This is a genomic window from Micromonospora sp. WMMD964, from assembly GCF_029581455.1.
GTDB lineage: Bacteria > Actinomycetota > Actinomycetes > Mycobacteriales > Micromonosporaceae > Micromonospora.
This window is the reverse complement of the sequence record NZ_CP120860.1, coordinates 854,398-900,000: the sequence shown is the minus strand read 5'-3', so window position 1 is coordinate 900,000 and position 45,603 is coordinate 854,398. Positions and strand designations below refer to the sequence as shown.

Annotated in this window: 38 protein-coding genes, 2 tRNA genes, 2 rRNA genes, 1 other RNA gene and 1 pseudogene (1 of these 44 only partly in view); 27 read left to right on the top strand and 17 right to left on the bottom strand. The window is 71.1% G+C overall.

From position 1 onward, the window contains the following. Both O7616_RS04250 and rrf read left to right on the top strand, forming a co-directional pair. Positions 1-1,563, top strand: a 23S ribosomal RNA gene (locus O7616_RS04250) (it extends 1,548 nt beyond the left edge of the window). An 86-nt stretch (positions 1,564-1,649) separates the two neighbouring features. Next, positions 1,650-1,766: ribosomal RNA gene (gene rrf, locus O7616_RS04245) — 5S ribosomal RNA — on the top strand. Between the two features lie 1,046 nt (positions 1,767-2,812). On the opposite strand, the gene O7616_RS04240 is transcribed toward rrf, so the two are convergent. Then, entirely contained in the window at positions 2,813-4,630 is a 1,818-nt protein-coding gene (locus tag O7616_RS04240; protein WP_282307523.1) for a VanW family protein, read from the bottom strand. 182 nt (positions 4,631-4,812) lie between these two features. Between O7616_RS04240 and nudC the strand changes: the two genes are divergently transcribed. Both nudC and O7616_RS04230 read left to right on the top strand, forming a co-directional pair. Further along, on the top strand, positions 4,813-5,733 hold the full coding sequence (gene nudC, locus O7616_RS04235) for an NAD(+) diphosphatase (protein ID WP_282305696.1): 921 nt from the start codon (positions 4,813-4,815) through the stop codon (positions 5,731-5,733). Between the two features lie 102 nt (positions 5,734-5,835). Then, a complete protein-coding gene (locus O7616_RS04230) occupies positions 5,836-6,573 on the top strand; it encodes an FkbM family methyltransferase (RefSeq protein ID WP_282305695.1) in 738 nt (245 codons plus the stop codon). Positions 6,574-6,581: 8 nt separating this feature from the next. Here the strand turns inward: O7616_RS04230 and O7616_RS04225 are convergent, their stop codons facing one another. Further along, on the bottom strand, positions 6,582-7,829 hold the full coding sequence (locus O7616_RS04225; RefSeq protein ID WP_282305694.1) for a polysaccharide biosynthesis protein: 1,248 nt from the start codon (positions 7,827-7,829) through the stop codon (positions 6,582-6,584). 211 nt (positions 7,830-8,040) lie between these two features. On the opposite strand from O7616_RS04225, the gene O7616_RS04220 reads away from it, so the two are divergent. The 6 genes from O7616_RS04220 (at position 8,041) to O7616_RS04195 (ending at position 19,036) form a co-directional block, all read left to right on the top strand. Continuing rightward, complete coding sequence (locus tag O7616_RS04220; protein ID WP_282305693.1) at positions 8,041-9,825, top strand: hypothetical protein; 1,785 nt, start codon at positions 8,041-8,043, stop codon at positions 9,823-9,825. Beyond that, positions 9,822-9,983 carry a hypothetical protein gene (locus O7616_RS04215; RefSeq protein ID WP_282305692.1) on the top strand — a complete coding sequence of 54 codons (162 nt, stop codon included), beginning with the start codon at positions 9,822-9,824 and terminating at the stop codon, positions 9,981-9,983. Before O7616_RS04220 ends, O7616_RS04215 begins: the two co-directional genes overlap by 4 nt. A gap of 30 nt (positions 9,984-10,013) precedes the next feature. Further along, positions 10,014-10,823, top strand: coding sequence for a glycosyltransferase (locus tag O7616_RS04210; protein ID WP_282305691.1), 810 nt, complete (start codon positions 10,014-10,016; stop codon positions 10,821-10,823). Continuing rightward, positions 10,820-12,262: a glycosyltransferase family 4 protein gene (locus tag O7616_RS04205; RefSeq protein WP_282305690.1), complete on the top strand. Its 1,443-nt coding sequence runs from the start codon at positions 10,820-10,822 to the stop codon at positions 12,260-12,262. The genes O7616_RS04210 and O7616_RS04205 overlap by 4 nt, the downstream gene beginning before the upstream one ends. A 59-nt stretch (positions 12,263-12,321) precedes the next feature. Then, entirely contained in the window at positions 12,322-17,178 is a 4,857-nt protein-coding gene (locus O7616_RS04200) for an alpha-(1->3)-arabinofuranosyltransferase family protein (RefSeq protein ID WP_282305689.1), read from the top strand. An 802-nt stretch (positions 17,179-17,980) separates the two neighbouring features. Next, positions 17,981-19,036, top strand: coding sequence for a DUF3068 domain-containing protein (locus O7616_RS04195; RefSeq protein ID WP_282305688.1), 1,056 nt, complete (start codon positions 17,981-17,983; stop codon positions 19,034-19,036). 93 nt (positions 19,037-19,129) lie between these two features. Here O7616_RS04195 and O7616_RS04190 read toward each other — a convergent pair whose 3' ends face one another. Next, on the bottom strand, positions 19,130-19,864 hold the full coding sequence (locus tag O7616_RS04190) for a class I SAM-dependent methyltransferase (protein ID WP_282305686.1): 735 nt from the start codon (positions 19,862-19,864) through the stop codon (positions 19,130-19,132). Positions 19,865-20,284: 420 nt separating this feature from the next. On the opposite strand from O7616_RS04190, the gene O7616_RS04185 reads away from it, so the two are divergent. Both O7616_RS04185 and O7616_RS04180 read left to right on the top strand, forming a co-directional pair. After that, positions 20,285-20,908, top strand: a complete 624-nt coding sequence (locus tag O7616_RS04185; RefSeq protein WP_282305685.1) for a DUF6230 family protein — start codon at positions 20,285-20,287, stop codon at positions 20,906-20,908. 76 nt (positions 20,909-20,984) lie between these two features. Then, the gene (locus O7616_RS04180) at positions 20,985-22,442 is read left to right on the top strand and encodes a DUF6114 domain-containing protein (protein ID WP_282305684.1); all 1,458 of its coding nucleotides are present in this window, start codon (positions 20,985-20,987) and stop codon (positions 22,440-22,442) included. Between the two features lie 56 nt (positions 22,443-22,498). On the opposite strand, the gene O7616_RS04175 is transcribed toward O7616_RS04180, so the two are convergent. Continuing rightward, positions 22,499-24,169 carry a DUF885 domain-containing protein gene (locus O7616_RS04175; protein ID WP_282305683.1) on the bottom strand — a complete coding sequence of 557 codons (1,671 nt, stop codon included), beginning with the start codon at positions 24,167-24,169 and terminating at the stop codon, positions 22,499-22,501. 129 nt (positions 24,170-24,298) lie between these two features. On the opposite strand from O7616_RS04175, the pseudogene O7616_RS04170 reads away from it, so the two are divergent. Beyond that, positions 24,299-25,459, top strand: a pseudogene (locus O7616_RS04170) (DMT family transporter); the annotation flags it as partial. Here O7616_RS04170 and O7616_RS04165 read toward each other — a convergent pair. Together O7616_RS04165 and O7616_RS04160 are read right to left on the bottom strand one after the other, a co-directional pair. Continuing rightward, a complete protein-coding gene (locus tag O7616_RS04165) occupies positions 25,342-26,415 on the bottom strand; it encodes a PHP domain-containing protein (RefSeq protein ID WP_282305682.1) in 1,074 nt (357 codons plus the stop codon). The pseudogene O7616_RS04170 and the gene O7616_RS04165 overlap by 118 nt on opposite strands. Position 26,416: 1 nt before the next feature. After that, positions 26,417-27,178, bottom strand: coding sequence for a peptidoglycan DD-metalloendopeptidase family protein (locus O7616_RS04160; protein ID WP_282305681.1), 762 nt, complete (start codon positions 27,176-27,178; stop codon positions 26,417-26,419). 107 nt (positions 27,179-27,285) lie between these two features. On the opposite strand from O7616_RS04160, the gene O7616_RS04155 reads away from it, so the two are divergent. The 4 genes from O7616_RS04155 (at position 27,286) to O7616_RS04140 (ending at position 29,174) form a co-directional block, all read left to right on the top strand. After that, positions 27,286-27,636, top strand: a complete 351-nt coding sequence (locus O7616_RS04155) for a hypothetical protein (protein ID WP_282307522.1) — start codon at positions 27,286-27,288, stop codon at positions 27,634-27,636. Positions 27,637-27,768: 132 nt separating this feature from the next. Continuing rightward, positions 27,769-27,936, top strand: a complete 168-nt coding sequence (locus O7616_RS04150) for a hypothetical protein (RefSeq protein WP_167454701.1) — start codon at positions 27,769-27,771, stop codon at positions 27,934-27,936. Positions 27,937-28,054: 118 nt separating this feature from the next. Next, the gene (locus O7616_RS04145; RefSeq protein WP_282263900.1) at positions 28,055-28,582 is read left to right on the top strand and encodes a tRNA adenosine deaminase-associated protein; all 528 of its coding nucleotides are present in this window, start codon (positions 28,055-28,057) and stop codon (positions 28,580-28,582) included. Positions 28,583-28,727: 145 nt separating this feature from the next. Next, complete coding sequence (locus O7616_RS04140; protein ID WP_282264729.1) at positions 28,728-29,174, top strand: nucleoside deaminase; 447 nt, start codon at positions 28,728-28,730, stop codon at positions 29,172-29,174. Between the two features lie 11 nt (positions 29,175-29,185). Here O7616_RS04140 and O7616_RS04135 read toward each other — a convergent pair whose 3' ends face one another. Both O7616_RS04135 and O7616_RS04130 read right to left on the bottom strand, forming a co-directional pair. After that, entirely contained in the window at positions 29,186-30,346 is a 1,161-nt protein-coding gene (locus O7616_RS04135; RefSeq protein WP_282305680.1) for a HAMP domain-containing sensor histidine kinase, read from the bottom strand. Beyond that, complete coding sequence (locus tag O7616_RS04130; RefSeq protein ID WP_282263902.1) at positions 30,343-30,999, bottom strand: response regulator transcription factor; 657 nt, start codon at positions 30,997-30,999, stop codon at positions 30,343-30,345. Before O7616_RS04130 ends, O7616_RS04135 begins: the two co-directional genes overlap by 4 nt. A gap of 128 nt (positions 31,000-31,127) precedes the next feature. On the opposite strand from O7616_RS04130, the gene O7616_RS04125 reads away from it, so the two are divergent. The 4 genes from O7616_RS04125 to O7616_RS04110 are packed head-to-tail and all read left to right on the top strand — an operon-like array spanning position 31,128 to position 34,622. Further along, a complete protein-coding gene (locus O7616_RS04125; protein WP_282263903.1) occupies positions 31,128-31,652 on the top strand; it encodes a hypothetical protein in 525 nt (174 codons plus the stop codon). Next, positions 31,649-32,731 carry a peptidoglycan-binding domain-containing protein gene (locus O7616_RS04120; protein ID WP_282305678.1) on the top strand — a complete coding sequence of 361 codons (1,083 nt, stop codon included), beginning with the start codon at positions 31,649-31,651 and terminating at the stop codon, positions 32,729-32,731. The genes O7616_RS04125 and O7616_RS04120 overlap by 4 nt, the downstream gene beginning before the upstream one ends. Before the next feature lie 8 nt (positions 32,732-32,739). After that, entirely contained in the window at positions 32,740-33,423 is a 684-nt protein-coding gene (locus O7616_RS04115) for an ABC transporter ATP-binding protein (RefSeq protein ID WP_282264730.1), read from the top strand. Further along, entirely contained in the window at positions 33,423-34,622 is a 1,200-nt protein-coding gene (locus O7616_RS04110; protein ID WP_282305676.1) for an ABC transporter permease, read from the top strand. The genes O7616_RS04115 and O7616_RS04110 overlap by 1 nt, the downstream gene beginning before the upstream one ends. A gap of 123 nt (positions 34,623-34,745) precedes the next feature. On the opposite strand, the gene deoD is transcribed toward O7616_RS04110, so the two are convergent. After that, positions 34,746-35,453: a purine-nucleoside phosphorylase gene (gene deoD, locus O7616_RS04105; protein WP_030328147.1), complete on the bottom strand. Its 708-nt coding sequence runs from the start codon at positions 35,451-35,453 to the stop codon at positions 34,746-34,748. Positions 35,454-35,528: 75 nt separating this feature from the next. Between deoD and O7616_RS04100 the strand changes: the two genes are divergently transcribed. After that, positions 35,529-35,615 (top strand) — tRNA-Ser (locus O7616_RS04100). Between the two features lie 193 nt (positions 35,616-35,808). Here the strand turns inward: O7616_RS04100 and O7616_RS04095 are convergent. The 6 genes from O7616_RS04095 to O7616_RS04070 all read right to left on the bottom strand — a co-directional run bounded on the left by O7616_RS04095 (position 35,809) and on the right by O7616_RS04070 (position 39,443). Beyond that, a complete protein-coding gene (locus tag O7616_RS04095) occupies positions 35,809-36,303 on the bottom strand; it encodes a hypothetical protein (protein WP_282305675.1) in 495 nt (164 codons plus the stop codon). Between the two features lie 92 nt (positions 36,304-36,395). Beyond that, positions 36,396-36,950, bottom strand: a complete 555-nt coding sequence (locus O7616_RS04090; RefSeq protein WP_282305674.1) for a hypothetical protein — start codon at positions 36,948-36,950, stop codon at positions 36,396-36,398. Positions 36,951-37,013: 63 nt separating this feature from the next. Next, complete coding sequence (locus tag O7616_RS04085; protein ID WP_282305673.1) at positions 37,014-37,670, bottom strand: dihydrofolate reductase family protein; 657 nt, start codon at positions 37,668-37,670, stop codon at positions 37,014-37,016. 56 nt (positions 37,671-37,726) lie between these two features. Beyond that, positions 37,727-38,437: an AraC family transcriptional regulator gene (locus O7616_RS04080; RefSeq protein ID WP_282305672.1), complete on the bottom strand. Its 711-nt coding sequence runs from the start codon at positions 38,435-38,437 to the stop codon at positions 37,727-37,729. 38 nt (positions 38,438-38,475) lie between these two features. Then, positions 38,476-38,667 carry a DUF397 domain-containing protein gene (locus O7616_RS04075; protein ID WP_282307520.1) on the bottom strand — a complete coding sequence of 64 codons (192 nt, stop codon included), beginning with the start codon at positions 38,665-38,667 and terminating at the stop codon, positions 38,476-38,478. 8 nt (positions 38,668-38,675) lie between these two features. After that, complete coding sequence (locus O7616_RS04070) at positions 38,676-39,443, bottom strand: helix-turn-helix transcriptional regulator (protein ID WP_282305671.1); 768 nt, start codon at positions 39,441-39,443, stop codon at positions 38,676-38,678. Between the two features lie 208 nt (positions 39,444-39,651). Between O7616_RS04070 and O7616_RS04065 the strand changes: the two genes are divergently transcribed. The 3 genes from O7616_RS04065 to O7616_RS04055 all read left to right on the top strand — a co-directional run bounded on the left by O7616_RS04065 (position 39,652) and on the right by O7616_RS04055 (position 41,193). Further along, entirely contained in the window at positions 39,652-39,891 is a 240-nt protein-coding gene (locus O7616_RS04065; RefSeq protein WP_282305670.1) for a flavin reductase, read from the top strand. A gap of 211 nt (positions 39,892-40,102) precedes the next feature. Beyond that, positions 40,103-40,534, top strand: coding sequence for a YbaB/EbfC family nucleoid-associated protein (locus O7616_RS04060; RefSeq protein WP_282305669.1), 432 nt, complete (start codon positions 40,103-40,105; stop codon positions 40,532-40,534). Beyond that, positions 40,531-41,193, top strand: a complete 663-nt coding sequence (locus O7616_RS04055; RefSeq protein ID WP_282305668.1) for a pentapeptide repeat-containing protein — start codon at positions 40,531-40,533, stop codon at positions 41,191-41,193. The genes O7616_RS04060 and O7616_RS04055 overlap by 4 nt, the downstream gene beginning before the upstream one ends. 69 nt (positions 41,194-41,262) lie before the next feature. Here O7616_RS04055 and O7616_RS04050 read toward each other — a convergent pair. Further along, positions 41,263-41,347, bottom strand: a tRNA-Ser gene (locus O7616_RS04050). 82 nt (positions 41,348-41,429) lie between these two features. On the opposite strand from O7616_RS04050, the gene ffs reads away from it, so the two are divergent. Together ffs and O7616_RS04040 are read left to right on the top strand one after the other, a co-directional pair. Beyond that, positions 41,430-41,519, top strand: an RNA gene (gene ffs / locus O7616_RS04045) — signal recognition particle sRNA small type. Between the two features lie 289 nt (positions 41,520-41,808). Continuing rightward, positions 41,809-44,799, top strand: a complete 2,991-nt coding sequence (locus tag O7616_RS04040; protein ID WP_282305667.1) for a DNA polymerase III subunit gamma and tau — start codon at positions 41,809-41,811, stop codon at positions 44,797-44,799. A gap of 49 nt (positions 44,800-44,848) precedes the next feature. On the opposite strand, the gene O7616_RS04035 is transcribed toward O7616_RS04040, so the two are convergent. Continuing rightward, on the bottom strand, positions 44,849-45,538 hold the full coding sequence (locus O7616_RS04035; RefSeq protein ID WP_282305666.1) for a DUF998 domain-containing protein: 690 nt from the start codon (positions 45,536-45,538) through the stop codon (positions 44,849-44,851). Between the last annotated feature and the right edge of the window lie 65 nt (positions 45,539-45,603).

Genomic DNA, 45,603 nt, shown 5'->3' with positions numbered 1-45,603 from the left:
GTTGTGCTAACCACCCGAGCTACCTGATGTCTTCGGACGGATGGTGGGGAGCGTGGGAACCTGGCGGGTAGTAGTCAAGCGATGGGGTGACGCAGGAAGGTAGCTGAGCCCGGCCGGTGGTTGTGCCGGGGTAAGCGTGTAGGCCGTGGTGTAGGCAAATCCGCACCACTTGAAGGCTGAGACGTGATGCCGAGCCGATTCAGGTGAAGTCAGTGATCCTATGCTGCCGAGAAAAGCCTCTAGCGAGTTCTTAGCGGCCCGTACCCCAAACCGACACAGGTGGTCAGGTAGAGAATACCGAGGCGATCGGGCGAACTGTGGTTAAGGAACTCGGCAAATTGCCCCCGTAACTTAGGGAGAAGGGGGGCCGGAGACGTGAAGCCCCGCGCGGGTGGAGCGTTGTATGGCCGCAGAGAGCAGGGGGAAGCGACTGTTTACTAAAAACACAGGTCCATGCGAAGAAGTAATTCGATGTATATGGACTGACGCCTGCCCGGTGCTGGAACGTTAAGGGGACCTGTTAGCTCTTCGGGGCGAAGCGGAGAACTTAAGCGCCAGTAAACGGCGGTGGTAACTATAACCATCCTAAGGTAGCGAAATTCCTTGTCGGGTAAGTTCCGACCTGCACGAATGGCGTAACGACTTCCCCACTGTCTCAACCACAGGCCCGGCGAAATTGCAGTACGAGTAAAGATGCTCGTTACGCGCGGCAGGACGGAAAGACCCCGGGACCTTTACTATAGCTTGACATTGGTACTCGAATTAGCTTGTGTAGGATAGGTGGGAGCCGGTGAAGTCCATACGCCAGTATGGGTGGAGGCAATCTTGAAATACCACTCTGGTTGATTTGGGTATCTAACTTCGGACCGTTATCCGGTTCAGGGACAGTGTCTGGTGGGTAGTTTAACTGGGGCGGTTGCCTCCTAAAGGGTAACGGAGGCGCCCAAAGGTTCCCTCAGCCTGGTTGGCAATCAGGTGTTGAGTGCAAGTACACAAGGGAGCTTGACTGTGAGACTGACAGGTCGAGCAGGGACGAAAGTCGGGACTAGTGATCCGGCACTTGCGAGTGGAAGCGGTGTCGCTCAACGGATAAAAGGTACCCCGGGGATAACAGGCTGATCTTCCCCAAGAGTCCATATCGACGGGATGGTTTGGCACCTCGATGTCGGCTCGTCGCATCCTGGGGCTGTAGCAGGTCCCAAGGGTTGGGCTGTTCGCCCATTAAAGCGGTACGCGAGCTGGGTTTAGAACGTCGTGAGACAGTTCGGTCCCTATCCGCCGTGCGCGTAGGATACTTGAGAAGGGCTGTCCCTAGTACGAGAGGACCGGGACGGACGAACCTCTGGTGTGCCAGTTGTCCTGCCAAGGGCACGGCTGGTTAGCTACGTTCGGAAGGGATAACCGCTGAAAGCATCTAAGCGGGAAGCCTGCTTCAAGATGAGGTATCCCACCCACCTTTGGTGGGGTAAGGCCCCCAGCTAGACGACTGGGTTGATAGGCCGGAAATGTAAGCCCGGTAACGGGTTCAGTTGACCGGTACTAATAGGCCGAGGACTTGACTACTAAGCTGCTACGCGTCCACTGTGCAACTCTGAACGAGCGAACACCCGTGAACTGTGTGCCGGGGTTGTTTGATATGTTCATAGAGTTACGGCGGTCATGGCGGAGGGGAAACGCCCGGTTACATTCCGAACCCGGAAGCTAAGCCCTCCAGCGCCGATGGTACTGCACTCGTGAGGGTGTGGGAGAGTAGGACGCCGCCGGACAATCTTCCAGAACGGGCCACCCCTTTGCGGGGTGGCCCGTTCTGCATACCCGGCATATTTTTCCCGCATACGTGACCGCGCCAGGCCGATGATCGGACTATCCCAACCAGGGCCGTTCCGCTACGCCGTCCTCTCGGGTTATCCCACCGGGACGTTCGTCAGAGCGTTTCCGTCGGGCTGTTCCACCGCACCGTCCTCTCGGGTTTACTCCACGGGGCCGTCCCATCGGCCGTTTCACAGCCGGATCCTGCTGGCGCCGCGCCCAGCCGGCCCCGCAACCGCTACACCAGGCCATCCCCCCGCCGAAGGGCTGCACCAGCGCGGGAGACCGCGGTTGCTGGGTAACCGGCTACACCAGGCCCCCTCCGCAGGGACGCACCAGCGCTGGATACCGCAGTTGCCTCGCAGCCGCTACACCAGACCCTCTCTGCGGGAACGCACCAGCGCGAGACACCGCGCGGTTGCCGCACCACGAACCCACACCACAAGGTGGATGATCCACCCCACGTCACCGAAGTGGGGGTATCCCCAGCACAGGACACCACCACATCGGCAACCCGCAGCCGCCGCAGCCGCCGCAAGGCCCGCGACCCACCCGATCACCACACCCGACAGGACGCACCGGCACCCGAGGCCCACACCCTGACGAGATCTTGGACAGTTTCCGCTACGCGAGAACGGAAACTGTCCAAGATCTCCAGCCAGCGGGGCTGAGCCGGCTGTCGACGTAGCTTCATCCGAGCCCCGCACCGCAGCCGACAACCACGTCAGGGGGGACATCCGCTTCGGGCGCCTCGTCACGCAGCAGATCCACCGCACCGCGGCATGCCCTCGGGCCGCCCGCGGCATGCCCTCGGGCCGCCCGCGGCATGCCCTCGGGCCGCCCGCGGCATGCCCTCGGGCCGCCCGCGGCATGCCCTCGGGCCGCCCGGTGGTGCCGCCCGTGGTGCCCGCTGGCCCATGATCGACTCGGTTTCGGTGATGTCGGTGTATCCCGCACGGGTGGATGCCCCGGTTTCAGCGAAGCCGAGTCGATCAGGCGTTCGTCAGGGCTTCGGACCGCAGACGTAGCGGGGCTCTGCGTCGTAGCGCCAGGTGAACTTCTCCCGCTTGACCACCGCTCCACCCTTCTTGATGACGCGGAACGCGTCCTGGGTGAAGCCGTTGATCCCGTTGGTCGCGATGCACGACGGACCGGGCTCCAGATGGATCAGCTTCGGAGTGGTGATGTTGCGGCGGGGACCGTACTCCGTCTTCACGCTGTCGTAGATCTTCGTGCTCCAGATCGACACGGTGATCGAGTTGGAGGTGTACGAGGTGTCGATGAGGACGCCGTACTCGGTGTTGTTGCGGAACTTGAAGTCCAGGTCCGGCCAGAAGATCGTGGACTCGATGACCGCCGGGTACCTGTCGAACCAGTACGAGTGCGGCTTGTGCTCGACGTCTTCCAGGCCGGCGTAGTAGGTCGCGTTGAACAGCGTGGTGGTGAACTGTGAGGTGCCACCGCCGACGCCCGGCACCAGTTTGCCGTTGAGGATGACCGGGGCGTCACGGTAGCCCTGTGCGTAGCCGCGTTCGCCGGTGTGGCCGTTCAGGGAGAACGTCTTTCCGGGCAGGACGACGGTGCCGTCGACGTCCTTGGCGATGGTGGTGATGTTCTGGCTGCGCGCGGAGGCCAGGCCGCCGGTGAAGCGGGTGGTGAAGGTGGACACCTTCTCCTTGATGCCCAGGCCGGACAGTTTCTCCGCCGTCAGTTCGGGTTGCGTCGGCTTCAGCTCGCCGGACACCTCGCGGCCGTCCGGCTTGGGTAGGACGGCCAGCAGGTCCTGACCCAGGGTCGCCGCGTCCAGTTGCTGGCCGGGTCGCCCGTCGACGACGGTGGGGCGGCCACCGGTGATGGTCATGGTGGCGTCCTTCGCCGGCACCTCGATGGTGTTGAGGTCGTCGCCGAGCGCTGCCCGCAGCCGCTTGACGTCCACCGACGGCGTCAGCTTGCCGGTCTTGTCGGCGGTGAACCGCAGGCTCTTCGCGATGGCGGCGGGCGGGACCTTGACCGAACCCTTGGTCGTGCGGAGGGTGACGGGCGCGGCGACCGCGGGCTTCGCCAGCTCGTTGACGAGCCGGTCCAGTTCCTCCGGGGTCGTCGTCGGGTGGGTCTCCACCAGCGGCACCGTGATCGGTGTGCCGGCCAGCCAACCGGAACGGACCACCTCGGCGGAGCGCTCCGCGTTCAGGGCCAGCCCGGGCTTGGGCTGCACCACCTTCGGCTTGGTGCCCTGATAGGTGATCGCCGGCATGGTCATGCCCTGGGCCTGGTCGCCGAGGACCTTACGGAGGGCGTCGTCCAACCGGGCCACGTCGACGGTGACCACCGGGTCGACGGTGCGGGAGCCGACCAGTCGGCTGACCGGGTGCGCGTCGGCGGCAGCCGCCGCGGCGACGGTCGCCGGCACGTCGACCTCCAGCCCGATGTCGGCCGGGTTGATCTCGGCGGTACGCCCGTCGACGCTGACGGTCAACGGCTTGGCGTGGTCCGCCGCCCGCCGGGCCAGCTCGGCCCGCAACTCGCGGTCGGCGTCCGCGCGGCTCCGGCCGCCCAGTTCGGCGCCGAGCACGCTGGTGCCGCGCGGAACATCTCCGGCGTACGCCCAGGCGCCCGCACCTGCCACCGCGGCCACCACACCACCGGTGACGCCGGCGGCGAGCAACATCCGCATCCGGCGCGGGCGGCGCGGCCCGGCCTCCGGCTCCCCGGGGCCGGGCACCGGCGCGTCGGTCGACCCGTCGTCGGGCCAGCTGACCGCGGTGACCTGCACGGTGGGCCGGTCGTCGGCGGGTGGAGTCTTGTCGCCGTACAGCGTCACTGGAACCTCGATCGCCAGGGTGCCGCGGGAGTTTCCCACTCCCGGAGCCACCTACGGTAACGAATGCCCGGCGGTCCTTCGCGGCTACGCCCGCCAGGCCCAGGTACGGCGTGTCTCCCGGCGTGTCGCACGAGCCCGGGGTCGCTGCCAGCGGGGGACCGCGCACGTGGCACGGTGGCCTCGTGGACACGGCGGAGCGGGCGTTGGCGTACGCCGGTGGTCGGCTGGACCGGGCGGGTCCGCTGCGCACCGATCCGAGCCGGATGAACGCGCTGCTCGCCGAGCCGACGACAGTGGTGCTGCCGATGTGGCGGGACCGCTGTCTCGTCGACGGGGACGGCCCGGTGCGGCTCACCGCGGATCGCGCTTCGCTGGTCCGGTCCGCCGCCGGTGAGACGGTGTTCCTGGGGCTGGACGGGGACGTGGCCGTGTTCGCCGTGGATCTGTCCGCACTTCCCGAGCGGTCCGCCGTCGAGATGGCCGGTGCGGTACGTGCCGTCGACGTACGGGCTTTGGTCGGGCGGCTCGATCCGGGTGAGGCGGCCGCCCAGGCGTACGCCAGGGGGTTGTTGCACTGGCACCGGCAGCAGCGGTTCTGCGGGACGTGCGGTGCGCCGGCCGTCGCCGGGGGCGGCGGGCACCTGCGGACCTGCACCGGCGGGGATTGCGGGCGGCTGCTGTTTCCCCGGATCGAACCGGCGATCATCGTGTTGGTCGAGGCGCCGGGTTCGCCGGGGCGGTGTTTGTTGGCCCGGCACGCGGGCGCTGCCGAGGACGCGTTCTCGACGCTGGCCGGCTTCGTCGAGGTCGGCGAGAGCCTGGAGGACGCGGTCCGCCGGGAGATGGCCGAGGAGGCGGGCGTGACCGTCACCGACGTGACCTACCAGGGGTCGCAGGCGTGGCCGTTCCCGGCCGGTCTGATGGTGGGGTTCCGGGCGACCGCGACGTCCGACGAGGTACGCGTGGACGGCGAGGAGTTGCTGGAGGCGCGTTGGTTCACCCGGGCGGAGCTGCGGGAGCGGGTGGCCGGCGGCCGTTCGCTCGGTCGGCTGGACGCGATCGACCACCGCCTGCTGGAGGACTGGTTGGCAGGGGATTCCTGACCGATCGGGTTGGTTCTACTCGGTAGTAAGTACACCTATTCAGGTGTGTCGCTGACCCGTACCTTTGCGCTCATGCCGTCTTCGACCGGTCTGGTGACCGCAGTGAGTTCGCATGTGGCGTCGCTCCTTCCGGACCGGGTCGTCGCGGGGGCGATCCGGGCCGTCTACCCGAGGGTCGAGCCGGAGCTGGCGTGCCTCGGGGAGTTCATGCCCGCCGGTGGCACGGCAGTGGACGTGGGCGCCTGGTACGGGCCGTGGACCCAGCGGATGCGCAAGCTGGCCGACCAGGTGGTCGCCATCGAGCCGAACGAGGAACTCGCCCGCAGCATTTCGAGCGCCTTCCCCGAGGTGCGGGTGGTTCGCGCGGTGGCGTCGGACCACGAGGGCAGCGCCGAGCTGTTCCTGCCGAAGAACGGCCCGGCCGTCGGCACCTCGTCTCTGGAACAGGGCGAGGGCAGCTCGACGTCGGTCACCGTCCCGCGGGTCACGATCGACGGCCTCGGCCTCGACGACGTGCGGTTCCTGAAGATCGATGTGGAGGGTCACGAACTGTCGGCGTTGCGTGGCGGGGCCGCGACGATCGACCGGGACGGGCCGGTGCTGTTGATCGAGGTGGAGGAGAGGATCCAGCCGATCGCTCCGATCATCGATCTGCTCGACGAGTGGGGATACTGCGGCTACGTCCTGCCGGAGCGGGAATGGTTGCCGCTCGCCGACTTCGACATCCGGGGAAACCAGCGGGGCGCGATCGCCCGGGTCACCCAGAGCCTCGCGCGACGTGTCGTCCTCCCCCGTCCGCGCTACGTCAACTCGGTGTTGTTCAAGCGCGAAGGCAGGTGACCGGGCGGTCAGCCGACGATCTGGTGTTCGACGGCGCTCGTCGACGAGGGCGGGTCCGGCACGTCCCGTCGTGTCGGGGTGCAGACCATCACCAGCGCGGTCGTCGCGGCGACGGCGAGAGCGCACCACATGATCCCCTGGAACGTACGCGGCGCGACGAGCATGGTCAGGACGGCCAGCACACCGGCCGCCACCCAGAGCGGCGCGGAGGGCCAGCGCGCCCCGGCCGCGATCTTCGCGTTGACCACGGCGAAGACCAGCGCGTAGAGCGCCCCGGTGGCGGCGAAGAACGGGGCGTACCCACCCAGTCGGGCGTAGTCCTCACCGCCGGCCAGGCGGAACGCGAAGCCGCCGGCCAGGGCCGAGGCGACGACCAGGACGGCGCCACAGGCGCCGATGACCGCGAGCATGGTGGTGCGGAGGCGGCGGTCACCGACGGCGAGGCGGGGCAGGGCCAGCACCGTGATCACCTGAGGTGCCCACAGCGCGCCCTTGGTGAGGACGGTGCCGACGGAGTACGCCCCGGAGTCCGCAGGCGACAGCAGTTGGCGAGCGAAGATCAGGTCGGCGTACGACACCACGAGCATCGCCAGCGCCGCGGTGCCGGCGCTGAGCACCTGCCGGACCCGCAGGGCGGTCCCGGCGCTCACCGTGTCGACCGGGTCCGCCGAGGCGGGGCGGGCGATCCAGGCCAGGACCGGCAGGACGAGGTACGCGGTCACCAGGCCGGCGAGGAGCGTGTCCACGACGTCGAAACCGAGGGCGAGGGTGGCGATCATGCCGGCGTACCGGCCGACGGCGAACGCGCTCATGGCCCAGGCGAGGCGCAGGAAGCGCTGCCCGCCCTGTAGCTCACCGAGCCAACGGCCGGCCAGCACGACCGCGAAGGTCGTCGCGGCCACCAGTGCCACGACCGTCACCGACAGCCGAAGGGCGGTCACCATCAGCGGCATGGCCACGACGACGGCCCCGGCGGCGACCGCGGCGGTGACGACGGTGACCCGCGTGGTCGGCGCCCCGGGTCGGCGGGCGCGGTGAACAGCGACCGCCATCTGTAGCCCCACCCCCGCCACACCGGCGATCGCGACCAGGGCCAGCACGGTGGCCAGCACACTCAGCTCCTCGGCCGCCAGGTGCCGGGCACCGATCATCGGAAGCAGGTAGGCCAGCCCGTTCGTCACCATCGCGGCGACCGCCACCGCCGCACCGGCCGCACCCAGCCGGCCCGGACCGGGCCCGGCCGTCGTCTCTGTCATCGCGCCTCATGTCGGTTCGCCGGGGGGATCGGCTGTGCCCTGAGCCGAGCGACCTCGACGCGGTCAGCTCGTCGGCGTCGTCAGGCAAGGTACCGCCCGTGCTCGTCCCGTGCCTAGGGGCATGTCAGGTCCGGATCAGGCCCTAGAGTGCTGTCCGGAGCCCCGGGTGCGACGTCGGGCCCGCTTCCCGTCCAGGTCTGTGGGGGTCCGTGTGCGCCGACCGATGCCGGAGTCCGGCACACCGCCGCGCCGCGCCGCCGTCGTACTCCGTCGTTGGTGGCCGGAGGTCGTGCTCGGTCTCGGCGTGGTCCTCGCGATCCTCGGCCCGGTGCTCCGCCGGGGTTACCTCCTCCGGTACGACCTGGTGTTCGTGCCGGACCCGCCGTTCGGCGCGACGGTCTGGGGCAGCGGCTCGGAGCTGCCGCGTGCGGTGCCCAGCGAACTGCTCGCGGTGGGCCTGTCCCGGTTGCTCACCGCCGACCTGGCGGAGAAGGCGCTGCTGGCCGGCTGTCTCGCGCTGGCCGCGGTGGGTGCCGCCCGGTCGGCTCCCGTCGCTCACCCGCTGGCGCGGGTCGCGGCCGGGCTCGGGTACGTGTGGAACCCCTGGGTGTACGGGAGGCTGCACCTCGGGCAGTGGGCGGTGATCGCCGGGTACGCCGCGTTGCCCTGGGCGTACGCCTGGGTGTTGGGGGTCCTGCGACGTCGGCCGGACGGCACCGACCCGGTCGACGGCCCGAGGAGGCGCTCGGCGGTCGCCGGTGGCCTGGCGGTGGTGTTGGGCGGTCCGGCGATGGTGTTGGCCGCGGTGCTGACCTGCGCTCCGGCGTTGGCCCTGGCCCGGCGGTGGCGGGCGCTCGTCGCGGGCGCCGCGACGCTGGCCGGCCTCACCGCTCCGTGGCTGCTGGCGCTGACCGAGCGCGGCGGTGGTTTCGATCTCGACGAGCGGGGGGTCGCCGCGTTCGCCGCCCGGGCGGACACGCCACTCGGCGTGCTCGGCAGTGTCGTCACGCTCGGCGGTGTCTGGAGCCGGTACGCCGTGCCGGTCGGTCGTGACCAGTGGCCGGTGGCACTGCTCGCGTTGGTGCTCGCCGTGGCGGCGGTCTGGGGGTTCGCGCTGACCCGTCGTCGGTGGCCGTCGGCGGCCTGGTGGGGGCTGCTCGTCGGTGCCGTGCTGGGCACGGTGATCGCTGTGGTTCCGGCCTGGCCGGGCGGCGCGCAGTGGACGGCCACGCTGGTCGAGCAGGTTCCGCTGGTCGGGGCCGTCCGCGACGGCACCCGCCTGCTCGCGCCGCTCGCGCTGCTGCAGGCGGTGGGCCTCGGGATGCTGGTGGAGTCGCTGGTCGCGACGGGCGCTCGCGCGTTGACTCCGCTCGTGGTGTTCGCCCCGGTGCTGCTCCTTCCCGGTCTGGCCTGGGGTCTCAGCGGCCAACTCGACACGGCGCGGTATCCGGCCGAGTGGGCGGCCGTGCGTGCGGTGGTGAACCGGGACCCGGCGGGCGGGAGCCTGGTCTCGCTGCCCTGGTCGTCGTTCCGTGCCTACCGTTGGGCGGGCAACGTGCCAGTGCTCGACCCGGCGGCGCGGGCGTTCCGCCGACCGGTGATCGGGGATCAGGACGTGCTGGTCGGCCGGGACCGGATCAGGGGGGAGAGCCGCGAAGCCGATCGGGTGGCGGCGGTCCTGGCGGCACCCGGTGATCCCGGCCCGGCCCTTCGTCGGCTCGGCGTGCGATACGTGCTCATCCAGACCGACCAACCCGGCGCTGCCGAGGTCGAGAGCCGTTTCGCGGACGCCGACCTGATCCGACGCGGCCCGACATTGACGCTGTTCTGTCTGCCTGATGGTGGTTCTTCCCGCTCATCAGAGACTGTCGGCATTGTTCCGGCACTGGGGTATTCGGTACTCGGGGGCACCCTGTTGATCGCCCTTTCGTACCCCACAGCACGGCGGCGGTGCATGTTACTGTCCGGTACCTCTCGTCGAAGGGATCGTCAATGAAGGCAACCTTCAATCCCCTCCTGACCGCGGTCGTCGCCGCCGCGGTGGGGGCCGTGCTGGGAATTCTGGCCGTCTCCATCGGGACGTCCACCATCACCAGCAGCAACACCAAGCCTGCCAACGTGGAGCAGCCCATCATCGTGTACGGCGAGCGCTGACGGCCCTCCATGGAGGTCCTACCTCCTGACGTGTCGTCAGATGCGGTCGTACTCGACGTCGTGGTGCCGGCCTTCAACGAGGCGGACCGACTGCCGGACACCCTGCTCCTGCTCCGGGCGGCGCTGGCCGGTCTGGGTGTGCCCTGTCGGGTGACAGTCGTCGACAACGCCAGCACCGACGCCACCGCCGAGGTGGTGTCGTCCGCGCTCCCCGGCACGGTCCCCGTCCGTCTGTTGTGGTGCGGCGAGCGAGGAAAGGGGTTCGCGGTGCGGACCGGTGTGCTCGCCAGCGACGCGCGCTACGTCGGCTTCTGTGACGCCGACCTGGCCACCGCGCCGGACAACCTCGGGCAGGTGCTCGGCCTGCTGACCGACGGTGTCGACGTGGTGGTCGGTTCGCGGGCGCACCCCGAGTCGGTCGTCGAGGAGCGGCACAGCCTGCTCCGCCGGTGGGGTGCGGTGGCGTTCCGGGGCGCGGTCCGGCAGGTGGTCCGCAGCGTGGGCGAGACACAGTGCGGGTTCAAGTTCTTCCGCGGCGACGTCGCGCGACGAGCGTTCGCGCCACTGCGCTGCGGCGGGTTCGCCTTCGACGTGGAGGTGCTGGGGCGCGTCGAGCGTGCCGGTGCCCGGCTGGAGGAGATCCCGGTCAACTGGGTGGACGTGCCCGGCTCCCGCTTCTCCCCGGTCCGCCACGGCTGGCAGAGCTTCGTGGACGTCGCGAAGATCCGCTGGCGGCTGCGGCACGCCAACGTCGTTCCCACCGTGCCGGTGCCGGTCGTCGCCATCCCGGTGGCCCCCGACGTGGCCACCGGTGCCGCCACTGTTGGATTGCGGCCGTGAGTGTCGGATCCTCCCCGGTCGCTGCGGCTCCCACCACCGACGTCCCGGTGGTGGGCCGCCGGATCGCGGTGCTCAACTGGAAGGACCCCTGGCATCCCGATGCCGGGGGTGCCGAGGTGTACGCCTGGCAGGTCGCCCGTGATCTGGTGACCGCCGGTGCGGAGGTCACCTTCCTGACCGCGCGGCCCCGGGGGCAGCGCGGCGACGAGGTCCGGGACGGCATCCGGATCGTCCGGGTCGGCGGCCGGTGGAGCATCTACCCCCGGGTACTGGGTTGGTTGTCGCGCCGCCGACATCGGTTCGACGCCGTGCTGGACTGCCAGAACGGCATCCCGTTCTTCAGCCCGGCGGTCCTGCCGGCGAGCGTGCCGGTGGTCTGCGTGATCCACCACGTGCACGACAGGCAGTTCCGGCTGTACTTCGGGCCGCTGGTCGGCCGCTTCGGGGCCTGGCTGGAAGGGCCCGTCGCCCGCCGGGTCTACCGCGACTGCGTGACCCTCGCGGTCTCACCATCCACCGCTGCTGCCGTACGCGAGCGGCTCGGCTGGACCGGCCCGGTGGTCGTGGTGCCGAACGGTGCGGACGCCGACCACCCCCGAGTCGGGTCTCGGGACGAGCGCCCCCGACTCGTCTGCGTCGGCCGGGTCACCCGGCACAAGCGGGTCGACCTGGTGCTCGACGCCGTCGAGCACCTTCGGTCGGAGCGGTCCGACCTGCACCTCGACATCGTCGGTGGCGGGCCGGACGTGGAGACGATCCGCAGGCAGGTCGGCGAACGTGGGCTGGGCGACCTGGTGACGGTCCACGGCCACCTGCCCTCCGCCGAGCGGGACGCGCTGCTGGCCGCCGCCTGGTTGCACGTGTCCGGTTCCTGGGGCGAGGGCTGGGGCCTCGTGGTGGTGGAGGCGGCCGCCGCCGGGCTGCCCACCGTCGCCTTCGACGTGGACGGCCTGCGCGACGCCGTACGACCCGGTCGGACCGGGTGGCTGGTGCGTGAGGGCGAGAACCCCGCCCGCGATCTCGCCGCTGGGCTGGACCGCGCCCTGGACGCCGTCACCCCCCTGGCCGAGGCGGACCGGATGGCGAACGAATGTCGACAGTGGAGCGGCGCGTTCCGCTGGGCGGACACCGGCCGGCGGGTCCGGGCGGTCCTCGGCGACCTGCTCGCGCCACGGGCGGTCCCGTGGGCGTCCGGAGACGCCTGCCTCGTGGTCCGGACTCCTGACCCGGACGATGTCCTCGCCCGGGTGGCACCGCTGCTGCCCCACACCCGGCACGTCGCGCTGAACCAGCGGAGTCTGTGGATTCTGGTGCCGGGTGCCGACCCGGCGGCGATCCGGCAGGTGCTCCGCGCCGCGGGCGTACCCGAGGACGCCGTGACCGAGGTGAGGGCGAGCCGAGACGAACTCCTCACCGGAGTTCCGGTACGGCAGTGTTGACCGCGTGGTCGACCGCTCGCCGTGCTCCGGGGGTGCCGTCCGCGACGGTGTCCCTGGCGGTGTGGCGCCTCCGTGAGCTGCTGGTCTGCCTCGCGCTGATCGGGCTGTGCGTCACCCAGAGCCCGGGTCTCATCGTGCCCGAGACGAAGCTGGACATGGCCCTGGACCCGGGCGGGTTCCTCGCCCGCGCCACCCACCTGTGGATCGCCGACTGGCAGTTCGGGAGCCTGCAGAACCAGGCGGTCGGCTACTTCTTCCCGATGGGCCCGTTCTTCCTCCTCGGCGAGGCGATCGGTCTCCCCGCGTGGCTCGTCCAGCGACTCTGGATGGCGGCGCTGCTCTGTGTCGCCCTCACCGGCGTGGTACGCCTGGCCCGCGCCCTGGATCTCGGTGGCCCCGCGTCCCGCCTGGTGGCCGGCGCGGTGTTCGCCCTGTCGCCCCGGGCGTTGACCCTGGTCGGCACCGTCTCGCTGGAGTTGCTGCCGTACTGCGTCGCACCCTGGGTGCTGCTGCCGCTGGTCAAGGGAGCTGCGGGCGGCTCGCTGCGACGGGCGGCAGCGCTCAGCGGCCTGGCGGTGGTCTGCATGGGCGGAGCGAACGGGGCGGCCGCCGCCTGCGCCGTACTCCCGGCCTTCCTCTACGTCGTGACCCGTGCCCCCGGGAAGCGGCGGCTCCGCCTGCTGGCGTGCTGGACGGTGGCGATGGTGGCGGCCACCTTCTGGTGGCTCGCGCCGTTGCTGCTTCTCCAGCGGTACGGCTTCCCGTTCCTGCCGTTCACCGAGAGCGCCGCGGTGACCACCGGCGTGACCTCCCTTCCGGAAGCCGTCCGCGGTGCCACGCACTGGGTGGGTCACCTGGTGGTCGACGGTCTGCCCTGGTGGCCCTCCGGATGGGCCCTGGCCACCGTGCCCTGGATGGCCCTGCTCACCGGTCTGGTCGCCTGCATCGGGCTGGCCGGCCTGGCCCGCCGGGATCTGCCCGAGCGGCGGTTCCTGCTCGTCGCGGCGCTGGTCGGCCTGTTGACGCTGACCGCGGGAAACCTGTCGAGCGGTGGAGCGCCGTTCGCGGCGTCCGTGCGGGAGGCTCTCGACGGCCCGCTGGGTGCGCTCCGCAACCTGCACAAGTTCGACGTCGTGATCCGTCTGCCGTTGGCCCTGGCCACCGCGCACATGCTGGACACGGTCGGTCTGATCGCCGTCATCCGCCGGTTCTCCCGACCCACCGGGATGGCGCCCCGGCGGGTCGCGCTGGGAGTCACCGCCGCCGCCCTCGTCGCGGTGGCCGCCGGTGCGGGCAGCGCGGGCCTGACGGCGGGCGGCGGCTTCCCGGCCCTGCCCGAGCACTGGCGGCAGGCGACCGGTTGGCTCGACCGCAACGCCGGCCCGGGCACGACGCTGCTCGTGCCCGGGTCGAACTTCGCCGAGTACGACTGGGGCCGCTCGCTGGACGAGCCGGTCCAGCCGCTGCTGGACTCGCCGTGGGCGGTGCGTTCACTGGTGCCGGCCGGCTCCGCCGGGAACGCCCGGCTGCTCTCCGCCATCGACGAGCGACTCGCCTCCGGCACGGTCTCCCCGGGGTTGGCCGACGTGCTCGCTCGACTCGGTGTGCGCTACCTGCTCGTCCGCAACGACCTGCGCCAGCCCGTCGGTGCCGTCGCCTGGCCCCTGCTGGTGCACCGGACCCTCGACAGCGCACCCGGGCTGTCCCGGGTCGCCGAGTTCGGGCCCGGTGTGGGAGTGCCGCCGGACCTCGGCGGGGCATGGGACTACGGGCTGCGTAAGACGTACCCGGCGGTGGAGATCTACCGGGTGGACCGGCCGACGCCCCGGGTCACTCTGGCGGACGCGGCGCAACCGCTCGACCTGGTCGGCGCACCGGAGACCCTGCTGGATCTCAGCGACGCCGGTGTCCTCGGCAACCGGCCGGTGATCCTCAACGGTGACGGCCGGGCGGTCACCGGTGCGGGCACGGTGCTCGCCGACAGCCTCCGCCGTCGGGAGGTCGACTTCGGACTTCTCCGCGGCAACATCTCGCGGACGTTCACCGCCGACGACCGGCCACGGCAGGTGCGCGCGGTCCACGACATCCTCGACCCCGCCTGGGACGCCTCGCTCACCTCGGCCGGATACACCGGCGTCGCCGATGTGCGGGCCTCGTCCAGCGCCGCCGACGTCGCCGGCCCAGCCGGGCTGCGCGACCCGTCCGCCGGGCCGTTCGCAGCCCTGGACGGCGACAGCGGTACGGCCTGGTTGACCGACGGTGCCCGTAAACCGGTGGGCCAGTGGCTGGAGGTCCGGTTCCCGGAGGCGATCCAGGTCGGTTTCGTGGACCTCCAGATGGTGGGCGACGAGGTGATCGGTGCACCGGTCACCCGGGTCGAGGTCAGCACGGCCAGCGGTACCTCGGAGCACCAGGTGACCGACGGCGGGCGATCCCCGCAACAGGTGACGATCCCGTCGGGGCGTACCACCTGGTTGCGCGTGACGATCGACGGCGTCTCCGGCGTCGACGTGCCGGGACGGCGCGCGGGCATCCGGAATCTGCGGGTGCCGGGGGTGACCCCCGGCCGTTACCTGCGGCTACCGGCACTGCCCGAGGCCGGCTCCGCGCCGGAGGTCATCGCACTGGCCCGGAAGGCCGGTGACCGGCCGGCCTGCGCCGTCGCCGACGACCACTACCTCTGCGCACCCGACCTCATCCGCCAGGGTGAGGAAACCGGCCTTTCGCCCCGTCGCTTCGATCTGCCGAGCGCGTCCACCGCCGGCCTCACCGGCCTGGCCCGTCCGGTGCCGGCCACCGCTCTCGCCGTCTACGACGAGATGGTGGGCGGTCAGACGTTCACCGCGTCGAGCGCCTGGTTCGCCGACCCGGTCGCCTCGTCGCGGGCGTTGGGCGACGGCGACGACGGTACGGGTTGGTTGGCGGACCCGGACGACGCCCAACCGACGGTGGAACTGCGCTGGGCCAAACCCCGGAAGGTCGGTTGGGTGCGGTTGCGGTTCGCGGCGAGCCTGGTCGCGGCACCGCCGAGGACACTGCGGATCACCGGCGACGACGGCATCCGGGAGGTGGCCGTCGACGTGGACGGGGTGGCGCGTTTCCCGGCCCTGCGTACCAGCAAGCTCTTCATCGCGGTGACCTCGACGGTGCCGCGCAGCAGTCGGTCGACGGCGTTCTTCGAGCCGCAGCCCCTTCCGGTCGGTCTGAGCGGTATCGACGTGGAGGGGGTGGCCGAGGCCAACCAACCCCGAGGTCTCGACCGCACCGTCACGTTGCCCTGTGGTGCCGGGCCGACCGTCGTCGTCAACGGCGCGGCGGTGCCGACGACGGTGTCCGGCACCCTTCGCGAAATCCGGGACCTGCGGCCACTGCGCTACCGGGCGTGCGCGGTCGAGCCGACGGCGAAGTCCACGACCAAAAGCAAGGCCAGACCGGCGGTGGACGCCGATCAGGTCGCCCTGCGTGCCGGCCCCAACGAGATCTCCGCCCCGGCGGACCGGTTCGTCGTCGACAGCGTGATCCTCAGCGGTACGGCAGTCGCACCCGTGGTCGGCGAGCCGTCCCGCCAGACGGTGACTGTGCTCTCCTGGACCGACCAGCACCGGTCGGTCGAGGTCGGTGCCGGTGGCAGCAGCTACCTGGTCGTACCGGAGAACGCCAATCCGGGCTGGACTGCCACGCTCGACGGTGTCCGGCTCGAACCGACCCGGGTCGACGGGTGGAAGCAGGCCTGGCTCGTGCCGGCTGGTGCCGCCGGCCGGATCGACCTCGTCTTCACACCGGGCCGGCAGTACGACATCATCCTGCGGGTCGCCGGTGGTCTGCTGCTGCTGTTGGTCGTCGCGGCAGTGCTGCCCGCGCGCCGCCACCGACCGTCGTACCCGGTGGTGCCGTCCACCCTGGCGACCGCGCCGCTGCTCGCGATCGGCGTACCGGCGCTGCTGGGTGGTCTGCTCGGGTTCGGCTGCGCGCTCCTGGTCGTGTTGCTGCACCGGCGTCGGATGCCCACGCCGGGGTGGATCTGGGTGCCCGCCGCCGCGGGTCTGGCGATCTACGGCTCCGAGCGGTGGTGGTTGTGGCGCGTCGGCCCGGAACCGGTGGCGGAGCTACTCGCCGTGCTCCCGACGGCCCTGCTCCTGGTGGCTGTCGCCGCCCTCGTGCTGCGGTCCCGTCGGGTGCGCGGAAAGTACGAGTCGCGTCGCCAGGGTCGGCTGTTCGGCCGGGCCCGACGCGGCGACCTGCGACGCCGGAGCCTCGCCGGGGACGGCGGACGAAGCCCGAGCCCGACGGTCGTCGGCCCGCCTCGCGAGGAATCGACGCAGTTGCTGCGTCGGCCGCTCCACGAGGTAGTAGCTGGCGGCCGCGACCGGGATGGTCAGGGCCAGGGTCACCGTCAGGAGCGCCCAGAACGAGCTGTGCATCCGGGTGAAGCCGAGCAGTCGGAAGCACGCCTCGATGGCGAGGATGTGCCAGAGGAAGATGCCGTAGGAGATCCGACCGAGGAACCTGACCAGCGGCTGGAGCAGGAGCGCGCGCGGCACGCCGCCGGACCCCCGGCCGACGAGCGGCGCCATCACACACCACGTGATGAGCAGGAACAGCAGGTGCTCGGTGACCGACTCGACCGGAGTGGCGGGTTCGAGGCCCCGGGGGCCGGCGATCGGCGTGCTGGCGATCCAGAGCAGCGCGCCGGCGATCAGCCACGACGTCCCGGGAGCGAACGTGAGGACGCGCAGCCCGCGCGGCGTGCCGGACCACAGGTCCTCCTCGCCGCGGTCGGACCCGTCCGATCCCAGATACGGGAGGAACGGCGACGAACTGGTGCGGGGAGGCCAGGAGGCGAGAACAGCCAACACGATCCCGATCCCGAACCAGTCCAGGAAGGCGGGCAGCCAGAGCCACGACATCTGAGGTAGCGGCGAGTCGGGCCCGTGCGCGAACACGTTCCACACGAGACCGACCAGGACGAGTGCGATGCCGAGCGTCAGCTGACGTCGGGCCCGCGCCAGCGGGGTTCGACCGCCCATCCGCCGGCCGAGCATCGCGATCAACGGCAGCGCCAGGTAGAAGACCGACTCGGTGGCGAGGCTCCAGGTCTGTTCCATACCGACCGGCAGCCGCAATGGTTCATATATGTGTACGAGCAGAAGGGGGATTGCCCAGTCCCAGAGTGACCGGAGGTAATCGATGTTGAGCCAGGTGAGTGCGACAACCGCCATTGCCCAGTAACCGGGCAGAATGCGCAGTGCGCGATGCCGGAGGTATGCGCGTACTGGCGGTTGCGGCTGCGCCTGAATTGCTGCGCGCGCAAATGGGCGGTAGAGGAGGAAGCCCGACAGTGCGAAGAAGACCGCCACGCCCACCTCCAGCCTGGCCATCACTCCACCAGCGCGTCCGTACGAGTAAGTGAGCCCGCTGAGGAAGGACACATGGTGCAGGACAACGGCGAACACCGCCACCGCCCGAAGGCCTTCCAGGGCGGGTAACCAGCTGTCCGTACGGCCGCTATTCGGCTCGGGGGGACGGCCCGCCCCGTTGGTCGGGGCTGCTTTTACGGGTCGGCTCACAGGTCCTCGACATCCCATTTGTTGTGGCAGCCGGACGGCCGCATCCGGCCGTGGTCGGTACGGCTCGCAAGGCCGCGTCGGACCATATCCGAAAACGGTCTCGTCATGTACTGTCAGCCGACTAGTCGACATTTACAAGGGGAGGAGTTACATGCGACCCACGTCGGGTGCCATCTTGGTGGCGGCGGGCACGTTCCTGATCGTCGGGGCCGTGGCGACGCCGCTGGTCGTCGCGCCCGCTCTCGTCAAGGTGCCCTTGAACCAGAGTTCGGTGACGGTCTCGAAGGCCCAGAACGCGACAGTGCTCGATTTCGGCACGCTGTCGGAGAAGACCGGGATCAACCTGACGGCCCACCGGGCTGTCCGGGGTGATGTCGCCGCCGGCAACGACGATCGGGCGGTCTTCAACGTCGGCGTCCGGGTGATCAACGACGCCGAGCCCGACCGGGAGAAGCAGCAGGTCACGGTCAGCACGGACCGGGTGGCGATCGACCGGCGGACGGCGATGGCCGTCGCCTGCTGTGCCGAGGACATCAACGGTGCGCCCTTCAAGCACGAGGGCCTGACGTACACGTTCCCGTTCGGCACGGAGAAGAAGACCTACCAGTACTTCGACAACACCGCTCGGAAGGCGTACCCCGCCAAGTACGTGAGCACGGAGAAGCTGCAGGGGTTGACCGTCTACAAGTTCGAGATGACTGTCGAAACCATCCAGATCAGCGAGATCAAGGTCCCGGGCAGCCTGCTGGGTTCGACCGAGGAGGTCGTCAACGCCGGCCGCTACTACGCCAACACCCGAACCTTGTGGGTGGAGCCTGACAGCGGCGTGATCGTCAAGGGTCAGGAGAAGCAGTTGCAGACGCTCCGGGACGCGACCGGTGCGGACAAGATCAAGATCATCGACGCGGACCTCGCCTTCACCGAGGACACCCAGAAGCAGCAGGCCAAGGCTGCCAAGGACGCGCGTGGTCAGATCAACCTGCTGACCACTGTGGTGCCTGTCGTCCTCGGTCTCCTCGGCCTCGTTCTGGTGCTGATCGGCGTGTACCTCGTCGTCCGTGCGGCTCGCCGCAAGCCCGACGCGGCGCCGGTGGCGGCCGACGACCAGCCGACGGCCGACCTGCCGTCGCAGCGGTCCCCCGAGCCGGTCGAGGAGCCCACGGCACCGGCCGGCGGCCGCCATGCCGCGGAGCGCAGCGAGCCCTAACACACCCCCACCTCATCGCCGACCTGACCGGGCCGGCCGACCCCCGGGTCGGCCGGCCCGGTCGTCTGCACCGCCGTCGGGCTTCCGGCGGCGTCAGACGCGGCGTACGGCGTAGCGGGTGCAGAGCCAGTCTTCGGTGTACGGCAGGTCGGGCCACCGTCCGACGATCTCCCCACCGTGCGCGCCCATCAGTCGGACCATGTCGGCGTGCGGTACGGCGGTCATCTTCATCGGCGCCGGGTAGTCGAGCAGGTGGCGCTGAATCCAGCTGATCAGCCCGAAGGGTGCCACCCGCCAGACGAGGCCCTTGGCCGTACGCGCCAGCTCGGTCGGCAACCCCACGACGGCGATGCCGCCGGGTCGCAGGACGCGCAGGAACTCGACCAGGTAGGTGTCGATGGCGGGGCGGGGCAGGTGCTGCAACACCAGGGCGCTGTAGACCAGGTCGAAGTGACCGTCCGGGAACTGGCTCAGGTCCGGCGCGTCGTTGAGGACGAACGTGATGTTGCCGGCGCTTCGGTCGAGTTGCCGGGCGGTCTCCAGCATGGGCGGGGAGATGTCCACACCGACGACCTCGTCGGCGTGCGGGGCGAGCGCCTGCGAGAGCCGTCCCGCGCCGCAGCCGAAATCCAGCACCCGCTCCCAGCGGGTGGGTGCACCCAGGCGGCGGAGCTGCGTGGTGGTCTCCTCGACGTCGGTGCGGCCGGTGGCGAGGAACTCCTCGGCGTCCCACCGCCCCCCGCGCTTGCCGGGTTGGACGAGCACCGCCCAGAGCGGGTCCTCGGCGCCGAGCTTGGTCCAGTCGCGACGCACGTCGTTCAGATTCACGCCGAAACAGTAGGGCATGTGAGCGGCACCTGGGATCGACCGGCACCGTGCTGATCCGGCTGTTCGGGCCTGTCGGTCGACCCGAACGGCCCTGCGTGTGGCAGGTGAGAACGGCTGCCGCTTTACATTCGTTACCTTATTGTAATTCGTCAATGTAGCGCCACTCTCCGTGTGGACAGTTTCTGATCTTGCCCTGATTGGGGGTGTTTTGTCCATCCCAGTGGCTGATCGACTCCACCGAGGGTGACCCCATGCTGTCGCTGGACCACCCGACTGTTACTGATCGGTAATCGAGGGGTTGTGAGCTGCGCCGCAGCGGGTGCACCATCAAGCGCGATGGTTACCAGCCGGTAACAGACGGCGCGCCCGGTGGGCTGCCACGTCGCGACCGGCCGCACGCATCCAGCCGAGGAGGAGCCCGTGCAGGATCGTTCGAGAAGTCAGGGGCGTACCCGGTGGTGGCGATTCACCGCCATGATGGTCCCCGCCACGGCCGCCGCCGGCGCCATCCTGTTCGGAATGTCGACCGGCGCGATCGCGTCCGACATCACCGTCTCCGGGCAGACGTTCAAGATCGGTGCCGATCGCCTCGAAGGCGACGGATTCAAGCAGTACGGCGGCATCGTCCGGGAGAAGGGCAAGGACGGCAAGGCCGGTCAGGCCCACCCGGTCGCCCTGTCCGAGATCAGCAGCGCCGAGCTGTACAGCCTCTGCCAGTCGGTCCGCGCCGACCTGCCGGGCCTGCCGGTGGTGCTCACCATCAACGCCGGTGAGGGCAAGGAGCCCGCCCGCGCCAAGGACCTGCTGATCGCGATGGACTCGCTGAACGGCAACGCGACCTTCACCAACATCAGGATCGGGCGGGACGCCACCGACCTGAACCCGACGGCGCAGGCCGGCTCGTTCGGCCAGAACTCCGACCACGTCACCATCACCAACCTGCAACAGGTGTCCCGCTACACCACGGCGGCCACGTTCAACCTGGTCGGCCTCCGACTGAAGGTCAACGTGGGCGACGACGCCAAGGGCAAGGAGTGCTTCTGAGCTGAGTCGTGGCCCGCGGTGCACGACGCCGCGGGCCCGGCCCGTGTCCCCGTCCCCGCTCGGCCAGGAGGAGTACGTGACAAGCGCGAACCCGGCCCACGCCCGGCCCGGTGGTCCGGCTCAGGCGTGGCGGACCTTCCGCCGCTGGCAGCGCAGCCGACCGTTCTGGGGCGGACTGCTCACCGCCCTGGCCGGGCTGGAGATGTTCGCCTCCACCCGGATGACCGTCAACGGCCTGAGCTTCCACAGCGGGGCCGGCGGTCTGCTCTCCCTGCTGATCCCGGTCATCCTGGTGACCTGCGGCCTGCTGCTCTGGTTCACCCCGACGCAGCGGCTGTTCTACTCCGTCGTCGCCGCGGTGACCGCCGTCTACTCGCTGATCGGGCTCAACCTCGGCGGCTTCTTCGTCGGTCTGCTGCTCGGCATCGTCGGCAGCGCGCTCGCCTTCGCGTGGACGCCGATCCAACCGACTGCGCCCGACGCGGGAGACGTGTCGGACCACCCCGCACCGCTCGCGGGCGACGTGTCGAACCATCCCGCACCACTCGCGTCGGACGCGGAAGACGCGTCGACCCGCCCGGCCTCGCCCGTGCCCGACGCGGGCGACGCGCCGAACCACCCGGCTCCGACCGGCCTGGCCGACGCGTCCAGCCAGGAACAGCCGTCCGTCGGGCAGCCCGACCCGAGGGCCTTCGGTGTCGCAGTCGTGGTGCTCGGCCTCGCCGCTGCCGGCTTGGCCGCCCCGCCCGGAGCGGTGCAGGCCGCGCCGAACCGACCCAGCACGACCACCTGCCCGACACCGTCCCGGACCGTCACGCCGTCGCCCACCCGCACCACCGCGACGCCGACGCCGAGCCCGACCCGGCGTGGCAACCTGATCACCGACATCCTGGACGGAATCGGTGACCTGCTCCCCGGTGGACGCCGTAAGGAGACACCGACGCCGTCGGCGAGCCCGACCGTGTCACCGAGCGGCACGCCGACGGCGGCTCCCGGACCGGCCGCCTGCCCGTCGTCGCCCGCCGGCAGGCCGGGCGGTCCGGCGGCACCCGGCAAGCCGGGCGTGGTACGGCCGGGACAGCCGCTGCCGCGCATCGCCGCCGACCCGGGCCTGCCGACTGTGGCGCAGACACCGTCCAAGCTCACCGGGTCGTCGGTCCGGATGACCGGTTTGCGGTTCGACGGGATCACCGACCTGCACACGGTGAAGGGCGACCTCACGGTGCTCAAGTTCAGCATGCGGGAGGCGGTGACCGACGACTTCCTGCTCCGCGCCGACGGCCCGGCCGGGCGAAACCAGCGCTACGCGACCGACCGGCTGACCGTCAGCGGGAACGTCGCCTTCTACGCCACCCGGTTCGTCGGCCGGTTGCTCGGCATCAAGATCACGCTGACGCCGGACCTGCCGCTCCCGGAGGGCCTGCCGGTCACCTCGCCCATCCCGGTCACGTTCACCGACCCGGTCATCGACCTGGCGTACGTCACCAGTGACACGCTCACCGCCAGGCCCGCGTTGGCGTTGACCCTGGGCTGAGGAACCCGACTGCGCGCGGCGGCGGATTCGTCCCGCCGCGCGCAGCCGTCGCCCGATCAGAGCCGGGCCAGCGCCCGACGCAGCGGGTCGAGACCCAGCGCACCCAGGTCCAGCGCCTGCCGGTGGAACTCCCGCAGGTCGAAGTCCGCGCCCTTGCGGGCCTTGGCGTCCTCACGGGCCTGAAGCCAGATCCGCTCACCCACCTTGTACGAGGGCGCCTGCCCCGGCCAGCCCAGGTAGCGGTTCAGCTCGAAGCGCAGGTTCTCGTCCGGCACCCGGCAGTGCGCCCGCATGAACTCCCAACCCAGCTCCGGCGTCCACCGCTCACCCGGGTGGAAATCGAACGGGTTGTCCTTCGGGATCTCCAGCTCCAGGTGCATGCCGATGTCCACGATCACCCGGGCCGCCCGCATCGCCTGACCGTCGAGCATGCCCAGCTTGTCGCCCGGGTCCTCCAGGTAACCCAGCTCGTCCATCAGCCGCTCCGAGTAGAGCGCCCAGCCCTCGCCGTGCCCGGAGACCCAGCAGAGCAACCGCTGCCAGCGGTTGAGCAGGTCGGCCCGGACGGCGGTCTGCGCCACCTGGAGGTGGTGACCCGGCACGCCCTCGTGGTAGACCGTGGTCACCTCACGCCAGGTGGAGAAGTCACTGATGCCCTGCGGCACCGCCCACCACATCCGACCCGGGCGGGAGAAGTCCTCACTCGGGCCGGTGTAGTAGATGGCGCCGTCGCTGGTCGGGGCGAGACAGCACTCGATGCGGCGGACCTGCTCCGGAATGTCGAAGTGCGTGCCGTGCAGCTCGGCGATGGCCCTGTCGGCCAGCTCCTGCATCCAGTCCCGGAACGCCTCCTTGCCGCGGATGGTCCGCTCCGGGTCGGCGTCCAGCTTGGCCACGGCCTCGTCGACGCCGGCACCCGAACCGGCGATGCGCCCGGCGACGACCCGCATCTCCGCCTCCAGGCGGGCCAGCTCCGCGAACCCCCAGGCGTACGTCTCGTCCAGGTCGACCTTGGCGCCGAGGAAGTACTGCGAGGCCAGCTCGTAGCGCTCCCGCCCGGCGGCCTGCTTGTCCCGCCCGTGCGGGGCCATCTCGTTACGCAGGAACTGGCCGAACTCGGCGGTCGCCGCGGTCGCCGCCGCCGCGCCGCGACGCAGGTCCGCGCCGAGCGCGCCGTCCGCGCCCAGCCGCTCGACCAGCCCGTGGAAGAAGTTGTCCCGGGCCGGGTCGACCCAGATGTCGCACTGCTTGGCCACCTCGACCAACTGCACCTTCGAGCTGACCTCGCCTGCGGCGAGCGCCTCGCGCAGCGTGGTCTTGTAGCCCTCCAACGCGCCCGCGAAGCTGTTGAGCCGGGCGGCGACGTTGGCCTGCTCGTCGCTGGTCGCGCTCGGCATCAGGTCGAACACCATGCGGATCTCGTGCAGCCCGCTGGTGATGACGCTCACCTCGCTGGTCGCCTCACCGGCGTCGTAGCGCGCCAGGTCGAGGCCGAGCCGTTCCTGCATGGCCTCCTTGGCAGTGCGTTCCAACTCGGTCGCCGGCTCGGTCACCTCCAACTCGGCGAGCGTCCGGCGGGTGAGGTCCGCGCGCGCTCGGTAGCCCTCGGGCGAGAGGTCGTCGAGCTTGTCGTCATGGCCGGCGATGCCGACGAAGGTCGCGCCGGTAGGGCTCAAGGGCGCCCATTCGGCTACGTATCGGTTGGCGATTTCATCGATTCGTCCCACGCTGCGACCCTACGTGACCAACCCACTCCCGTGTCGATGACGTTTGCCGTGTCCAGGCTGGGGTTTCGCGCGGTGGGACATCCGAAAAGGGGTGCGATTCTGTCGTACGGGTAGGGCAGAGTGTCAGGGGTGACCACCGATTCCACTCCTGACAAGGCGCCGCTGAGCGCCTGGCTGCCGGGCTTCCTCGCCCTCGCCGCCATCTGGGGCTCCAGCTTCCTCTTCATCAAGATCGGGGTGGCCGAGCTGCACCCGGTCCAACTCACCCTCTACCGGGTCGGCGCCGGGGCGTTGACCCTGCTGGTCGTCCTCGCCGTGCTGCGTGACCGGCTTCCCCGCGAGCCCCGGGTCTGGGCGCACCTGGCTGTCGTCGCGGCGTTCGGTGTGGCCGTGCCGTTCACCCTGTTCGGCTACGGTGAGCAGCGGGTCGAGTCGATGCTGGCCGGCATCTGGAACGCCACCACCCCACTGATCGTGCTGCCGCTGGCGGTGCTGGTCTTCCGCACCGAGCGGCTGACCGTGCGCCGTGCCGTCGGGCTCGGGCTGGGCTTCGTCGGCGTGCTGGTGGTCCTCGGGGTCTGGGAGGGCATCGGCGGCGCGCACTTCACCGGGCAGTTGATGTGCTTCGGCGCGGCTGCCTGTTACGGAGTCGCGATTCCGTACCAGAAGCGGTTCGTCGCCGGTAGCACCCACTCCGGCCTCTCGCTCTCCGCCGCGCAACTGCTGCTCGCCGCCGGGCAACTGGCCATCGTCACCCCGTTCGTCGCGGGCCTGCCGCCGCTCCCGACCGAGTTGTCGCTGGGCGTGGTGGCCAGCGTGCTGACCCTCGGCGCGCTCGGCACCGGGCTCGCCTTCGTGATCAACATGCGCAACATCCGGGTGGCCGGCGCGAGCACCGCCTCCACCGTCACCTACCTGATCCCGATCTTCGCGGTGCTGATCGGCGCGGTGGCGCTCGGCGAACGACTCAACTGGCACCAGCCGGTCGGCGCGCTCATCGTGCTGCTCGGTGTCGCGGTCTCGCAGGGCGTCATCGGCCGCCGCCGGACCAGCCCGGTGGTAGGCGTCGGGGCTCCCGCCGCGCCCGCCGCCGAGCCGGTCCGTCACTGAGACCCGCCGCGTCACGGAGCCGGCGGATGGCGGGCCGGAAGGAGGCGAGCGGGGCGTCCAGGTCAGGCGCGGCTGTGGGTCCACTCGACCAGTTGCTCGGCCGACCAGGTGTTGACGACCCGGTCGGCGGGCACGCCGCAGAGAGCGGCCCGCTCGCAGCCGAACCGCTGCCAGTCGAGCTGGCCGGGTGCGTGCGCGTCGGTGTTGACGGCGAACCGGCAACCGGCCTCCAGCGCGCGGCGGATCAGCCGCTTCGGCGGGTCCTGCCGTTCCGGCCGGGAGTTGATTTCGACGGCGGTGTCGTGTTCCGCGCAGGCGGCGAAGACGGCGTCCGCGTCGAAGTCGCTCTCCGCCCGCGTCCGGGCGCGGTGCCCACGGTCACCGGGCCCGGTGACGCCGGTCGGGCGGGACGACACCATCCGGCCGGTGACGTGACCGAGGATGTCCAGGTGCGGGTTGGCGACAGCCGTCACCATGCGCCTGGTCATCTTCGACCGTTCGTCCTTCAGGCCGCTGTGCACCGACCCGACCACCACGTCCAGGCGGGCCAGCAGATCCTCGTCCTGGTCCAGTGAGCCGTCGGCGAGGATGTCCACCTCGATACCGGTGAGGATCCGGAACCCCTCGGGCAGCGCCGCGTTGACCGTCGCCACGTAGTCGAGCTGCTGACGCAGCCGGTCGGCGGTCAACCCCCGGGCCACCGTCAGTCGGGGCGAGTGGTCGGTCAACACCAGGTACTCGTGGCCCAACTCCACAGCGGCCAACGCCATCTCCTCGATCGGAGAACCGCCGTCGGACCAGTCCGAGTGGGTGTGGCAGTCGCCCCGCAGGGCGGCGCGGAGCGCCGTCGCCTCGGCGTCCAGGTCGCTGCCCTCGGTCGCCACCAACCGGCGCAGGTAGACCGGCTCCTCACCGGCCACGGACTCCGCCACACACCGGGCCGTCACGTCGCCGACCCCGGCCAACTCGGTGAGCGTGCCGTTGGCCGCCCGGGTCTGGACCTCGGCTGCCGGCAGACCGGCCAACGCCTTCGCCGCCGACCGGAACGCGCGGACCCGGTAGGTGGCCTCGTTCGCCCGCTCCAACAGGAACGCGATCCGACGCAGGTCGGCGATGGGATCTCTCGCGCCGGCCATGTCAGGGTGCCTTCGGGCAGCCGTGTTCGCGTTGCCACAAGGCGACCTCGGTGGCCGGTTCCCGATTGCCACCGCGCCGCCAGGAATCCAGGTAACGCGCCGGCCAGAGCACCCCGCGCCGGATCCACCAGCCGTCCTTGCCGGTGCACGGCGGCGAGATGCCGAAGTGCACATGGCACACGTTGTTGGCGTTGCCGGTGCGCCCCACCTTGCCGAGCTGCTGCCCGGCCCGGACACGCACCCCCGGGTCGATGCCGCTGGACACGACACTCAGGTGCGAGCCGTAGTAGCGCACCCCGTCGTCGCCGAGCAGGGACACCGACAGGCCGCCGTTCTCCGGGCCCTGCGGCCCGCGCTTGGTGTACCGGTCGACCCGGCTCACCTCCAACACCGTCCCGTCGGTCACCGCGACGAACGGCTCACCGCAGTCGGCGAAGAGGTCGGTGGCCGGGTACGCCCCGTGCGTCGGGTGGTAGTCGACGTCGTCGGCGCGTACCGGCAAGACATGCCGCAGCCCGGCGCGCGGTGCCGCCGTCGACGGCCCGGCCGACGACGGCGTCGGGGCGGGTGCCGGACGGTCGGCCGTCGGTGACGGCGCCGCCGGCTGATCGGCTGTCGCCCAGACCACCGGTGGCGTCGGTGCGGCGCCGTCGGCGGGCACCCCCGGCCGGGTGGTCGCGCAGCCGGCGGCCAACACCGGGGCGAGCAGCAGCAGGATCGGGTACGCCGAACGAGCGCGGCGGTCGATCGTCGGCGACGGCATCCGGTCATCCTGGCAGAGCCGGTACCGTGGGCACGAGCGACGCGCGTGAGGGGAGGGCAGCGACGGTGACGTTCGCCCGACCCGATCCCGGCCCGGATCCCGGTGCCGTGGTCCGTCCGGTGGCGCGTACCCCCTCGGGTCTCTTCCCCGCCGGGCCCCCGCACCGCCCCACCTACCGCGAACCGCACCCGGTCACCGGTGGTGGTGTCGCCGCCGGCGGCGGCACGGCGGCGGCCTGGTTGCTGCTGTTCGGCCTGCTCGGCACCGACGTGGCCAGCTACGCGTGGTGGACCGTGGTGGCCGGTCTGTTGGCCTGGTCGAGCGCCCTGGTGCTGGTCCGCCACGGAGACCGGGGGGTCGCCACCGGGGTCGCCATCGTCACGGCCGGGGGTTGGAGCATCGCCGCCGCCGTGCTGGCGGTCCGTTGGGCCGGCAGCGGTGACTGGCCGCTGTGGTGACCGGCTCCAGCAGTTCCCGTAAGCACCCCGAAACGGCTCCGTAACAGCGTCGACGACTGCGCGGTGTGCCCGGTTGGCTGCGTAGCGAACGCCGTCTTGACGTGGCCGCCGAGACTCGGCACGCTCGGCACTATGGCCTGGACCACCCCGCGACAGGACCCCGATCGCAGCCGCCGTCGCCTTCAGTTGTTGGCCGAGTTGGCGGGCGCCCGTGCGGTCCGTCAGCGCAGCCGACCCCAGCGGCAGCGCACCGAGCGTCTGCGCCAGCTCATCGCCACCCGCCGACGGGTAGCCGGCTGACCCGACTTTGACAGGAATGACCGGCCCTTCGGGGCGTTGACCGGTCGCCTGCCGACCTGACCGGCTAACGTGCACGCGTAACGAGTCGGCGCTGTGCCGAGGGGCTATTGGGGGGACCGTGTCGTACTTCGCTGCGGCCGTGGTGCGCGACGACAGTGGCTGGACCGCCGCCGAGGTCAGCCTGCGTGGCGCCACCGACATCGACGAGGTCGCCGACCGGCTGCGGGACGTCGACCAGGAGGCCGACGTGTCGCTGCTCTTCGTCGAGGCGGACGACGCGTACCTGGTGGTCCTTCGCCTCGACGAGGGCGAGGACCTGCGGGTGTTCGGTTCGGATTCCGCGTACGCCGAGGAATCCCAGCTCGGTGCGCTGCTGGTCGGTGACCTGAAGACCTCGGTCACCGGGCTCGACGGCGACGAGGAGCCGCGCCCGGCGGCCACGGGTGACGACGAGAGCGAACAGCCCGTCGTCGACCCGGAGGCCGACCCGGTCGGTGACGCCGACCTGCTGGCCAACCTCGGCATCTCCGCGCAGAAGCTGCTGACCCTCTGCGCGCACGAGGGGATGATGCCGGCGGACGTCACCGCGGAGATCTGCCAGGTGCTCGGCTGCGCGGACGAGGTCGAGGAGCTGCGTGAGGTCTGAGCCGGCCGACGCCACCGATCCTTCGCTGGAGTCGATCCGGCCGGGGCAGCCCACCCCCGGTGCGGTGGGGCGGGCCGGGCCCGGCGCCCACGAGGGCCTCGCCGACCTGGGTGAGGTCGGGCGACGGCAACGGCACGAGCTGTGGATGCGGCGCGCGTTGGAGATCGCCGTCACCAGCCCGGCCGACTCCGCCGACGGCCCGACCGACGTGGACGACGTGCCGGTCGGAGCGGTCCTCTACGGGCCGGACGGCACCGAGCTGGCCGTCGGACGCAACGAACGGGAACTGACCGGCGACCCCACCGCCCACGCCGAGGTGCTGGCCCTGCGCCGGGCCGCCGAGCGCAGCGGCCGGTGGCGGCTGGACGGCTGCACCCTGGTGGTCACCCTCGAACCGTGCACCATGTGCGCCGGTGCGCTGGTGCTCGCCCGGGTCGCCACAGTCGTCTTCGGCGCGTGGGAGCCGAAGACCGGCGCGGCCGGGTCACTGTGGGACGTCCTGCGCGACCGTCGACTCAACCACCGCCCCGAGGTCTACGGCGGGGTGTTGGAGGCCGAGACCTCCGCCGTGCTGCGCGCCTTCTTCCGCTGAACCGGCCCTGGTCAGCCCGGTGGAAGGGTGACCGTGACGATCAGGCCGCCGGCCGGTCGGGGCTGCGCCTCGGCGGTGCCGCCGTGGGCCCGGGCCACCGCGCGGACGATGGACAACCCCAACCCGAAGCCACGCGTACCGGCCACCCGTTCCCGGGACAGCCGACGGAACGGTTGGAACATCGTCTCGACGTCGTAGCCGGGAACGACCGGGCCGGTGTTGGTCACCGTGAGGGTGGGCCGCCCGTCGACCAGCCCGGTACGCACCTCCACCCACCCGTCGGCGGGCAGGTTGTGGCGCAACGCGTTCTCCACCAGATTGAAGGTCAGTCGCTCCAACAGCACCGGGTCACCGCTGGTCGGCGCGGGCTCCAGAGTCCGCCGTACCGCCACGGCGGGTGACCGCTGCCCGGCCTGGTCGATCAGGTGCGCGCAGACCTCCGCCAGGTCGACGGGGGTACGCTCGGTCAGCTCGTTCTCCGAGTCGGCCAGGGTCAGCAGGCCGTCGATCAGCCGCTCGTGCCGCTCGTTGACCGCCAGGAGCGACTCGCCCAGCCGCCGGGTCTCCTCCGACGCGTCCGGTCGGGTGACCGCCAACTCCACCAGCGCGCGGTTGAGCGCCAGCGGCGTACGCAGCTCGTGGGAGGCGTTCGCCACGAACCGGCGCTGCCCGTCGAACGAGCGGTCCAACCGTTCCAGCATCTCGTCGAACGTGTCGGCCAGCTCCCGGACCTCGTCACGGGGGCCGGTGAGCGCGATCCGCTCGTGCAGGCCACGACCGGCGGTGTCCGCACCGGCGATCCGCCGGGCGGTGTCGGTGACCTGCTGCAGCGGCTGCAACGCCCGACCGGCGAGCAACCAGCCGAACGCGATCGCCACCGCCGACACCACCACCAACGCGACGCCGCCCTGGGTGAGCAGCGATTCCAGGGCGTTGCGCTTCGCCTCGTCCTGCGCCTGCTCCACCAGGGAGCGCAGCATCTCGATGTTCTGCCCGCCGCCCGAGCCGGGTGTCGTCGCGGGCACCGGCAGGTCGCGCAGTTTCACCCCGAACGGCTGCGGCATCCGCTGATCGACGAGCACGTACGTGACGGCGAGCAACACGATGCCGGCCAGCAGGAAGAGTCCTCCGTAGATGAGGGTGAGCCGGGCGCGGATGGTCAATCGTTTCATCGGATCTGGTACCCCGCTCCGGGCACCGTCTCGATCACCGGCGGGTCGCCGAGCTTGCGGCGCAGCTTCATCACGGTCACCCGGACGACGTTCGTGAACGGGTCGATGTGCTCGTCCCAGGCGCGTTCCAGCAGATCCTCGGCGGAGACCACCGCCCCGTCGGCGCGCAGCAGTTCGGCCAGCACCGCGAACTCCTTGCGGGACAGCGCGACGTGCCGGTCGTCCCGGCGTACCTCGTGGCGGGCCGGGTCGAGCTGGATGCCGGCGCGACGCAGTGTCGGCGGCGTCGCCGGGCGGGCCCGGCGGGTCAGCGCGTGCACCCGTGCCGACAGCTCCACCAGGGCGAACGGTTTCGTCAGGTAGTCGTCGGCGCCGAGCGCCAACCCCGCCACCCGCTCCCGGACCGCCGCCGCGGCGGTCAGCATCAGCACCCGGGTCTCCCCACCCGCGTCGACGATCGCCCGGCACACGTCGTCGCCGTGCACCACCGGCAGGTCCCGGTCCAGGACCACCACGGCGTACTCGTTGACGCCCAGCCGTTCCAACGCGGCGTCCCCGTCGTACGCCACGTCGACGGCGAACGACTCCCGACGCAGCCACTCGGCGATGGCGTCCGCCAGCACGGTCTCGTCCTCGACCACCAGCACTCTCACCCCTCCATGGTCCTCGGGCTGCGATAACGGCGGCGTAACCGCTCACGGTTACGCCGGAGATACGACACCTGTCGTGCACTTGTGACACGTCCGGCCATCCGCGCCGGACCTGAGCGGAAGTGGACACCATGCGACGACAGATGCTCGCGATCCCCGTCCTGCTCGCCCTGGCGCTGCCCGGATGCGGCCCGCGCGGCGACGACGGCGGCGGGGTCGCGACCGCCGGAGGGGCGAAGGCCGGCGTCACGGCGAGCGGCACGCCGACCGGAGACTCGGACCGGCAACTCGCCTTCGCCCGCTGCATGCGCGAGAACGGGGTGGACATGCCCGACCCGGAGGCGGGGGGCCGTCCGGCCTTCCGGTTCGGCGCCGACGTGGACCAGCAGAAGGTCCAGGCCGCCATGGAGAAGTGCCGGGACAAGCTCCCCAACGGCGGGCAGGGGCCGCAGCTCAACCCCGAGCAGGCCGAACAGATGCGCGCCATGGCCAAGTGCATGCGGGAGAACGGGGTGCCGGACTTCCCGGACCCGGACGCCGACGGGCGGGTTCGGATCGGGACCGGGGACAACGCGATCAACATCGGCGACCCGGCCATGAAGGCCGCGCTGGAGAAGTGCCGGCAGCACGCACCGCAGTTCGGGGGTGGCCGGTGACCGTCCGACGCACGCGGCTGCGGGCCGCTGCCATCGGGGGCGTCGTTCTCCTGGTCGCCGCCGTCGGCGTGGTCGCCGCGGTGGGCTTCGGCGGCGGCGGCGAAGACCGCGCCCAGGCCGGTACCACGGCACCGGCCACCGCCACCGTCACCCGGCAGACCCTCGCCGACTCGGAGACCGCCGACGGCGAGCTGGGGTACGGCACGACACGCACCGCCACGGCGAAGCTCAGCGGCACCGTCACCGCGCTGGCGGCGACCGGGTCGACGGTGCGCCGGGGCAAGGCGCTGTACCAGGTCGACAACGAGGAGGTGGTGCTCCTCTACGGCGGTCTGCCCGCGTACCGCACTCTCGCCCCCGGGATGGAGGGTGCCGACGTCGCGCAGTTCGAGCGGAACCTCCAGGCGTTGGGCTACACCGGTTTCACCGTCGACGACGAGTACACCGGCAGCACCGCCGACGCCGTCCGGGACTGGCAGGAGGACCTCGGTCTGTCCGAGACCGGCCGGGTCGAGCCGGGGCGGGTCGTCTACGCCGACCGGGAGGTCCGGGTGGAGAGCCACCAGGCCGCCGCCGGTGATCTCACGCAGCCCGGCCAGACGGTGCTCACCTACACCGGCACCGACCGTGTCGTCACCGTCGAGTTGGACGTGGACGACCAGCGGTTGGCCAAGCGCGACGCGAAGGTCGCCGTGAAGCTGCCGGACGGCCGTGCGGTGGACGGCACCGTCAGGACCGTCGAGACGGTCGTCCAGCCCGGCGCGGCCGGTGCGAACGGGCAGTCCGGCGATGTCGAGACGAAGATCGAGGTGACGGTCGCGGTGACCGACCCGAAGGCCCTCACGGGCTTCGACCAGGCCAGCGCCGACGTCACGTTCACCGTCTCGGAGCGCCGTGACGTGCTCACCGTGCCGGTGGCGGCGCTGTTGGCGCTCGCCGAGGGCGGCTACGGGGTCCAGGTCGCCGAGGGTGACGCGACCCGGATCCTCGCGGTCACGACCGGGCTGTTCGCCGACGGTCGGGTGGAGGTCGACGGCGCGGACCTCACCGAGGGCATGGCGGTGGTGGTGCCGACGTGACCAGCGAGGTGGTCGTCCTCGACCGGGTCAGCAAGAGGTACGCCGGAGACGTCGTCGCCCTGGACGACGTGTCGCTGCGGGTCGGCTACGGCGAGTTGGTGGCGATCGTCGGCCCGTCCGGATCGGGCAAGTCGACGATGCTGCACCTGATCGGCACCCTGGACCGGCCGTCGTCGGGCAGCGTGCACGTCGACGGGTACGACGCGGCCAAGCTGAGCGACCGGGAGCTGTCCGCATTGCGGGCCACCCGGATCGGCTTCGTGTTCCAGCAGTTCCATCTGGCTCCCGGTGTCCCGGTCGTGGACAACGTGGCCGACGGGTTGCTCTACTCCGGCGTACCCCGCAGGAGGCGGCGCGAACGCGCGGAGGCCGCGCTGGTCCGGGTCGGCCTGGGCCACCGGTTGGGGCACCGGCCGCACGAGCTGTCCGGAGGTGAACGGCAGCGCGTGGCCGTGGCCCGCGCGGTGGTCGGCGAGCCGGCGGTGCTGCTCGCCGACGAGCCGACCGGCAACCTCGACTCCAGCTCCGGCGCGGGGGTGCTGGAGTTGCTGCACGACCTGCACCGGGCCGGTACCACCGTCCTCGTGATCACCCACGACCGGGAGATCGCGGAGAGTCTGCCCCGGCAGGTACGGATGCGTGACGGCGCGGTGCGACACGACTCGGCCTACGCGCCGGGCGGGGTCGGCTGATGGCGACGCTGAACCCGGCCCGGATGGGACCGGCGGACATCCTGCGCGTCGGCGGGGTGGGGCTGCGGACCCGTCCGCTGCGGGCGTTCCTCTCCGCGCTGGGCATCGCGATCGGCATCGCCGCGATGATCGCGGTCGTCGGCATCTCCTCGTCGTCCCGGGCCGAGCTGGACCGGGCACTCGACGCGCTCGGCACCAACCTGCTCACCGTCGAGCCGGGCAACACCCTGTTCGGCGCGGACGCGCAACTGCCCGAGGAGTCGATCGCGATGATCGGGCGGATCGGGCCGGTGACCGACGTGTCAGCGACCGGGCAGGTCGCCGACGCCAAGGTCTACCGCTCGGACCGGATCCCGGCGGCGGAGACCGGTGGCCTCGCCACCCGGGCGGCCCGGCTGGACCTGCTCACCACCGTCGGAGCCGAACTGGCCACCGGCACCTGGCTCAACGAGGCCACGGCCCGCTATCCGGCGGTCGTGCTCGGTGCCACCGCGGCACAGCGGCTCGGGATCACCGCAGCGGACCCGCGGGTGCAGGTGTGGCTCGGTGGTCGGCCGTTCACAGTCGTCGGCACCCTCGCCGCCGCGCCACTCGCCCCGGAACTGGACACCTCGGCGTTGATCGGCTGGGCGGCGGCGACCGAGTACCTGGGCTTCGACGGCCACCCGACCACCGTCTACACCCGGGCCCAGGAGTCCCAGGTCGAGGCGGTCCGGTCGGTGCTCGGCGCGACCACCAACCCGGAGGCGCCGAACGAGGTGGAGGTCTCCCGGCCCTCGGACGCGCTGGCCGCCGCCCAGGCGACCGACGACGCGTTCACCGGCCTGTTGCTGGGCCTGGGTGCTGTCGCACTGCTGGTCGGCGGGGTCGGTGTGGCGAACACCATGGTGATCTCGGTGCTGGAACGGCGGGCCGAGATCGGCCTGCGCCGGTCACTCGGAGCCACCCGGGGTCAGGTGCGGTCCCAGTTCCTCGCCGAGTCGCTGCTGCTCTCCGCGCTCGGTGGGGTCGGTGGGGTGTTGCTGGGGATCCTGGTCACCTCGGGGTACGCCCTGTCCCAGGGGTGGCCGACAGTCGTTCCGGCCTGGGCGATGCTCGGCGGCGTCGGCGCGACACTGGTCATCGGCGGCTTCGCGGGCCTCTACCCGGCGGTGCGCGCCGCCCGCCTCGCGCCGACCGAGGCGCTGGCCGCGGTCTGACCGGGCTGCTGCCTCTGCCTGGGCGGGCGAGCCTGGTGCGAAAGAGCGGTATGACTCTGAGGCATATTTATACCTCTGAGTCATACCGCTCTCGGCAGTGAAGCCGCCCTCCGCCGGAACGGATCAGGCGATGATCGTGTCGAGGGCGATCTCGACCATCTGGCTGAAGGTCTGCTCGCGCTCCTCCGAGGTGGTCTTCTCGCCGGTCTTGATGTGGTCGCTGACGGTCAGCACGGTCAACGCGCGGGCCTTGAACCGGGCGGCGATCGTGTAGAGCGCCGCCGACTCCATCTCCACCGCCAGCACGCCGTAGTCGGCGAGGGTGTCGTAGAGGTCCGGTCGGTCGGTGTAGAAGGCGTCCGCCGCCAGGATCGGCCCGACGTGCATGCTGATGCCGCGCCGCTCGGCCACCTCGACCGAGGTACGCAGCAACCCGAAGTCGGCCACCGGGGCGTAGTCGATCAGCCCGTCGAAGCGCATCCGGTTCATGTTCGAGTCGGTGGACGACCCGATCGCCGCCACCACGTCCCGCAGTTGCAGGTCGGTGCTGAGGGCGCCGCACGAACCGACGCGGATCAGCGTCTTCACGCCGTACTCGTTGATCAGCTCGTGGGCGTAGATGGAGGCCGACGGCATGCCCATGCCGGAACCCTGGACGGAAACCTCGACGCCGTTCCAGCGGCCGGTGAAACCCAGCATGCCCCGGACCGTCGAGTAGCAGGTGGCGCCCTCGAGGTAGGTCTCCGCGATCCACTTGGCCCGCAGGGGGTCGCCCGGCATCAGGACCCGCTCGGCGATCTCGCCCGGCTTCGCGCCGATGTGCGTACTCATGGCAAAGATCCTGCCAGGCCGGCCGGGGCGATACCGGTTCGGCGTCCGAACCAGCGGTCCTGTACCCTCGTCGGCGGTGGCGTGTCCGAGCGGCCTAAGGAGCACGCCTCGAAAGCGTGTGAGGGTTAACGCCCTCCGAGGGTTCAAATCCCTCCGCCACCGCTCTGTAGTGCGATAAAGCCCGGTCGATCCGTGAGGATCGACCGGGCTTTCCCGTTTCGGAGTTACGCCACGCGCCCGGCGAAACGGGATACGGGGTACGCAAGGCGCAGTTTCCCCCAACCGGCCCAGGTGTGAGGTGGTCGTCGGCGCGCGACTGTCCACCGATCTCGTCGGGCTGGCCAGTCCGGGCCGCTCAGCACGGGCCCGTTCCCTCCTCGAAGAGGCGGCGGGCCCAGTCCGCGTACCCGGCGATGGTTTTTCGGACCGTGCGGCCGTCGTGCAGGAACAGGTACGCGCGGTCGCCGCTGCGGGCGAGCAGCCCGTCGAGGCGGTGTGTCCCCTGTGGAGCGGCGAGCCGGGTCACCAGCGGGTAGCGCGCCCAGACCTGGTCGACGGGTGAGCCCGCGGTGATGCCCTCGGGTGTCCGCATCGGGTCGCCGACCCAGAGCAGCACCAGTCTGTCCTCGATGAAGACCGGGCTGACCGTGTCGTGGCCGACGAGCATCGGCCCGCAGGCGTCCAGGTCGGTACGCAGGATGCCGCGCCGGGTCAGCTCGTCCTCGGTGTCGCCGAACTCGATGTTGCGCAGGCCGTTCAGGTCGATGATCTCCACGCTGCCGGCGGGCCGTCCGTCCGGGATCGACCCGGTCGGCGGTACGCCACTGCCTGCGATCGAGGCAGCCGTCATCAGCGTGGCAATAAAAGCAAATTGTCGCAATTTCATGGAATCCCCCAGTCCCCAACGGGACGGGGGCGTTCAGGTTGCTGGCAGCAGCCGGATTACTGATTTTCCCACTGTTCGACCAGTTCGTCCCAGTAGTCGGCGCTGAGTCGACGTCGCCCGTGCGCCAGCCAACCCTCGGTGTTGCGCTCCAGGTGCAACCCCAGCTCGGCGAACGGGTCGATCCAATCGCCGGGCTCGGCACCGAGGCGGGCCAGCGCCCCGTTGATCGGCCACTGTTCGCGCGACGTGTCCAACTCGTCGTCGAAGTGCGGCCCCCAGGTCAGCGCCCCACCCAGCCACACCGCCGCCGACTGGTAGCCGACGCCACCACCGAACTCCGCCTCCAGATACGCCACCGGCCCCGCCTGTGACCAGCGGGCCAGCGACTCCACGAGCGTCGGCGACAACACCAAGCCGAACGGGTGCTCGGCGCTGCGGTCGTCCGTCGCGAAGTCCGGCAGCGACCCGGTCAACTCCACCACCAACTGCGGGGTGACCGGCAGCAGCCCGAAATCCTGGCGCAGCTCGCCGAGAACCGCGTGATCCAGCTCGGCGGTCTGCTCGCGGAGCAGTTCGACGTCCGCGACCACCGCGCTGAGCTGGTATGCCATCGAACCCTCCGCCGTCCACAGCCTGTGGATAGAACATGTGTACGACGGCCGGGGGAGTCGGCGTCAGTCGAGGACCGGCGTCGAGTGACCGCTCTGCACGGTGTACGTGCCCGCCGGGATCATTCCACGGTTCGTGGGCGTCAGCGTCAGCGAGACGACGCCACCGGGCAGCACCCGCGGGTCTCCTGAGGTTTCGAATGTCGAGGGCGTCGTTCCCTCCGGAAACAGTCGTTTCCCGGTGCCGACCACGACCGGGTACTGGAGCAGCCGGTAGAGATCGACAAGTCCGGCCTGGTGCAGCTCCTGCACGAGCTTCCAGCTGCCGTGAACCTGGAGTTCCTTGCCGGGGCGCCCCTTGAGCCGGCGCACCTGATCGACGATTCCGGTGCGGAGGACCGTCGTCGGGTTCCAGTCGGCCTCCTGGTCGGTCAGCGTCCTGCTGACGACGTACTTCGGAAGCGTGTTCAGCTTGGCGGCGATCAGGTCGCCGGGTGCGGTGACCTTGGGCCAGTACCCGCCGAGCAGGCCGTAGCTCGTGCGGCCGAAGAGGAACGCGTCCGCCTCCCGGAACCAACCCTCGACCACCCCGTTGGTGTGCACCGATGCGTGCGGGACGAGCCACCCGCCGCGATCGAAGCCGCCCGAGCGATCCTCGTCCGGGGCTCCCGGTCCCTGCATGATTCCGTCGAGGCTGACGAAGACGTTGACGCTGAGCAGCACAGTTCTCCTCCGGATTCCGGTTCGGGGCAGCCGCCGGGGCGGCCGGAGAACGGACGCTAGCTGCCTGGCGACGGGCCGGTCTTGTACAGGAACGACATCGACGCGTCGTCGTCCGTTCGCAGCCCTCGCGCGGTACGCCCGACGTAGCGCCGCAGCGCATGGGCCAGGTGAGCTTGGTCGAAGTACCCCAGTGCCTCGACGACAGTGCTCCAGTCGAGCCCGTCGCGCAGCATCGTGGCCGCGGCGTTCACGCGGTCGATCTGCGTCACGGCAGTGCGCGAGAGGCCGGTGACCGCCCGGTACCGCCGCTGACGGGTTCGATCGGACGGCGGGTGCCCGGCGAGGCGCTCCAGGCGTGGTCGCACCAGCAGACCCGCGTCCCGCAGCCGCCGGACGAACTGCTCGACGTTCTCGTACGTCGGCGCTTCCCAGTCGTCGCCGCCGATGACTATCCGGCCCGAGTCCGTCACCGGAAAGGGCACGTGGCCGTCGACGATCGCGGCTGTCGGATGCGGCCGAAGGACGGTGCCGAGGGTGAGCCGGATGCCGAAGAACTCGGCGTTCGGCGGGACCGGCGCAGTGGTCGCCCTGGTCTCCGGCCCGCGCAGGCTGACGAACAACTGCCCCTGCGTCCGCGTGAAGATCAGTTGGCAGCAGGTGCGCGCCGCGGATGTCATCGTGTCCTGCGCCTCGCTGCGGGTGCGCCACACGCGATCGACGATGCTCGTGTGCGTCTCGGTGTCACGATGCTCGAACAGCAGGCGCAAGGCTCTCTCCACTGCATTCCAGCGACGGTCGCTCCTGGTCAGACCTGCGGAGCCAGCCCGGTGACGAACGCGCGCCACGCCGTCGGTGTGAAGGTGAGCGCCGGACCGGCCGGGTCCTTGGAATCCCGTACGCCCACGACGCCGGGCAGGTTGTCGGCGACCTCGACGCATGCGCCGCCGTTGCCGCTGCTGCGGCTGCTCTTGCGCCATCGGGCGCCGTTCAGCTCCATGACGCCGTTCAGCTCCATGACTCCGCCACCTCCGTGATGAGATCGACCGACTGCCGGTGGGACAGCGCCTCCCCGCGCACGTTCTCCCATGCCGCCATCATGGCCGCGATGTCGTCGGGGTCGCTAGCGACTTGTCCCTGGAGTTGGTTGTCCAGGTAGCCGGCAACCCGGTGGTCGTCGCTGTGCGCGATCACGAACGGCCCGTTCAGGCCGGCGTACGCGCCGACCGTGCTGGGCACCACGTGCACCCGGATGTGCGGCTCGGCGCACGCCGCCGCCACCGCCAACAGTTGCTCGCGCATCGTCGGCCCGCCGCCCACCGGACGACGGATGACCGCCTCGTCGACGACCGCCGTGAACTGCGGCGGATCGTCCCGCCTGAGCACACCCTGCCGGCCGAGCCGGACGGTGAGGTGCCGCTCGATGTCACCACGGGGGATCAGGCCCGCGCCGACCAGCACGGCGCGGGCGTACGCCTCGGTCTGGAGCAACCCCGGCAGGACCGTCGACTCGAACCAGCGAAGCGACACCGCCTCGCGCTCGATCTCCTGCCACGGACGAAACCAAATGGGGTCACGACGTCTTGAAGTGTCCGGCCAGATGTCCGACACGTCCTTGTGGAGGGCTTCGGCCGCCGCCAAGCGGTGCCGAGGATGCGGGATGCGGCCCTCGGTCAACCAACGCCCTACGGTCTTCGGGTCGACGCCGACGGTCTCGGCGAGGGATTCGATGCTGTGCCCGGTGTCGCTGAGCGCCACCCGAAGCGCGTCGTTCACGGCCCCTCCATCGGATGTCTCGAATATCTGAAAACCATATCGTTACGGGGTGTGCTTGTCCCGTGACGCGCCAGAGGGTGGTTCGCAGAAGACGGCGTGACCGGTGGAGGCGTAGGAGCCCGGCGGTCGGCGTCAGTCCGGGTGCCGCCCCGCCTCCCGGTCAGGGCGGTGAGGCGGCACCCTTCCAGCGCCGAAGGAGGCCCTGCCCATGCCCCGCCGCCGTCACCGCAACCACCTCCCGACCCGCCCCACCTGGCGCTGCGCGGCGTGCGGCATCGCCTGGCCCTGCTCGGCGGCGAAGCTGCGACTGCTCGGCGAGTACCGGCGTGACCGGCTCGCGTTGACCATCTACCTGGCGGCGCTCCAGGCCGAGGCCAGCGCGCAGCTCACCGAGGTCGACCCGGTCCGCCTGACCGAACGCTTCCTCTCCTGGACGCGCGCCCGCTGAAGGCGTCGGGGCCCTGGGCGCGCGCCCGTGGTCGACGGACGTCGGAGGGTCTTGGCGCGCTGGAGGGTGTCGGGGGCCTGGGCGTGAGCCTGCGGCCGAAAGGGTGCCGGGGTGCCCGCTCCCGGTGTCTCACCTGGACTGTCGTGAGGGCCGCCCGTGTTAATCTCCCACCGCTGAGCATGATCACCTTGAGCGACCGAGGGGACACATGATGGCCGAGGTTCCCAACACGGCGGGGCTGCTGGACCCGGACGGCGCGATGGACCGGCTCGCGGAGTGGAAGGGTCGCCTCGACCAGTTGGCGACCGCCACCGATGCGATGAGTGACCGCATCCAGGCGCTACGGGTGACGGCCGCCGACGGCAACGGGCTGGTGGAGGTCACCGTCGACTCGGTGGGCGCGTTGGTCGACCTGCAACTGGGTCAGCGGATCCAGCGGGTCGCGCCCGACGTGGTCGCCAGGACGATCATGAACACGATCGGTGTGGCCAAGCGGCAGTTGGCCGACCGGGCGCAGGAGATCATCGGCGACACTCTGGGGACCGATTCACCCGCCGCGCGGGCGATAGCCGAACGCGTCGGGCAGCAACTGCGCGCGGCCGACCCCGCCGTGGACGGGCCGGACGACCAGCACGGACGGTGAGCAGATACCGACGGACCAGCGACGACGTGATCCGCTGGCCGGACAGCCCGGACGCGCGGGCCGCACTGGAGGAGTGGCTCGCGGCGTCGTCCGACACCGCGTACCTCTCTGGTGATTTTCTCGATTTTCGCGGGGCTGACCTCAGCCGTCTCGACCTGGTCGGCGCCTATCTCGCCAACTCGCGCCTGGTCGACGTCCGGTTCGAGGCGGCCAACCTCGCCGACGCCAACCTGGCCGACGCCGAGGTGGAGGGCGCGGACTTCGCCTGCGCCGACCTGGCCAAGGCGACACTCGTCGGCTGCTCGGCCGGTCGGGCGCGGTTCCTCTCGGCCCGCCTGTTCTCGGCGCAACTCGACCACGCCGTGCTGGCCGGGGCGGACCTCCGCCGCTCGGTCCTCAACTCCGCCACCCTCTACGAGACGGACCTGCGCGATGCCGATCTTGAGTTGGCCAGCATGCGCTGGTGCACGCTGGGCAGTACCAGCATGCCGACGGTGCTGAGCGGCGCGCGGATGTTCGGCTGCCAACTCGACGGCGCGAAGGGTGCCGTCGTCGGCCCGGTCCTCGTCGACGAGGGGGCGACGCGGTCACTCGGCGGGATCGAGCTTGCGGCGTGGTTCTCCGGGCAGGGCGCGGAGGACGTCCAGGTGGTGGGCTGACGCCCCGTGCAGACGACTCAGGGCCGGTCCCTGTGGGGCCGGCCCTGTCGTTGGTGCTGCTCAGACGAGCGGAGGATACGAGATTCGAACTCGTGAGGGTGTTAACCCAACACGCTTTCCAAGCGTGCGCCCTAGGCCTCTAGGCGAATCCTCCGCGAGCCAGGATACAGGCCCCCGTCGGGCGGGCCACCCCACCACCCCCTGAAGATCGACGGGCGGTCGGGTAGGCTTGGCGGCACCTCCCGTGCGGCGGTATCTCGTGAACCTCCCCAGGGCCGGAAGGCAGCAAGGATAAGCGAGCTCTGCCGGGTGCACGGGAGGCCTTTTCGTCTCCGGGGCCCTACTCCGGGGCCTTGATCCACACCAGGTCGGCGAGGTGGGGCTGTCCCGGGCAGTCGATACCGCCAGGTCGGCGATGTGGAGTCGATCAACCCACGACAACCCACGGCAACCCACGACAACGCGCGGCAAGGCACGGAAACGCGCCGCAAGGCACGGCGACCCCCGGCAACCCGGGCGCCCGGCCGGGCGCGGCAGCCTCGGCCATTCGGCGGGGTGGGTGGTCACCCGCGCCCGACCGGCGCAGAATGGCTCGGTCGAGAGGAGGCGGGACGAGTGACGCTGGCGCTCTACCGCAAGTACCGGCCGCGGACCTTCGCCGAGGTCATCGGTCAGGAGCACGTGACCGAGCCGCTGTCGCAGGCGCTGCGCAGTGGGCGGCTCAACCACGCCTACCTCTTCTCCGGCCCCCGTGGCTGTGGCAAGACCACCAGCGCCCGGATCATGGCCCGCTCACTGAACTGTGCGGAGGGCCCCACCCCCGAACCGTGCGGCAAGTGTGCGTCCTGCCGCTCGCTGGCCGCCGACGGTGCCGGCTCGATCGACGTGATCGAGATCGACGCGGCCAGCCACGGCGGTGTCGACGACGCCCGCGAGCTGCGCGAGCGTGCCTTCTTCGCACCGGCCAACAGCCGCTTCAAGATCTACATCATCGACGAGGCGCACATGGTCTCGACCCAGGGCTTCAACGCCCTGCTCAAGCTGGTCGAGGAGCCTCCGGAGTACGTCAAGTTCATCTTCGCCACCACCGAGCCGGAGAAGGTCCTCGGCACGATCCGGTCGCGGACCCACCACTACCCGTTCCGGCTCTTCCCGCCGAAGGTGGTCCGCCCGTACCTGGAGCAGCTCACCCAGGCCGAGGGCGTCGCCGTCGAGCCGGCGGTCTTTCCGCTCGTGGTGCGCGCCGGTGGCGGCAGCATGCGGGACAGCCTCTCCGTGCTCGACCAGCTCATCGCCGGCGCGGGCGCGGAAGGGGTCAGCTACGCCCGGGCCGTCTCGCTGCTCGGGGTCACCGACTCCGCGTTGATCGACGAGATGTGTGACGCGCTGGCCGCCGGTGACGGCGCGGCCGCGTACGCCACCGTCGACCGGGTCGCCGAGGCCGGGCACGACATGCGCCGGTTCGCCTCCGACCTGCTGGAGCGGCTCCGCGACCTGATCGTCATCCAGCAGGTGCCGGACGCCGCCGCGAAGGGCCTCATCGACGGCCCGGCCGACCAGATCGAGCGGATGGCCGCCCAGGCCTCGCAACTCGGCACGGCCACGCTCTCCCGCTGCGCCGACATCGTGCACGACGGCCTGGTGGAGATGCGCGGCACCACAGCGCCCCGCCTGCTGCTGGAGCTGATCTGCGCCCGGATGCTGCTTCCCGGCGTGGACGACTCCACCGGCGGCCTGCTTCAGCGCCTGGAGCGGATGGAACGTCGGCTCACCCTGGGCGGCACCGAGGCGCCGACCAACACCCCAGGGGTACGCCCACAGCCCGCCACCCCGGTTCCGGCTGCCGCCGACCCCGCACCCGCCAATGCCCCGACCTCCGCACCGCCGTGGGATGTCGACCCGGCCACGTCCCCGGCCCGGAGCGCCGCCGCCCAGGGTGCTTCGATGTCGGGCGGTCCGGCCTCGGGTGCTCCGATCTCGGGTGCTCCGGCGTCGGGCGTCCCGACCGCCGATTCGCCGATCCCGGCGTCGCCCGGTGCGTCGGCGACCACCGTCGGGATGGCATCCGCCTCCGGCGCGACCGGCGGCTCGGCTGCTGCCGGTTCGGCCGGCGGCTTCGCCGGCCCCGGTTCGGGTGGCCCCGGTTCGGGTGGCCCCGGTTCGGCTGGCACCGGCTCCGGTGGCTCGTCGGTGCCGCGCCGTGCGGTGCCGCCGTCGGCGGTGCTTCCCGACCCGGCCACCCCGGTGCCGCCCCGACCGGATGCGCCGGCCGCCGCGCTGGACGCGGTCGCGGTCCGCCGGGTGTGGCCCGACGTGGTCGGCAAGGTCAACCGGACCAACAAGCGGATCGCCGCCCTGATGCGCGACGCGGTGGTTCGCGAACTCGACGGCGACATGCTGGTACTGACCGTGAAGTCGACGGTGCTGGCGAAGATGATGGCCGACCACTCGGCAGTGCTGACCGACGCGCTCTACGAGGAGTTGGGCGGGCGCTGGCAGATCCGGTGCGAGGTGGCCGGTGAGCGCGGCGGAGTGTCGCTGTCCGGTCCGCAGCGCTCGCAGCCCGCCGCTCCGGCCCGCCCCGCCGCGCCGAACACGCCCGCCGCCAGCCCGGCGAGCGCACCGCCCGCGGCATCCAACCCGAGTGCCGCGCCGAACCGTGCGGCCGCGCCGAGCCCGAGCGCCGCGCCGAGCCCGAGCGCCGCGCCGAACGCGAGCGCCGCGCCGAACGCGAGCGCCGCGCCGAACGCGAGCGCGACGGCGAACCCGAGCGCCGCGCCGAACCGTGCGACCCCTGCCCGACCGGCGAGTGCGCCGACGTCACCGGTTGCCACCGGCCCGACCAGCGCGCCGCCCGCCGCAACGAGTTCCCTCGGCGCTACCGGCCCACACTCCGGTGGTCAGCCCGGAGGCACGGCTGCGCGCGGCGGCGGTGGCCACGGCGCGGGCCAGCAGGGTGGCCCGCAACCCACGGCGGCCGACGACGAGGACGACTGGCCGGAGGCGGCGCTCCCCGGCGGCGGTGCCCCGGTCGCCGAGGCGAAGGATGACGAGGACTGGCCGGAGGCCGCCCGCCCCGGCGGCGCGTCGGCCGGAAACGGCCCCGACGCCGCGTCGGGCGGCTCCGCACCCGCGTCGAGCAGCGGCAGCGCGAACGGCATCGGTACCAACGGCGCTGACGCGTACGGCTCCGGTGCAGCGGCCGGTGCTGGTCAGGCGGGCGGGCGGGGTAACCCGACGCCGGCGGCCCGGCAGCCGGCGTCAGCCGGTGGCACCCCGGTGAGCAGCGCCATCGCCGCGGCTCGCGCGGCGGCGGCGGGGCGCGGTGCGCGTACCGCAGCGGCGGCCCGGCCCGTCGCGGACGCCGAATGGGCGGGCGAACCGCCCTACGACCCGGACTTCGACGGCCCGGCGGCGCGCGGTGGTCGACCGGGCGGGGCGGCCCCGGCGGCGACCCCGGTCTACGAGGGCTTCGACCCGGGCGACGAGCCGCTGGACGAGGTCATCGACGAGAAGACCGCCCGGGAGTCCAGTGAGGAGCAGGCGGTACGGCTGCTCCGGGAGACCTTCGGCGCCGAGAAGATCGACGAAGTCGACGCCCGCTGACCCCCGTCGATCATGGAGTTGTGGTGGGAACGAACCACCATGCTGCCGTCTATTCGGGCACCACAACTCCATGATCGACGCGAGCGGGGGTGGGCGCGGGGGTTGGGGTTTCGGCTAGTAGGACGCCGAGGCAGCAGGCCCAGAGGGGGAAGGGTAGGACGGCTACGCGTTCCATGCCGCCCACGCCGATGCCGAGGCCCTGCTGGGCGAAGAACAGCACCGTCCCGACCAGCGCGATGATCCCGGCCGTGAGGGTGAGCCGTCGCCACCGGCCGAGCGTCGTGGTGGCCGGCGCGAAGCCGGCGAGGAGCAGGCCGACGTTGCCCAGGCCCATGATCAGGACTGCGCCGAGGACGTGCCGGTTCTCGTCGACGTCGGCCGGGTGGAGGGCGGCCAGGGCGTACCCGCCGGCGGCCAGCAGCAGAAGCGTCTGGGCCGCGCGCACCGCGCCACCGCGGCCGAGGATCCGCCAGGTCAGCAGGATTCCGACGGTGAGCAGTACGGCGGTGGTGAGTGTCGCGGCGTTCATCAGCGGGTGCCAGGGCGAGCACACGTAACGGGGACGACTGGTGTCCCAGATGCCGCAGTGTGCGTTGCCGAGGTCGCTGATGTTGTGGGTGGCCCAACTGTAGGTCGGGTCGCGCCACCGGAGACCGGTGACCAGGTTGGCGACGAGGAAGGTCGGGGCGGCCGCGACCCAGCACAGCGCGCCGATCCGGCCGGAGCGGCTGAGATTCATACAGTTGAGCAGACCAGGTGGGTGGTTCGTGGCGCACTACCGGCAGATGGCCGGTTCGGGGTAGT

Bases quoted from the DNA above. Each gene is read 5' to 3' on its own strand.
- O7616_RS04225 (WP_282305694.1), bottom strand. From the start codon at position 7,829: ATGACAGAGACGACGGCCGGGCCCGGTCCGGGCCGGCTGGGTGCGGCC.
- O7616_RS04215 (WP_282305692.1), top strand. From the start codon at position 9,822: ATGAAGGCAACCTTCAATCCCCTCCTGACCGCGGTCGTCGCCGCCGCG.
- O7616_RS04195 (WP_282305688.1), top strand. From the start codon at position 17,981: ATGCGACCCACGTCGGGTGCCATCTTGGTGGCGGCGGGCACGTTCCTG.
- O7616_RS04165 (WP_282305682.1), bottom strand. From the start codon at position 26,415: ATGGCCGGCGCGAGAGATCCCATCGCCGACCTGCGTCGGATCGCGTTC.
- O7616_RS04160 (WP_282305681.1), bottom strand. From the start codon at position 27,178: ATGCCGTCGCCGACGATCGACCGCCGCGCTCGTTCGGCGTACCCGATC.
- O7616_RS04150 (WP_167454701.1), top strand. From the start codon at position 27,769: ATGGCCTGGACCACCCCGCGACAGGACCCCGATCGCAGCCGCCGTCGC.
- O7616_RS04140 (WP_282264729.1), top strand. From the start codon at position 28,728: ATGCGGCGCGCGTTGGAGATCGCCGTCACCAGCCCGGCCGACTCCGCC.
- O7616_RS04135 (WP_282305680.1), bottom strand. From the start codon at position 30,346: ATGAAACGATTGACCATCCGCGCCCGGCTCACCCTCATCTACGGAGGA.
- O7616_RS04125 (WP_282263903.1), top strand. From the start codon at position 31,128: ATGCGACGACAGATGCTCGCGATCCCCGTCCTGCTCGCCCTGGCGCTG.
- O7616_RS04110 (WP_282305676.1), top strand. From the start codon at position 33,423: ATGGCGACGCTGAACCCGGCCCGGATGGGACCGGCGGACATCCTGCGC.
- deoD (WP_030328147.1), bottom strand. From the start codon at position 35,453: ATGAGTACGCACATCGGCGCGAAGCCGGGCGAGATCGCCGAGCGGGTC.
- O7616_RS04095 (WP_282305675.1), bottom strand. From the start codon at position 36,303: ATGACGGCTGCCTCGATCGCAGGCAGTGGCGTACCGCCGACCGGGTCG.
- O7616_RS04090 (WP_282305674.1), bottom strand. From the start codon at position 36,950: ATGGCATACCAGCTCAGCGCGGTGGTCGCGGACGTCGAACTGCTCCGC.
- O7616_RS04075 (WP_282307520.1), bottom strand. From the start codon at position 38,667: ATGGAGCTGAACGGCGCCCGATGGCGCAAGAGCAGCCGCAGCAGCGGC.
- O7616_RS04065 (WP_282305670.1), top strand. From the start codon at position 39,652: ATGCCCCGCCGCCGTCACCGCAACCACCTCCCGACCCGCCCCACCTGG.
- O7616_RS04060 (WP_282305669.1), top strand. From the start codon at position 40,103: ATGGCCGAGGTTCCCAACACGGCGGGGCTGCTGGACCCGGACGGCGCG.
- O7616_RS04035 (WP_282305666.1), bottom strand. From the start codon at position 45,538: ATGAATCTCAGCCGCTCCGGCCGGATCGGCGCGCTGTGCTGGGTCGCG.